General features: G+C 64.1%; 63 protein-coding genes (2 of these 63 running past the window's edge). 36 read left to right on the top strand and 27 right to left on the bottom strand.

The genetic code is table 11. The annotated features are described in order from the left end of the window. Positions 1–319 carry the beginning of a TetR/AcrR family transcriptional regulator gene (locus tag UNPA324_RS02490; RefSeq protein WP_141933307.1) on the bottom strand. It extends 329 nt beyond the left edge of the window, so only the first 319 of its 648 coding nucleotides appear in the window; it begins with the start codon at positions 317–319; its stop codon lies beyond the left edge, outside the window. A gap of 100 nt (positions 320–419) precedes the next feature. On the opposite strand from UNPA324_RS02490, the gene UNPA324_RS02485 reads away from it, so the two are divergent. From UNPA324_RS02485 to UNPA324_RS02460, 5 genes are all read left to right on the top strand, one after another. Further along, a complete protein-coding gene (locus tag UNPA324_RS02485; RefSeq protein ID WP_141933305.1) occupies positions 420–1,424 on the top strand; it encodes an ABC transporter substrate-binding protein in 1,005 nt (334 codons plus the stop codon). A 292-nt stretch (positions 1,425–1,716) separates the two neighbouring features. Beyond that, positions 1,717–2,415 carry a septum site-determining protein MinC gene (gene minC / locus UNPA324_RS02475; RefSeq protein WP_141938654.1) on the top strand — a complete coding sequence of 233 codons (699 nt, stop codon included), beginning with the start codon at positions 1,717–1,719 and terminating at the stop codon, positions 2,413–2,415. A gap of 19 nt (positions 2,416–2,434) precedes the next feature. Then, positions 2,435–3,250, top strand: coding sequence for a septum site-determining protein MinD (minD, locus tag UNPA324_RS02470; RefSeq protein ID WP_128920678.1), 816 nt, complete (start codon positions 2,435–2,437; stop codon positions 3,248–3,250). After that, entirely contained in the window at positions 3,247–3,528 is a 282-nt protein-coding gene (minE, locus tag UNPA324_RS02465; RefSeq protein ID WP_091888131.1) for a cell division topological specificity factor MinE, read from the top strand. The genes minD and minE overlap by 4 nt, the downstream gene beginning before the upstream one ends. A 209-nt stretch (positions 3,529–3,737) precedes the next feature. After that, on the top strand, positions 3,738–3,923 hold the full coding sequence (locus tag UNPA324_RS02460) for a hypothetical protein (protein ID WP_128920679.1): 186 nt from the start codon (positions 3,738–3,740) through the stop codon (positions 3,921–3,923). Between the two features lie 21 nt (positions 3,924–3,944). Here UNPA324_RS02460 and UNPA324_RS02455 read toward each other — a convergent pair whose 3' ends face one another. Next, the gene (locus UNPA324_RS02455) at positions 3,945–4,196 is read right to left on the bottom strand and encodes a hypothetical protein (RefSeq protein ID WP_128920680.1); all 252 of its coding nucleotides are present in this window, start codon (positions 4,194–4,196) and stop codon (positions 3,945–3,947) included. A 126-nt stretch (positions 4,197–4,322) separates the two neighbouring features. Then, positions 4,323–4,712, bottom strand: coding sequence for a hypothetical protein (locus UNPA324_RS02450; protein ID WP_141933304.1), 390 nt, complete (start codon positions 4,710–4,712; stop codon positions 4,323–4,325). Positions 4,713–4,845: 133 nt separating this feature from the next. Between UNPA324_RS02450 and UNPA324_RS02445 the strand changes: the two genes are divergently transcribed. Continuing rightward, on the top strand, positions 4,846–5,631 hold the full coding sequence (locus UNPA324_RS02445) for an SDR family NAD(P)-dependent oxidoreductase (RefSeq protein WP_141933302.1): 786 nt from the start codon (positions 4,846–4,848) through the stop codon (positions 5,629–5,631). On the opposite strand, the gene UNPA324_RS02440 is transcribed toward UNPA324_RS02445, so the two are convergent. Together UNPA324_RS02440 and UNPA324_RS02435 are read right to left on the bottom strand one after the other, a co-directional pair. Next, positions 5,632–5,862: a DUF6894 family protein gene (locus UNPA324_RS02440; RefSeq protein ID WP_028136727.1), complete on the bottom strand. Its 231-nt coding sequence runs from the start codon at positions 5,860–5,862 to the stop codon at positions 5,632–5,634. A 384-nt stretch (positions 5,863–6,246) separates the two neighbouring features. Beyond that, on the bottom strand, positions 6,247–7,275 hold the full coding sequence (locus UNPA324_RS02435) for a hypothetical protein (protein WP_141938652.1): 1,029 nt from the start codon (positions 7,273–7,275) through the stop codon (positions 6,247–6,249). A gap of 370 nt (positions 7,276–7,645) precedes the next feature. On the opposite strand from UNPA324_RS02435, the gene UNPA324_RS02430 reads away from it, so the two are divergent. After that, on the top strand, positions 7,646–8,242 hold the full coding sequence (locus tag UNPA324_RS02430; protein WP_164936409.1) for a L,D-transpeptidase: 597 nt from the start codon (positions 7,646–7,648) through the stop codon (positions 8,240–8,242). A gap of 51 nt (positions 8,243–8,293) precedes the next feature. On the opposite strand, the gene UNPA324_RS02425 is transcribed toward UNPA324_RS02430, so the two are convergent. Both UNPA324_RS02425 and UNPA324_RS02420 read right to left on the bottom strand, forming a co-directional pair. After that, complete coding sequence (locus tag UNPA324_RS02425; protein WP_128920685.1) at positions 8,294–8,728, bottom strand: COG4315 family predicted lipoprotein; 435 nt, start codon at positions 8,726–8,728, stop codon at positions 8,294–8,296. Positions 8,729–8,848: 120 nt separating this feature from the next. Further along, positions 8,849–9,313 carry a MarR family winged helix-turn-helix transcriptional regulator gene (locus UNPA324_RS02420; protein WP_128920686.1) on the bottom strand — a complete coding sequence of 155 codons (465 nt, stop codon included), beginning with the start codon at positions 9,311–9,313 and terminating at the stop codon, positions 8,849–8,851. Between the two features lie 103 nt (positions 9,314–9,416). Here UNPA324_RS02420 and UNPA324_RS02415 point away from each other — a divergent pair, with 103 nt between their 5' ends. The 5 genes from UNPA324_RS02415 (at position 9,417) to UNPA324_RS02395 (ending at position 13,851) form a co-directional block, all read left to right on the top strand. After that, positions 9,417–11,339: an FAD-binding monooxygenase gene (locus UNPA324_RS02415; protein WP_181769264.1), complete on the top strand. Its 1,923-nt coding sequence runs from the start codon at positions 9,417–9,419 to the stop codon at positions 11,337–11,339. Positions 11,340–11,495: 156 nt separating this feature from the next. After that, positions 11,496–12,503: an SH3 domain-containing protein gene (locus UNPA324_RS02410; protein ID WP_141933296.1), complete on the top strand. Its 1,008-nt coding sequence runs from the start codon at positions 11,496–11,498 to the stop codon at positions 12,501–12,503. Between the two features lie 170 nt (positions 12,504–12,673). After that, a complete protein-coding gene (locus UNPA324_RS02405; protein WP_164936411.1) occupies positions 12,674–12,952 on the top strand; it encodes a hypothetical protein in 279 nt (92 codons plus the stop codon). A 146-nt stretch (positions 12,953–13,098) separates the two neighbouring features. After that, positions 13,099–13,398, top strand: coding sequence for a hypothetical protein (locus UNPA324_RS02400; RefSeq protein ID WP_245471891.1), 300 nt, complete (start codon positions 13,099–13,101; stop codon positions 13,396–13,398). A 132-nt stretch (positions 13,399–13,530) separates the two neighbouring features. Beyond that, on the top strand, positions 13,531–13,851 hold the full coding sequence (locus UNPA324_RS02395; protein WP_141933294.1) for a hypothetical protein: 321 nt from the start codon (positions 13,531–13,533) through the stop codon (positions 13,849–13,851). Positions 13,852–13,876: 25 nt separating this feature from the next. Here the strand turns inward: UNPA324_RS02395 and UNPA324_RS02390 are convergent, their stop codons facing one another. Together UNPA324_RS02390 and UNPA324_RS02385 are read right to left on the bottom strand one after the other, a co-directional pair. Next, positions 13,877–14,221, bottom strand: a complete 345-nt coding sequence (locus UNPA324_RS02390) for a DMT family transporter (RefSeq protein ID WP_128920690.1) — start codon at positions 14,219–14,221, stop codon at positions 13,877–13,879. Between the two features lie 209 nt (positions 14,222–14,430). Continuing rightward, positions 14,431–15,096: an O-methyltransferase gene (locus tag UNPA324_RS02385; protein WP_141933292.1), complete on the bottom strand. Its 666-nt coding sequence runs from the start codon at positions 15,094–15,096 to the stop codon at positions 14,431–14,433. A 95-nt stretch (positions 15,097–15,191) separates the two neighbouring features. Here UNPA324_RS02385 and UNPA324_RS02380 point away from each other — a divergent pair, with 95 nt between their 5' ends. Both UNPA324_RS02380 and pdxY read left to right on the top strand, forming a co-directional pair. After that, positions 15,192–15,824, top strand: coding sequence for a TetR/AcrR family transcriptional regulator (locus UNPA324_RS02380; protein ID WP_128920692.1), 633 nt, complete (start codon positions 15,192–15,194; stop codon positions 15,822–15,824). A 58-nt stretch (positions 15,825–15,882) separates the two neighbouring features. Then, the gene (pdxY, locus tag UNPA324_RS02375) at positions 15,883–16,701 is read left to right on the top strand and encodes a pyridoxal kinase (RefSeq protein WP_128920693.1); all 819 of its coding nucleotides are present in this window, start codon (positions 15,883–15,885) and stop codon (positions 16,699–16,701) included. Between the two features lie 5 nt (positions 16,702–16,706). Here pdxY and UNPA324_RS02370 read toward each other — a convergent pair whose 3' ends face one another. Beyond that, positions 16,707–18,023, bottom strand: a complete 1,317-nt coding sequence (locus tag UNPA324_RS02370) for a hypothetical protein (protein ID WP_141933289.1) — start codon at positions 18,021–18,023, stop codon at positions 16,707–16,709. 259 nt (positions 18,024–18,282) lie between these two features. Here UNPA324_RS02370 and UNPA324_RS02365 point away from each other — a divergent pair, with 259 nt between their 5' ends. The 3 genes from UNPA324_RS02365 to UNPA324_RS34925 all read left to right on the top strand — a co-directional run bounded on the left by UNPA324_RS02365 (position 18,283) and on the right by UNPA324_RS34925 (position 19,408). Beyond that, positions 18,283–18,486, top strand: a complete 204-nt coding sequence (locus UNPA324_RS02365; protein ID WP_141933286.1) for a hypothetical protein — start codon at positions 18,283–18,285, stop codon at positions 18,484–18,486. Between the two features lie 172 nt (positions 18,487–18,658). Next, a complete protein-coding gene (locus UNPA324_RS02360) occupies positions 18,659–18,913 on the top strand; it encodes a hypothetical protein (RefSeq protein WP_141933284.1) in 255 nt (84 codons plus the stop codon). Positions 18,914–19,261: 348 nt separating this feature from the next. Further along, complete coding sequence (locus UNPA324_RS34925; protein WP_181769263.1) at positions 19,262–19,408, top strand: hypothetical protein; 147 nt, start codon at positions 19,262–19,264, stop codon at positions 19,406–19,408. 18 nt (positions 19,409–19,426) lie between these two features. Here UNPA324_RS34925 and UNPA324_RS02355 read toward each other — a convergent pair whose 3' ends face one another. Further along, on the bottom strand, positions 19,427–19,996 hold the full coding sequence (locus UNPA324_RS02355) for a bifunctional transcriptional activator/DNA repair enzyme AdaA (protein ID WP_128920697.1): 570 nt from the start codon (positions 19,994–19,996) through the stop codon (positions 19,427–19,429). A 125-nt stretch (positions 19,997–20,121) separates the two neighbouring features. Between UNPA324_RS02355 and UNPA324_RS02350 the strand changes: the two genes are divergently transcribed. After that, a complete protein-coding gene (locus UNPA324_RS02350) occupies positions 20,122–20,538 on the top strand; it encodes a nuclear transport factor 2 family protein (protein WP_128920698.1) in 417 nt (138 codons plus the stop codon). Positions 20,539–20,625: 87 nt separating this feature from the next. After that, a complete protein-coding gene (locus tag UNPA324_RS02345) occupies positions 20,626–21,546 on the top strand; it encodes a DMT family transporter (protein WP_141933282.1) in 921 nt (306 codons plus the stop codon). Positions 21,547–21,784: 238 nt separating this feature from the next. On the opposite strand, the gene UNPA324_RS02340 is transcribed toward UNPA324_RS02345, so the two are convergent. Together UNPA324_RS02340 and UNPA324_RS34920 are read right to left on the bottom strand one after the other, a co-directional pair. Beyond that, entirely contained in the window at positions 21,785–22,135 is a 351-nt protein-coding gene (locus tag UNPA324_RS02340; RefSeq protein ID WP_128920700.1) for a zinc ribbon domain-containing protein YjdM, read from the bottom strand. Between the two features lie 122 nt (positions 22,136–22,257). Continuing rightward, positions 22,258–22,431, bottom strand: coding sequence for a hypothetical protein (locus tag UNPA324_RS34920; RefSeq protein ID WP_164718698.1), 174 nt, complete (start codon positions 22,429–22,431; stop codon positions 22,258–22,260). A 178-nt stretch (positions 22,432–22,609) separates the two neighbouring features. Between UNPA324_RS34920 and UNPA324_RS02335 the strand changes: the two genes are divergently transcribed. The 7 genes from UNPA324_RS02335 (at position 22,610) to UNPA324_RS02305 (ending at position 27,115) form a co-directional block, all read left to right on the top strand. Next, the gene (locus tag UNPA324_RS02335; RefSeq protein ID WP_128920737.1) at positions 22,610–23,062 is read left to right on the top strand and encodes a pyridoxamine 5'-phosphate oxidase family protein; all 453 of its coding nucleotides are present in this window, start codon (positions 22,610–22,612) and stop codon (positions 23,060–23,062) included. A gap of 126 nt (positions 23,063–23,188) precedes the next feature. Beyond that, entirely contained in the window at positions 23,189–23,548 is a 360-nt protein-coding gene (locus tag UNPA324_RS02330) for a c-type cytochrome (protein WP_128920701.1), read from the top strand. A 272-nt stretch (positions 23,549–23,820) separates the two neighbouring features. Beyond that, complete coding sequence (locus tag UNPA324_RS02325; protein ID WP_141933280.1) at positions 23,821–24,225, top strand: VOC family protein; 405 nt, start codon at positions 23,821–23,823, stop codon at positions 24,223–24,225. Between the two features lie 41 nt (positions 24,226–24,266). Beyond that, positions 24,267–24,920 (top strand): cell envelope biogenesis protein TolA, encoded by a 654-nt coding sequence (locus UNPA324_RS02320; protein WP_141933278.1) that lies wholly within the window; start codon positions 24,267–24,269, stop codon positions 24,918–24,920. Positions 24,921–25,156: 236 nt separating this feature from the next. Further along, the gene (locus UNPA324_RS02315) at positions 25,157–25,693 is read left to right on the top strand and encodes a helix-turn-helix domain-containing protein (protein ID WP_141933277.1); all 537 of its coding nucleotides are present in this window, start codon (positions 25,157–25,159) and stop codon (positions 25,691–25,693) included. 247 nt (positions 25,694–25,940) lie between these two features. Further along, entirely contained in the window at positions 25,941–26,222 is a 282-nt protein-coding gene (locus UNPA324_RS02310; protein ID WP_128920705.1) for a hypothetical protein, read from the top strand. Positions 26,223–26,569: 347 nt separating this feature from the next. Beyond that, positions 26,570–27,115, top strand: coding sequence for a hypothetical protein (locus tag UNPA324_RS02305; protein ID WP_128920706.1), 546 nt, complete (start codon positions 26,570–26,572; stop codon positions 27,113–27,115). Positions 27,116–27,304: 189 nt separating this feature from the next. Here the strand turns inward: UNPA324_RS02305 and UNPA324_RS02300 are convergent, their stop codons facing one another. Further along, positions 27,305–28,336 carry a hypothetical protein gene (locus UNPA324_RS02300; protein ID WP_141938650.1) on the bottom strand — a complete coding sequence of 344 codons (1,032 nt, stop codon included), beginning with the start codon at positions 28,334–28,336 and terminating at the stop codon, positions 27,305–27,307. Positions 28,337–28,633: 297 nt separating this feature from the next. Here UNPA324_RS02300 and UNPA324_RS02295 point away from each other — a divergent pair, with 297 nt between their 5' ends. The 4 genes from UNPA324_RS02295 (at position 28,634) to UNPA324_RS02280 (ending at position 29,854) form a co-directional block, all read left to right on the top strand. Further along, entirely contained in the window at positions 28,634–28,846 is a 213-nt protein-coding gene (locus UNPA324_RS02295; RefSeq protein WP_246667096.1) for a hypothetical protein, read from the top strand. 18 nt (positions 28,847–28,864) lie between these two features. Further along, positions 28,865–29,161 carry a cytosolic protein gene (locus UNPA324_RS02290; RefSeq protein ID WP_100234502.1) on the top strand — a complete coding sequence of 99 codons (297 nt, stop codon included), beginning with the start codon at positions 28,865–28,867 and terminating at the stop codon, positions 29,159–29,161. Positions 29,162–29,255: 94 nt separating this feature from the next. Next, the gene (locus tag UNPA324_RS02285; RefSeq protein ID WP_141933275.1) at positions 29,256–29,453 is read left to right on the top strand and encodes a hypothetical protein; all 198 of its coding nucleotides are present in this window, start codon (positions 29,256–29,258) and stop codon (positions 29,451–29,453) included. A gap of 128 nt (positions 29,454–29,581) precedes the next feature. Further along, the gene (locus UNPA324_RS02280; RefSeq protein WP_246667095.1) at positions 29,582–29,854 is read left to right on the top strand and encodes a hypothetical protein; all 273 of its coding nucleotides are present in this window, start codon (positions 29,582–29,584) and stop codon (positions 29,852–29,854) included. A 140-nt stretch (positions 29,855–29,994) separates the two neighbouring features. On the opposite strand, the gene UNPA324_RS02275 is transcribed toward UNPA324_RS02280, so the two are convergent. Then, complete coding sequence (locus UNPA324_RS02275) at positions 29,995–30,684, bottom strand: phasin family protein (protein ID WP_246667094.1); 690 nt, start codon at positions 30,682–30,684, stop codon at positions 29,995–29,997. Positions 30,685–30,758: 74 nt separating this feature from the next. Then, the gene (locus UNPA324_RS02270) at positions 30,759–31,274 is read right to left on the bottom strand and encodes a ParB N-terminal domain-containing protein (RefSeq protein ID WP_141933273.1); all 516 of its coding nucleotides are present in this window, start codon (positions 31,272–31,274) and stop codon (positions 30,759–30,761) included. Positions 31,275–31,393: 119 nt separating this feature from the next. On the opposite strand from UNPA324_RS02270, the gene UNPA324_RS02265 reads away from it, so the two are divergent. Then, positions 31,394–31,549 carry a GapR family DNA-binding domain-containing protein gene (locus UNPA324_RS02265; RefSeq protein WP_141933270.1) on the top strand — a complete coding sequence of 52 codons (156 nt, stop codon included), beginning with the start codon at positions 31,394–31,396 and terminating at the stop codon, positions 31,547–31,549. A gap of 191 nt (positions 31,550–31,740) precedes the next feature. Here UNPA324_RS02265 and UNPA324_RS02260 read toward each other — a convergent pair whose 3' ends face one another. From UNPA324_RS02260 to UNPA324_RS02250, 3 genes are all read right to left on the bottom strand, one after another. Next, on the bottom strand, positions 31,741–33,618 hold the full coding sequence (locus UNPA324_RS02260; protein ID WP_141933267.1) for an NACHT domain-containing protein: 1,878 nt from the start codon (positions 33,616–33,618) through the stop codon (positions 31,741–31,743). A 274-nt stretch (positions 33,619–33,892) separates the two neighbouring features. Then, complete coding sequence (locus UNPA324_RS02255) at positions 33,893–34,552, bottom strand: ImmA/IrrE family metallo-endopeptidase (RefSeq protein ID WP_141933264.1); 660 nt, start codon at positions 34,550–34,552, stop codon at positions 33,893–33,895. Positions 34,553–34,563: 11 nt separating this feature from the next. Further along, positions 34,564–38,316, bottom strand: coding sequence for a vitamin B12-dependent ribonucleotide reductase (locus UNPA324_RS02250; RefSeq protein WP_141933261.1), 3,753 nt, complete (start codon positions 38,314–38,316; stop codon positions 34,564–34,566). Positions 38,317–39,082: 766 nt separating this feature from the next. Between UNPA324_RS02250 and UNPA324_RS02245 the strand changes: the two genes are divergently transcribed. Further along, positions 39,083–39,979 carry a DMT family transporter gene (locus UNPA324_RS02245; protein WP_141933256.1) on the top strand — a complete coding sequence of 299 codons (897 nt, stop codon included), beginning with the start codon at positions 39,083–39,085 and terminating at the stop codon, positions 39,977–39,979. Here the strand turns inward: UNPA324_RS02245 and UNPA324_RS02240 are convergent. The 3 genes from UNPA324_RS02240 to UNPA324_RS02230 all read right to left on the bottom strand — a co-directional run bounded on the left by UNPA324_RS02240 (position 39,945) and on the right by UNPA324_RS02230 (position 43,488). Then, positions 39,945–42,215 (bottom strand): CHASE3 domain-containing protein, encoded by a 2,271-nt coding sequence (locus UNPA324_RS02240; protein WP_141933254.1) that lies wholly within the window; start codon positions 42,213–42,215, stop codon positions 39,945–39,947. The two genes, UNPA324_RS02245 and UNPA324_RS02240, sit on opposite strands and share 35 nt — an antisense overlap. Further along, a complete protein-coding gene (locus tag UNPA324_RS02235; RefSeq protein ID WP_128920714.1) occupies positions 42,212–42,628 on the bottom strand; it encodes a response regulator in 417 nt (138 codons plus the stop codon). Before UNPA324_RS02235 ends, UNPA324_RS02240 begins: the two co-directional genes overlap by 4 nt. 245 nt (positions 42,629–42,873) lie before the next feature. Further along, the gene (locus UNPA324_RS02230; protein ID WP_128920715.1) at positions 42,874–43,488 is read right to left on the bottom strand and encodes a BA14K family protein; all 615 of its coding nucleotides are present in this window, start codon (positions 43,486–43,488) and stop codon (positions 42,874–42,876) included. 227 nt (positions 43,489–43,715) lie between these two features. Between UNPA324_RS02230 and UNPA324_RS02225 the strand changes: the two genes are divergently transcribed. Beyond that, positions 43,716–44,123, top strand: coding sequence for an NADH:ubiquinone oxidoreductase subunit NDUFA12 (locus UNPA324_RS02225; RefSeq protein WP_128920716.1), 408 nt, complete (start codon positions 43,716–43,718; stop codon positions 44,121–44,123). Positions 44,124–44,667: 544 nt separating this feature from the next. On the opposite strand, the gene UNPA324_RS02220 is transcribed toward UNPA324_RS02225, so the two are convergent. After that, a complete protein-coding gene (locus UNPA324_RS02220) occupies positions 44,668–45,354 on the bottom strand; it encodes a DJ-1/PfpI family protein (protein ID WP_141933250.1) in 687 nt (228 codons plus the stop codon). A gap of 97 nt (positions 45,355–45,451) precedes the next feature. Here UNPA324_RS02220 and UNPA324_RS02215 point away from each other — a divergent pair, with 97 nt between their 5' ends. Then, positions 45,452–46,390 carry a GlxA family transcriptional regulator gene (locus UNPA324_RS02215; protein WP_128920718.1) on the top strand — a complete coding sequence of 313 codons (939 nt, stop codon included), beginning with the start codon at positions 45,452–45,454 and terminating at the stop codon, positions 46,388–46,390. A gap of 63 nt (positions 46,391–46,453) precedes the next feature. Here UNPA324_RS02215 and bla read toward each other — a convergent pair whose 3' ends face one another. Then, positions 46,454–47,338, bottom strand: coding sequence for a class A beta-lactamase (gene bla / locus UNPA324_RS02210; protein ID WP_141938646.1), 885 nt, complete (start codon positions 47,336–47,338; stop codon positions 46,454–46,456). Positions 47,339–47,437: 99 nt separating this feature from the next. Here bla and UNPA324_RS02205 point away from each other — a divergent pair, with 99 nt between their 5' ends. Beyond that, positions 47,438–48,340 (top strand): LysR family transcriptional regulator, encoded by a 903-nt coding sequence (locus UNPA324_RS02205; protein ID WP_128920720.1) that lies wholly within the window; start codon positions 47,438–47,440, stop codon positions 48,338–48,340. 75 nt (positions 48,341–48,415) lie between these two features. Here the strand turns inward: UNPA324_RS02205 and UNPA324_RS02200 are convergent, their stop codons facing one another. Together UNPA324_RS02200 and lipP1 are read right to left on the bottom strand one after the other, a co-directional pair. Continuing rightward, positions 48,416–49,420: a Na+-dependent transporter gene (locus tag UNPA324_RS02200; protein ID WP_141933248.1), complete on the bottom strand. Its 1,005-nt coding sequence runs from the start codon at positions 49,418–49,420 to the stop codon at positions 48,416–48,418. Positions 49,421–49,432: 12 nt separating this feature from the next. Further along, positions 49,433–50,380: a LipP1 family hormone-sensitive lipase gene (gene lipP1 / locus UNPA324_RS02195; RefSeq protein ID WP_141933246.1), complete on the bottom strand. Its 948-nt coding sequence runs from the start codon at positions 50,378–50,380 to the stop codon at positions 49,433–49,435. A 207-nt stretch (positions 50,381–50,587) separates the two neighbouring features. Here lipP1 and UNPA324_RS02190 point away from each other — a divergent pair, with 207 nt between their 5' ends. Continuing rightward, positions 50,588–51,616, top strand: a complete 1,029-nt coding sequence (locus tag UNPA324_RS02190; protein ID WP_181769262.1) for a DUF2155 domain-containing protein — start codon at positions 50,588–50,590, stop codon at positions 51,614–51,616. A 38-nt stretch (positions 51,617–51,654) separates the two neighbouring features. Here the strand turns inward: UNPA324_RS02190 and aat are convergent, their stop codons facing one another. Then, on the bottom strand, positions 51,655–52,204 hold the 3' portion of the coding sequence (aat, locus tag UNPA324_RS02185; RefSeq protein WP_128922007.1) for a leucyl/phenylalanyl-tRNA--protein transferase. The gene runs 131 nt beyond the window's last position; only the last 550 of its 681 coding nucleotides appear in the window; its start codon lies beyond the right edge, outside the window; the stop codon is at positions 51,655–51,657.

Genomic DNA, 52,204 nt, shown 5'->3' with positions numbered 1-52,204 from the left:
CCAGATGGTCGAACGAGGCCTCGATCAGCTTGCGGATCGCCTTCTCCGGCGGCAGGCCTTCGAGATTGAGCTTGCGCTCCTGCTCGCGGATGTCCTCATAGACCCATTCGAGGACGGCGAGGTAGAGCGCGTCCTTGTCGCCGAAATAGTGGTAGACGAGCTGCTTGTTGACGCCCGCGCGCTCGGCGATCTCGTCGACGCGGGCGCCCGCAAAGCCGTGCCGGGCGAATTCCAGGCGCGCCGCGGTGAGCAGCTTGTTGCGGGTGGCGACGGGGTCGCGGCGCTGCGGCACGGTGTCGCCAGATCGTTTTGCGGGCATTTCCAACCAAACAGTTGACAAGTTGAGGGCGGGCTTGTTGCATTGGTATCCTCACACGGGGAGAGCGACAAGCCGGGTCGCTGGCATGAGGAGAGATGCGATGAAGCGTTTGCAGGTGGCTGTCGTGGCCCTGATGCTCGGTTTGCCGGCGGTGCCGGCGAGCGCGGGTGAAGCGGTGAACCTGATCCTCAACTGGACGCCGACGGCCGATCACTCGCCGTACTACTACGCCAAGGCGCAGGGCTGGTACGAGAAGGCCGGCATCGACCTCACGATCGAGACCGGCAAGGGCTCCGGCGTCTCCGCTGCCAAGGTCGGCTCGGGCGGCTCGCCCTTCGGCGTCGCCGACCTTGCCACCATGCTGGTGGCCAAGGGCAAGGGCGCCGACACCGTTGCCGTGATGAGCGTCTACGCCAATACCGGGCAGACCTTCTACTGGCTGAAGAGCTACGGCGTGAACGGGGTGAAGGATTTCGCCGGCCACAAGATCGGCAATCCGCCGGGCGATGCCTCGCGCGTGATGTGGCCGGCCTTTGCGAAAGCCGCAGGGCTTGCACCGGACTCGGTCGGCTTCGTCAATGTCGGGCCGACCGCGAAGATCGCGGCGCTGAAAAGCCATACCGTCGACATCATCAGCGACTTCTACAACGAGCATGATCTGAAGGTGATCGAGTTCGGCCAGGACCTCGGCTACGTCAACTGGAAGGAGATCGGGCTCAATCCTTACGGCAACTCGCTGATCGTCAACGGCGCGTACCTGCAGAAGAACCCGAAGGTGGTCGAAGACTTCGTGCGCGTCACGCAGAAGGCCTTTGTGGCCTGCGTTGCCGACGTCGCGCCCTGCCTGAAGGCGCTGCTCGACCAGGTCTCCGGCCTCGACAAGGAGAACCAGGAGCGCCAGTGGGAGCGCATCAAGTTCCTGATGACGGACGAGTTCACCACCACCAAGGGGCTCGGCTGGATCGACGGCGAGCGGATGAAGAAGGATTACGAGCTGGTCCAGACCTATCTCGGCATGGAGAAGCCGTTCGACGTGACGACGGCGTTCACGACCAAGATGCTGGATCCGAGCATCAAGATGGATGCGAGCAAGGTGAGGAAGTAGGGGGGCAGTCGGCGCGCTCACCTACTCACCGGTGTCATGCCCGGCTCGACCGGGGCATCCAGTCCGCCGCGGCCCGTCGGGCGACTCAACGCCTTCACGCAGTACCGGATCGCCCGGTCAAGCCGGACGATGACATCGTGTGCTGGGCGAGAGCGCCCGTTCAACGCTTGCCCCAGCCGATCGCGAGATCAGCGCACCCCATCCCCCACGTAATCCCACGGAGAATTAACCGGCCGTTAACCATATCCGCCGCATCGTTAACCATTCAATAACAGGGAACGAGTCGGCCGTGATGGAGGCTGCAGTCAAACCTCAACGCCAAATGGTGCGCCTGCGCGGGCGCTCCTATGTGGCCTTCGTGTTCACGCCGACGGTTCCGGTTCAGGACTGGCTGCACGAGATCGACGCCACCATCGCGCGCTCGCCGGGCTTCTTTGCCGGCCGGCCGGTGGTGATCGACTTGTCCTCGGTCGATCTCAGCCAGTCCGGCATCGGTCATCTGCTCACCAGCCTGCAGGACCGCAACATTCGCGTGCTCGGCATCGAGGGCGTGGAGGAGGCAAGGCTGACCCCGATGATGCCGCCGCTGCTCTCGGGCGGACGCAGCTGTATGGTCGAGCCAAGCGCGCCGAAGAAGCCAGAGACGAAGACCGAGACCAAGCCGACCTCGCTTTTGCTCGAAAACCCCGTGCGCTCGGGTCAGACCGTGATCTTCCCGGAAGGCGACGTGACCATCCTGGGTTCGGTCGGCTCCGGCGCGGAAGTCGTCGCCGGCGGATCGATTCACGTCTACGGGGCGCTGCGCGGCCGCGCCATGGCGGGCGTCAACGGCCGCACCAGCGCGCGCATCTATTGCCAGAAGATCGAAGCCGAACTGCTTGCGATCGATGGGTTTTATCAGACTGCCGACGATATCGACGCCGCGCTTCGCGGCAGGCCGGCCCAGGCCTGGCTGCAGGGCAACACCATGCGAATTACCGCGCTGAACTGACCAGAAGGAGATTTCAGAAATGGCCAAGGTACTGGTCGTGACATCAGGCAAGGGCGGGGTCGGCAAGACCACGACGACCGCCGCCCTGGGAGCTGCGCTGGCGCAGCGCGGCGACAAGGTCGTCGTCGTCGACTTCGACGTCGGCCTGCGCAACCTCGACCTGGTGATGGGGGCCGAGCGCCGGGTCGTGTTCGACCTCATCAACGTGGTGCAGGGCGTTGCGAAACTCCCGCAGGCGCTGATCAAGGACAAGCGGCTGGAAAACCTCTGGCTGCTGCCGGCTTCGCAGACGCGCGATAAGGACGCGCTCACGGAAGAGGGCGTCGGCAAGGTCATCGACGAACTGCGCGCCCGTTTCGACTGGGTGATCTGCGACAGCCCGGCCGGCATCGAGCGCGGCGCCTCCATGGCCATGCGCTTTGCCGACGAGGCTGTGATCGTCACCAATCCGGAAGTGTCCTCGGTGCGCGATTCCGACCGCATCATCGGCATGCTCGATTCCAAGACGGTGCGGGCCGAGAAGGGCGAGCGGGTCGAGAAGCACATTCTCATCACCCGCTACGATCCCTCCCGCGCCGCGCGCGGCGAGATGCTGACGATCGACGATATCCTGGAAATCCTCGCAACGCCCTTGCTCGGCATCATCCCCGAGAGCCAGGACGTGTTGAAGGCCTCCAACGTCGGCACGCCGGTGACGCTGTCGAACGCGGATGGAGCGCCGGCGCGGGCCTATATGGACGCGGCCAAGCGCCTCTGCGGCGAGAACGTGACGATGCACGTTCCCGCCGAGCGCAGAGGTCTGATGGACCGCCTGCTGCGACGGAGGGCTGCATGAGCATGGGTCTGCTTCGACTTCTCCGCGGCAAGAAAGCCACTGCACCCGTCGCTCGCGAACGGTTGCAGATCCTGCTTGCCCATGAACGCGGAATGCGTGGCCAGCCCGATCTGCTCGGTGTGCTGCGTGAGGAAATTCTCGCCGTCGTCTCCAAGCACGTCACGCTGGACCCGACCAAGGTCATCGTCCGGCTCGAGCGCGGCGACGAGGTATCGACCCTGGAGGTCGATATCGAGGTGCCCAACGATATCGAGCGCAAGCGCGTGGCGGTCGCGTAGGGACCGCGGCCGACGACGAGCCATTTTGGGGTGGGTGAGAAGGCGGTCCGCTGGGCATGGCGGGCCGCCTTTGTCGTTCGCATCACTCACGCTCCCGGGGCCTGTCGATGTGATCGACGACGGGCGGAACGGGATCTGCGGCGCAATCGTTATCGTAGACCGCGGAATGCCGAGCCGGGCTCCGCGGTTTCGTCAGACGGAGAGCGCCCATGATGTCCGAGGTCCAGGTCCATACTGTTGCGCGGCAGATGCTCGAACAGCACGGTTTTGCTGCGATCGCGAAGGCCGCCGAGCAGGCCCAGGCTTGCGAGGGCCGCGGCGAGGCCGATGAGGCCAGGGAGTGGCGTCACATCGCCGACGCCATGAAGATCATCCGTGGGCCGCACCAGAGCTGACCACCGGAGCAGCAAACCGCCTCAACGGCCGTCGCCGTCGCGCTCGGTTCCCTGCGATGAGGATCGCCGGGTTTGCGACTGGCCGCGGTCTCCCGTCTCCTTGCACGGAAGCGGCTCCCAAGTCCCATCGGGTGTCTGCTGATACGCGCTGCAGGTCGAGGAGGGCGAATTGCCCTCGGCTTTTTGGCTGTCTGAATTCTTCGCCAGCACAGGGCCGGCCAGCACCGTGGCGGCCGCGAGCGTGCCGGCGAAAACGAAATGGATCATCCGCATGAGAGGTTCCTGTTCGAATTCGAAGAGGCCCCGCATGCTTTCCAGAATTGTGACAATTGTTGGCCGGCGCAGGATCTCCCGGCGACGTGCTTAACGCCGCGAAAACCGGCCTGCTAGCCGCCCCTGCTAACCGCCCTTGGCGCGGATCAGGCCGGCGAGGTTGGTCTTCTGGGCCTCGCACCAGGTCGGCATGCCGAGACGGCGCTGGTTCAGGTCCGTCGCCTGGGTCGCCACCGCAACCTCGGCCATCAGATCGTCGTCCTGCTTCTCGCCCATCTTGCCGCCGGTGTGCATCCAGGCGATCGCCTTGCGCACCTTCTCCGTGGTGCCGTCAGGCAGCTGCATCTGCTGCGCCTTCTGCACGAGGTCCTGATAGACGACGTCCGTGCCCGGGCATTCCACCTTGGCGGCGAAGGCCTGCAGGACCATCGTCACATAGGTCGAGCGTGGGTGGTCCTCGGCTTGGGCGGGAGCTGCGATCAGCAACAGGCCAGCCATCAGGAAACCGTAGCGCATCCTTGGTATCTCCTCTGTCTTTTTCAGGAGGCTAGCGTCCGGCGGGCTGCTCCGCAATGGTGCCAGGTGCGAATTTGTCGCTTCCCTCTGCGGTGCGCTATCGTGGCACCGCATCCCGGCTTCGGAGAGCGAAATGAGCCTGTTCAGCACGCCGTTCGATCCTACCCGTGACACGGCGCTCGTGACCGGCGCGGGCAACGGCATCGGCCGCGCGATCGCGCAGGCCTTGGTCGGCGAGGGCGTCCGGACCGTGTTCGCCGATGTCAACGCCGAGCGGGTGACTGCTGCGATCAGCGCCAGCCCGAGGCCCGAACTGGCGGTGCCCTGGGTCGGCGATCTCGCCGAGCTGGAGGCGTGCGACGCACTGCTTGCGACGGCGCACGCAGCATTGGGCGAGATCACGCATTTCGTCCACAGCGCATCGCCGCCGCGGCGGGAGGCCGATCATGCGCTCGCGGTCGATCGCAGGATCTGGCAGCAGATGCATGCCGTCAATCTCGATGCCGGCTTTCACCTGGCGCGCAACCTCGCCAAGCGGCTGATCGCGGCGAAGCGGCCCGGCTCGTTCCTGTTTCTCACCTCGCTGCATGCGGGCACGCCGCGCAATTTGCCGCATTATTCGACGGCGAAGGCGGCCATGGCGATGCTGGTGAAGGAGCTGGCCAAGACGTTTGGCCGCCACGGCATCCGCGTCAACGCCCTGGTGCCCGGCGCGATCGCGGCCGGCGGGTTCGTTGCGGATCCCGCGCTGGCGCGGCACATTCCGCTCGGGCGTCTCGGCGAGGCCAACGACCTCGCACCGATGGCGCTCACGGTGCTGTCGAACAAGCTCTCCGGTTACGTCACCGGCGCGGCCTTTGTCGTCGACGGCGGATTGTCGCTGACGAACTGGTTCGAGCCGCCGGCGCTCGACGAATAGTCAGCGGCGCCAGGCCGGCACCGGATCGAGCGGCGTTCGATAAAGCTCATTGTGATCGCGATCGGTGACGCGCACCGCGCAACCCTTCTGCTGCAGCTCCGGCTTCACCTGCGACAGCTCGCATGCCAGTTGATCGGCGCGATCGGAGGCAACCTCGATATCTTCGAGAATGATCCCGCCCTGGTTCCTGAACTCTTCACCAACCACAAGATCGAAGGAGTAGTAAGGCATCCGAATTCCCCGGTGTGACGACCCAGCTCTGAAAACAAGTCTTCAATGGAAATCTCGACACATCCGGGATGGTACCACTGAGTCGATATCTATCGAATGAACAGGCCGCGCAATCTCTGTGCTTATGGCGCAGAAATGATGTGCAGCATGCAGGGTCATTAAGAATTTATTAAATACGTGGCGCAATCATAAGGCATGGAATTGCAGCAGAACCGGGCTCCGGGAACCGGCAGCTGCAAGAGAAGGCCGCCGGCATAGATCCCGACGGCCTTTTCTCATGAGCGGAAAACATCGCTTTTCCGTAATTGCCCGGACTCAACGCATCACATCGACTCGGACAGCGTGCGTGTTGTCGCAGCGGCCGCGCTGTTGCTGTTGCGCGCGTCAGCGCAACGGCATCGGCGGACGCACGACCGGTCCGTCGTCGTCGGCAACGGCCTGGGTCGTGGCGACCGGTGGCGGCGGGACGGCTGCGGCCTGCGATGGCGGCGGCGGAGGTGTGAGCGGCGCGGGCGAATAAGCCGGCATGTAGGTGTGCGACACGACCGGTTTCGGCTTGCGAACCGGCGGCGGTGACGGAGCCCGCGCTGGGAGCGCAGCAGCGCGTACGCGCGGATCGACCGGCTTGGCCTCAGCCACCGGTTTCGGCGCGGGCGGCTTCGCCATCTCGCGCGCCATCTGCTCCTGTCCGGCCTTCAACTCGGCGATGTTGGCCTTGAGCTGCTCGATCTGCTGCGCCATCGCGGCGAGGTCGCGCGTCATCGATTGCACCGACTGCGCTGCATCGGACGACGTTGCCGCAGGCGTCGCTGTTGCAACCTGCGCCACGGGCGGCGCGGCCGATTGATCGGTCGTTTGATCGGCCGCCGCTTGTGCTGCGGCCGGCACAGCTTGATCCGTAGGCGGCGCGGCCTGCGCGGGGGCGACCGGCGCGGTCTGCGACGTGGAGGGCAGCAGCGACGTTAGCGACGCTAATGCAGGGGTCCATTCGGCGAGCATCTGTTTGGCGGTATCGCCGTGCTGCTCCCACGCGACGGTGGCGGCGGCGCTTCCTCCCGCAAACAGAAACGTGACGAACGCACCGCGCAGCCACTTGCGCACTGCGGATCGCTTCGGCCGGACATGGTCATCGCTCGCTGCGGCGCGCACGGCTGTGTCGACCGAGGGCGGTGCCGCCGTCTGCGGCTCCGAGACAGGAGCGAATCTGGGCTCCAGAGAGAGTTTGGGCGGCGGCGCGAATTTCGGCTCCGGACGGGTCGCAATTTCGGGCGCCAACGCCGGCGCAACGCTGATCGGGCGCGAGGCCAGCACAATGTCGGGCGAGATCTGAATCGCGTCGTGCGGATCGTTGTCCTTGACCGTGTCCTTCACGATCTCATCGACGATTTGCTTGGGGTTCAGCGTCGCGAGCATCGCAGCTCCTTTGAAGCCCAGGCGTTGAAGCCCGGGTGTTAAAGTCCTGGTCGCTCGCATTGGCGCGAGCCGATCTGTTGAGGGGAGCCCACCCAGATCGGATGAGCCCGGCCCGATGACGCACGAGTCCAGCCGGGTTTGACCAAAGCAAGGCGAGGGGATGGAGATGATGCGACGCTCTTCCGCCGTTTGTGGTGATGGAACCCAATTTGTCGAACACGTGCACGTGTTCCGCATTGCCTTGTTTTCAGCACGATTTGGGCAGCATCTGGGGACGCTGGGGGCGCTGCTTATCCGCTATCGGGGGCCGGCGGTGCCAAGATTTATCATCGCTTTGTTTGCTGTTGCCTTGCTGCCGCTGGGCGGCTGCATGCAGACGACGCTTTCGCCGTCGACCGACGCGAGCATGACGCCGCGCGACCGGCAGCTGCTCGCGCATACGCCTTACGCGCAGGCGAACGTGCCCGAGCAATATCTGCGTCACGTCGTCGATTACCCGCGCAAGGAGCAACCGGGTACCATCCTGGTCGATACCGACGCACGCTATCTCTATTACGTGCTGCCTGACGGCAAGGCGATCCGTTACGGCGTTGCAGTGGGCGAGGAAGCCATGGCGTTCTCCGGCGTCGCGCGGGTCGGCCGCCTGGCGGAATGGCCGGACTGGGTTCCGACGGCAGATATCCAGGCGCGGCTCGGACCGTATCCGGCGCGCGTTCCCGGCGGTCCCGCCAATCCGTTGGGCGCGCGGGGCATCTATCTCTATGTCGGCAACAAGGACACGCTTTATCGCATCCACGGCACCAACCAGCCCGAATATATCGGGCAGGCGATCTCGTCCGGCTGCATCCGGATGCGCAACGAGGACGTGATCGATCTGTACGACCGGGTGAAGCTCAATTCGACGGTCGTGGTGCTGCCGCCCGGACAGAGCGCGCGGGCCGAGACGGGCGGAAGCTGGCGGGGGTAAGGAAGGCTCTGGCGTGCGCTCCGGGGCTCACCTGCGCGGGCCGGTCTCGCGCTAGTTTTCAGGCCGCGCGATCCGCCATTGCAGCGTCGTGGCGTTGCCGTTGGCCTCGCCCGGCGCCTTGTCGGCGGGCGAGGTGTAGAGCGGACGATAACGGTACGCCCACATCCGGCTGCCGTCGTTGCGGCTGATCACGGTGAAGTCGCCGACCGCCTTGGCGTCCGCCGTTGCCGGCAGCGGCACCCAGCTCTCGGTGCACTTGCCGTTGCAGTTCGATGTCTTCCCGGTGGTGTCGCGCTCGTAAGTGTAGAGCGTCATGCCCTTGAGATCGACGAGCTTGGGACCGTGCTTGGTGATGACCACTTTCGCCGGCGCGGTCGTCGCCTCGGGCTTCGGCGGAGGAGGGGCATCGCCTCCGCCATGGCCGTTCGCGAGCGCATGGCCGGCCGAGAGCGCGACGGCCGCGGCCGCGATGAGACACCTGAACATCCAAAACCCCCGAGCCGCAAAGTTAATCGCGCGTTAAGCGCAGAATGGTGCGGACCGTAACAGCCGAAGGTTAGTTCCAGGTTTCGCAGGCCCGCGACAATTGCGGATAAGCATACCGTATCATACCGGAGCATCGCGCAGCGGTGCGCGGCTCAAATCGTTGCCGGCTGCAATCGCCTTGCGCAGCAGCCGCATCAACTCCTCGCCCTCTTTCGCGCTGAGGCCGCGCAGCATGATGCGCTGCGCTGATTCCACGGCCGGTGTGATCTTGCGCAGCGTGCGCCGGCCCTCGTCGGTGACCTCGAGCTCGCGGGCGCGGCGGTCGCGGCTGGAGGCGCGGCGCTCGGCAAGGCCCTTCTGCACGAGACGGTCGATCACGCCGGTGATGGTGGTGCGGTCATAGGCGATCAATCCTGCGAGCGTCACCTGGTCGAGCCCTGGATTGGCCTTGATGGTCGCGAGCGCGGCGTATTGCACCGGCGTCAGGTCGAAGCCGGCATCCTCGACCTCGGCCAGGAACACGGCGACCGCAATCTGCTGGAACCGGCGCGCCAGATGCCCGGGCATGTCGTTGTTGTCTTTCACCGAATTCTTCTCCTGGGATCGAGACCGCGGGATCGTTGACAAGTATACTGATAGTCAGCATACTGATCAATATCCAAACAGAGCGTTGCCGGGAGAGGTGCTCATGCAATTCCATCTCAATGGATTTCAGCCGGGCGATCCCGAGATTGCCGATCCCGCCGCGCGTATTCAGGCCTCCGGTGCAGCGGGCGCCGTGCCTGGCGAGGTCGATGTCCTCATCGTTGGCTGCGGGCCGGCCGGGCTTACGCTCGCCGCCCAGCTCGCGCAATTCCCCGATATCAAGACCTGTATCGTCGAGCAGAAGCCGGACCGCTTGCTGGTCGGGCAGGCCGACGGCATCGCCTGCCGCACCATGGAGATGTTTCATGCCTACGGCTTCAGCGAGCGCGTGCTGAAGGAGGCCTATTGGGTCAATGAGACCACGTTCTGGAAGCCTGACGAACGCTCGCCCGAGACTATCATCCGCAGCGGCCGGGTGCAGGACGTCGAGGACGGGTTGTCCGAATTCCCTCACGTCATCCTCAACCAGGCGCGCATCCATGACGGCTTCCTCGACATCATGCGCAAATCGCCGGCCAAGCTCGAACCCCATTACAGCCGCCGTCTTCTCGACCTCCAGGTCGATCCGGCTGCGGGTCCTGGCGACCATGCCGTGACGGTGCGGCTCGAACGCGTCGATGCCGCGAACGAGGGCAAGGTCGAGACGGTCAAGGCGCGCTATGTCGTCGGCTGCGACGGGGCGCGCAGCACGGTGCGCAGGTCGATCGGGCGCGAGCTGCACGGCGATTCCGCCAACCACGCCTGGGGTGTGATGGACGTGCTGGCGGTGACGGACTTTCCGGACATCCGCTTCAAGTCGCTCATCCAGTCGGAGAAAGACGGCAGCCTGCTGATCATTCCGCGCGAAGGCGGCTACATGGTCCGCATCTATGTCGAGCTCGCCAAGCTCGAGGTCGGCGAACGCGTCGCCAACCGCAACATCACCGCCGGCGACGTGATCGCCAAGGCGCAGCGGATCCTGAAGCCGCATACGCTCGAGGTGAAAGAGATCGCCTGGTGGTCGGTCTACGAGATCGGTCAGCGTCTGACCGATAAGTTCGACGACGTTCCGAACGCGGAGATCGCAGCGCGCCTGCCGCGCATCTTCATCGCCGGCGATGCATGCCATACCCACAGTCCGAAGGCGGGGCAGGGCATGAACGTCTCGATGCAGGACGCCTTCAATCTCGGCTGGAAGCTCGCCGCCGTCATGCGGAAGCAGTGTGCCCCAGACCTGTTGCATTCTTATTCGGCGGAGCGACAGGCGGTTGCCAAGGAGCTGATCGACTTCGACCGCGAATGGGCGGGCATTCTCGCCTCCGCCGCCAAGGCCGGCGGCGCCGATGCCGCCAGGACCCAGGACTATTTCGTCCGGCACGGCCGCTACACCGCGGGCACGGCGACGCACTACAGGCCGTCGCTTCTCACCGGCGCTGCGTCGCATCAGCACCTCGCGCAAGGCCTTGTCATCGGCAAGCGCTTCCATTCCGCTCCGGTGATCCGGCTGGCGGACGCGAAGCCCGTGCATCTCGGTCATGCCGGGCAGGCTGATGGTCGCTTCCGCATCTACGCGTTTTCGCCCGCGGAAGATCCTGCCGCTGCAGGCTCGGCCATTCGCGCGCTCTGCAATTTCCTCACCGAAGCCCGGGAGTCGCCGATCCGGCGATACACGCCTGTGGGCGCCGACGTCGACAGCGTGATCGATCTGCGCGCGGTGTTCCAGCAAGGCCACCGCGAGCTCGCTATCGAGGCGATGCCGCCGCTGCTCCTCCCGCATAAAGGCCGTTACAGCTTGCTCGACTACGAGAAGATGTTCTGCCCGGACCTCAAGAGCGGCCACGACGTCTTCGCCATGCGCGGCATCGATCGGAAAGCCGGCTGCATGGTCGTGGTGCGGCCGGACCAATATGTCGCGCACGTGCTGCCGCTCGACGACTTTGCCGGGCTCGCATCGTACTTCGACGCGTTCATGTTGCAGGTCGACTGACGGTCCGGTAGCGCCGCTTGCGCTTCGCGCCGATGAACGGCGAATGAATATTGAACCGCGCGCCGTCTGCGTTTCAATCTTTCGACGGATGCGACCCTCGCGCACGGAACGCTCGTTCCGCTAGCGCGTTCCGACTCGGAAGAGGAGGAACACGCCATGAAATTCAGGAGCGTTTTGATTGCCGCATTGCTGCTCGCGCCAACGGCCGCACTGGCCGCGCCGGGCATCGTCACCGTCTCGACCGGCTTGCGCGCCGGCCCGGGCGCAGGCTTTCCCCTGGTCGATCGCATCCCCGAGGGCGCCCGCGTCAACATCCATGGCTGCCTGCGCGGCAATGCCTGGTGCGACGTCAGCTTCTCCGACGATCGCGGCTGGGTGTCGTCGCAATATCTCGAATATCTCTATCGCAACCACTACGTCTATCTGCCCGATTACGTCGATGAGATCGACGTGCCTGTCGTCCCGTTCGTGCTGACATCGTATTGGTCGAGCTACTATTCGGGACGTCCCTGGTACCATCGCCACGCCTATTGGAATAGCTACTGGAGTTCGCACCAGAGTATCGCGATGCGGATGACGCTTGATCAGCGTGCGGCCCGGATCGGCCGCGCGGCGACGCGCGATGCGGCGGTTGCTTTGGAACGGGAAGGCGTGCGGGGCAAGGGCGCCGCCGCGATTTCCGGACGTAACGCCGCGAACGCGCGGCCCGACGCCGCGATCGCCAAGCGCGACGCTGCGATCGCAAAACGCGACGCTGCGAAACGTGATGCCACTATTGCCGCCGACCGGACGCGTGCCGGACGGAGCGAGCGCATCGCGCATGAGCGGACCAATGTGCAGACTCGCAATCCGCGCGATGCCCAGGCCCGCATGATGCACGAACGGGCCGCGAGCCCTGCTGCGATACGTGCCCAGCCGATGGCCCGCGCGCATGAAGCGCCGCGTGTGTCCGCCGCACCCGCCGCGCGACCCGCAATGCCGCATGTCGCGCAGCCGAATGTGAGCCACGGCCCGCCGATGAATGCCCATGCGCAGATGCCGGCGCCCCGTGCCGCTGCGCCTGCAATGCCGCACGGCGGCGGTGGCGCTCCGCACGTCAATGCCGCACCCCGTGGCGGCGGTGCCCCGGCCAGCGGCCCCGGCGGCGATCACCAGAAGCACTAGCATGCCCTAAGGAAAGCCCGGCCCTCGCGCCGGGCTTTCTGCTGGATTGATGCGGGTTCCCTGCGCGTACAATTTAAGAAAGTTCTTCGCGGGCAGATTTCATCGATCGTAAGATGTGTACCCAAAGATGCAAGCATCCACTCGGGGCAGCGGGGCACGGGAGGATGACGATGAGACAGAGCCAGGCGGAGACGCGCCGCCAAAATGTCGCGAAGCGGTCTATGACCAAAGAGGCCAAGCAACTGGCCGGTCTGATTGCCGGACTGCGCGAATCCCTCGAAGGGATCCACAAGGAGCGGGCGAGCGCGAAGCTCACCGGCGCCGAGATGGGCATGCTCGACGAGCGCCGTAACAATCTGCTGCTCACCATCGCAGCCCTCGACGACCGCCTCTCGGCAGTTCAGGGCCTGATCGATCTCGGCCGTCCCCACATCATCCGCATGCATTAGCGGAGCTCGGACATGGGACGATCGGTCCCTTTGCTGATGTGACGGGCCGGCTCCCGGCGGCCGATTCAGCGCATGAAGACGGCGCCGTGCCGTCGCAGGCGGGCAAGCCTGCGACCGGTGGACTCGCGCTCCCGCGGGCACGCTCGATGCCGGCCGTCGGCGCCATGCCTGCGGATGGCACCAAATTGCCACGCTCCCGGCGAATTGCCGCCAAAGCCCGCTGCCACGAGGAGGCCCGGGTGCAGGGCGACGCAAGGGGACGCGAATTGGCCTACAAGATGATCGCAGAACGCGACAACGAGAAGTACAGTTTCGCCCGTGAGAGCCGGCTGCTCATCGTGGCGAAGGCAAAGGTGTGGGCGAGCGAAGGGTGGCGGGTCGTCATCACCGACCAGGACGGCAAGGCCTATGCGCCGCCCGAATTCGATCAGCTGTCGGCAGCCTGACCGGCGGATGGGACTCTACATTTGGACGCGTTTTCTTTCCGCGAGCCGGTTGTCCATTTCGCTCGAAAACGCTCTGGGGGACGGAATTTGACATCGCTGTTTGGACCGGGGCGCGCGCGGATCGTGCCCTTGATGAGTCTTGCGGCCGCCGCCGTTTTGACGGCGACGGTTGCTGCCGCGCAAAATCTCGATGCCGACAAGTCGCCCGCCAAGCTCTTCGCTGACGGCTGTGCAACCTGCCATCGCAATCCGCGCGGCCTTGCCAAGGGTCGCTTCACCCTGACGCTGTCCTGGTTCCTGAAGGACCATTACGCAACCAGCTCGGACTCGGCCAAGGTGCTCGCCGCCTATCTGGAGTCGGTCGACGAGCCGCCGCCGCGCCCTGCGGCCAAGCCCGCGAAGAAGGCCCCGCGATCCACGCCGCCTCAGGCCAAGCCGGTGCAGAGCCAGTAGCTCTGCGTGCCGGAGCTTTCCGGGATCAACGCACCGCGCTCTCCGAGAACAGGTTGATGATCACGACCCCGGACACGATCAGGGCGATACCGACGAAGGCTGCGGAGTCCAGTATCTGGCGGAACAGCACGAAGGAGACGGTGGTGGTCAGGATGATGCCGACCCCGCCCCAGATCGCATAGGCGATGCTCAACGGAATGACCCGGATTGCGACCGACAGCGCATAGAACGAGGCGATGTAGAAGATCACCATTGCCAGCGTCGGCCAGGGGCGGGTGAACTGCGCGGACTGCTGCAGGAGCGCCGAGGCGGTGACCTCGAACACGATGGCGAGGGCGAGAGCCGCGTAAGCATTGAGAGAGGAGGTCATGAGCCTCTCGGCGTGAGAGAGATACCGCGGGGCAAGCTTAACCCTATGGACGGCTTTTTTGCCGCGAGCAGATATCATGTGTGAGTGACGAACCTGCGACACCGATTGAAATGCGAACGTGGCCCCGACGATCTGTGTCGAGGCAATAGGATGCCGCCGCGCGATAAACCGTGCGGCGGCTTTAGATTCTGCGGTGATTCGATCCAGCGCTAGCTGATCCGCACGGAGAGTTCGACGTCTTCGGCGAAGGGTATCGACATGTAGCCTCTTCCGGGCCTGCGTACGCGCGCCAGATAGTCCGGGCTGTCGTCGGCATTGTCGGCGACGATGATCGCACCCGGTCCGAGATGGTCTTCGAGCAGATCGAGGATCTCCGGGTAGAGCGCCTTGGCACCATCGAGCAGCACGAGGTCGATCGTATCGGGCAGATCGGCTTGAAGCGTATTCAGCGCGTCGCCTTCACGGATTTCGACGAGATCGATCAAGCCGGCCGCCGAAAGGTATTCTCGCGCCCGCGCCGCTTTGGACGGCTCGAACTCGCTGGTGATGAGGCGGCCGCCGCCGTTGTCACGCAGGCCGGCGGCAAGGTGCAGCGTCGAGATGCCGAACGATGTGCCGAACTCGACGATCGTCCTCGCGCCGGAGCTGCGTGCCAGCATGTAGAGCAGTGTTCCGGTCTCGCGCGAGACCGCGAGCGGCGCCTCCTTCAGGCGTCCGTAGAGGTCGCGGTAATCGGTCTTGCTCCGCATCATCCGCGTCCGGTCTGCATCGGACAAATCGGCGACGGCGGCTTGGGTTGCGCCACTTGCCGCCTCGGCCTCGTCGAACAGGCGGTCCAATAGCGGCGCAAGCGATGTGATGGTTGGGGTGGTCATTCGGGTCTCCAGAGATGGCGAAGAGCGCGTGCTTGCGCGCCGAGTGAAATACGACTAATTCGTCGCATTTCCTATTCGCATTCACCGGGCGCGCCATGGCCGATCGTCGAAGCCGTTCAATTTCCTCACGAAAACAGCCGCAACAGGCCCGCTCGGCCGGCTTGGTAACGGCCATTCTCGATGCCGCTGTTCAGGTCCTGGCGAAGGAGGGCGCGCAGCGTTTCACCACGGCGCGGGTGGCGGAGCGGGCCGGAGTGAGCGTTGGGTCGCTCTATCAGTATTTTCCCAACAAGGCCGCGATCCTGTTCCGTCTCCAGAGCGATGAGTGGCGGCGCACCAGCGAGCTGCTTCGCGGCATCCTCGCGGACCGGATCAAGCCGCCGCCGGCGCGTCTACGCGCGCTGGTCCATGCCTTCATCCGCTCCGAGTGCGAGGAAGCTGCAATCCGCGTCGCGCTCAGCGATGCCGCGCCGCTCTATCGCGACGCGCCCGAGGCGCACGACGCGCGAGCCGCCGGTGAGGGGATCATCGCTGCGTTCATGCGGGAAGCGCTGCCGAAGGCCACCGCTGCGAAACGCGCGCTTGCCGGCGAATTGATCAAGACGACGCTGAGTGAGGTCGGCAAGCGGTTTTCGGAGACGCCGCGCAGCGAGGCCGAGATCGCGCGTCATGCCGACGGGCTGGCCGACATGTTCTGTGCTTATCTTGGGGAATTGGCACGGCGCTGAAACGTGAGATCCGCGCTACTCTTGCATCGCCAGACGTTTGTCCGTACGGACCTCTTTCATGCTCGTCATCTCCATTCAAAGCCAGGTGGTCCACGGCCATGTCGGCAACAGCGCGGCCGCCTATGCCATGCAGGCGGAGGGGGTGAACGTTGCGGCGGTGCCGACGACGCTGCTGTCCAACCATCCGCGCTATCCGAGCCTGCGCGGGCGGGTGCTGGAGACCGAGCTTGTCGCCGATCTCCTGAAGGGTGTCGAGGAGCGCGGGCTCGTCGACGAGGCGGCCGTGCTCGTGACCGGCTATCTCGGCTCCCCGGGCAATGCCGCAGTGATCGCCGATTTCGTCGAGCGGGCGCTTACGCGGAATGCGAAGCTCGTCTATCTCTGCGACCCCGTGATCGGCGATGACGGCCGCGTCTATGTCGCCGACGGCATTTTGGACGTGGTCCGGCACCGGCTGCTGCCGGCGGCGAACCTGACGACGCCGAACCAGTTCGAGCTCGAGCTGCTCTCGGGCCTCACGATCGCGGATGCGGAAGGCCTGCGCGCGGCGTGTGCGGCGCTGGCGGGGACGCGCCGCATCGACGTCGTCGCTACCGGCTGCACGCTCGCGGACACGGCTGCAGGGCAGGTGGAGACGATCTTGTGCGCCGACGGGCAGTTGTCGCGCTTTGCAACGCTGCGCCTGCCGATCCGCCCTTACGGCACCGGCGATCTCCTCACCGGCCTGATCGCAGCACACTTGGCCAAGGGCCAAGCGACTGAGGTTGCGGTGCGGCTTGCGGTCGACACCGTCTTTGCGGTGCTGGTGCGCACGCAGGAGGGCGGTACGGCCGAGATGCGGCTGGTGCCGCTGCCGACGCCGATGCGTAAGGCGTAACGACGTCAGGTCGCGCGTTTCGCGCCCGATTGCGCCGATTTCTGTGGCTTCGCCGTGCCCCTCTGCTCGCGTGAGGCCTGGGCCTTTGGCGGCTTGGCATGGGCTGCGGCGCGCACCGCCTTCTTGGACTTCACGCTGGCGACTTGCTTGCCGTCGCCCGTGCCGCGGCGAGAGATGTATTCCGGGCCGTCGATCGGGCCGACATGCGGCGGATCACGGCCGAGATAGGGGCGGCCGATGCCGTAGGCCTTGCCGTTGGCGTCGACCCACTTCCACAGGATTTCGGTTGAGACCCAGCGCTGCGCGCGGTTATTCCCTTGCGTGCTGACGATGTCGGCCGCCATGCCGTGACCGTAGCCGCCACGCGAGCTGCCGCCATGATAGGACCGGTTGGAGGCCGCCTTCAGGCCGCTCGCGATCGACTGGCGATAGTCGTCGCGGAACGCGCTGGTGATGCCGGGCGAGAGGCCGGCGGCTTCCGCGGCGAGCAGCGTACGGAACAGCTTCTGCTTGAAGCTCTTGTCCATGCCGCCGATGACATAATCCATCATCGACATGCCGGCGTGCTCGGCGGCCTTCGGATCCTTCCAGCCGAAATCCTCATCGACCAGCTTCGTGAAACTGCGCATCACCGTGACCGTCTTGCCCTTGCGCTTGATGGCGACGGCGCGGCGCTCTTCGACCTTGATCGAGTCTTCCTTTGCGGTGCGCTGATAGAGCGTCCAGAGATAGCGGTCGATGCACGCATCCATGACGAAGCACTCGTCGAGCACGGCGACGGTGTCGGCCGGTGGCGATGCCTTGCTCTCAGGCGTGACCGGGCCGCTCGCGATCGCCGCGGGGGACAGCGCATCCGTCGTCACGATCTCGGTGGGATCGACAGATGCCAGCTGGACAGGCTCTGGCGCCGCGACGGGAGTGGCCTCGCTGGTGGCGGGCTGCGGTTCAGGGGATGTCTGCGGCGCGGGCGGCGCCTCCACCGGCAGGATCAGCGCCGGATCGGCCGAGGCGAGCCTGATTGCGGGAGCGGGTGTCTCGGGCGCCGCTTCAGTGATTGTCGGGGCCGGTGCCGTGGCCACGGCAGCCGCGATGTCGGCGGTCAAGGCGATGCCGTCCTCGATCGTCGCAGCGCGCGGCACGTCGGCGAGGTCGAGCCGGCCGAGATCCTTGGCGTGATCTTTGGCGCGCGAGACGGCAGCCGCATTGGCGCCGCTGTTCTCGATGAGGGCAGGGGCATAGGCGGAGAGGGAGAGCGCCAGCCAGCCGGCGAGCACGGCCGAAGGGCATGTGACCGCCACCAGAAGAGACTGCCGATCGTTCATGATCCCTGCCTCCAAACGGTTCTGCCCGAACCCGTCTTGTCCGGACAGTCATGATGCAAACAGTCTGACGCAAACGGTCTTGCACGGAAAGGCACGCAGCGCGTCGATTGTTCGGAGGACCGTGTGGCAGCGCAATGGCGCGAATCGGCAAAAGTGGGCTTTTCGCAGCACTGTTGCGCAAGTGCAACGCGGGTTCCACGAAAGTGTCTCGATCGCCGCGTCGCGGCAACTTTGTTGCGGTTGGCACGTTTGGTCGCCCATGACGCATGCCTCGCTTCGTCCCATGGACGCCTTCGATCCCACCGAACCCGCCATCCTGCACGATCGCCTCACGGACACGATCATCACATGGACTGCTGACCAGGCCGACGACTATCGGCGGACCAGCCGACCGAGTGGCGATGGAACCGTGGCCTGGAAGACCTATCTGTTTGACGGCTGGGGCAACGTGCTCGGCGGCTGAGCGCTGTCCGCAAATGCGCCGTGTCGCGGCCGGCGTGATTCGGCCAAGACATTGGACATGTTAAATATATTGCCATGCGTCGCACGCGTTGTTGCAATGCAACAAAGCATGTCGCAATGCAGCAAAGCAGGCCTAAATATGCTCCGACTCTTCCACTTCCGGAGCATCACCAATGAACAAGAAGACTTTGTCGATCGCCGCCGCCATCCTGACGATCGCGGGCAGCACTGCGGCTTTCGCCGCCGAACTGCCGACTTACGAGGCCAACGGATTTCCGGTCTCGCCCTTGCAGGTTCGCGTCCTCGGCGCCGCACATGTCGAGCAGCAAGTTGCTGCGCCGACCACCGTCGCCTCGGTCCACCAGACGAGACTGCTCAGCGCCCGCAAGCTGAAGACCGCGGACGTCACCACGGGCGCAGCCCGCTGAGCGACATCGCGTGAAGCAGGTGGGTTCCGCGGAGAGGCGGGATCCACATGCCTCACCTGACGTCTTCAGCATCGACGCTGCTTGCGTATCGCGCGTGCAGCGATCGTTGAAATTGTCCTGTGCGCGATCTCGCGCCAGCGCGCATTGCGCAATGTCTCGGCGCGATGAATTGATACCGATGCGCTGACTGAGACTCCGGCCGCGAACAAGTTCGCGTGAATGTGCCGGTTATGTATCCCCGTTCATAACGGGCGTGATCCTCTTAACATTTGTTTTGCAGAGCGCATTGCTTGATGCGGCGGCCGCATCGTCGCGGCCAATTTTTGCAAATCATAATGGAGGGCCATCATGCCGGTTGCGCAGAAAGTCGTTGCTGCCCCCACGTCGCCGCGTGCATTCATTCTCAAGCACGCCGCTTTGTTCGCCGCCGCCGTCTTGTTCGTATTCGTATTGAGCCTGACCTACGGCCTCGATCTCAGCCCGGGATTTTTCTGAGCTATCCTGCGCCGCGCGCTAAGCTCGCCGCGCGCGCACCGCGCGCAGGCTTGACGGCGACCGGCCGTAGAGCTCGGCGAAGGCGGCGTTGAATCTGCGCAGGCTGCTGAAGCCGGCCTGGAATGCGATCTCGGTCATGCTGTCGTCGCCAGCATCGAGCAGGCGCTTGGCGCGCTGGACGCGCAGCGTCTTGGCGAGTTGCTGCGGCGTGGCGCCGATATGGCGCTCGAACAGGCGCGCCAGATGACGCGACGAGATGCCGAGCCGCATCGCGAGATCGACCACCGAGCCATCGTCGAGCGCGCCGCCATCGATCAGTTTCATGGCACGCGCCACCGTGGAGCGCGTGCCATTCCAGGCCGGGCAGAACGGGGCCGTCTCGGGACGGCAGCGCAGGCAGGGCCGAAAGCCGGCGGCCTCGGCCGCGGCCGCCGTCGGATAATAGACCACGTTGCGGGTCAGCGGCTGCTTGGCCGGACAGACCGGGCGGCAATAGATGGCCGTGGTCTTCACCGCCGTGAAGAAGCGGCCGTCGTAACGGGGATCGCGGCGCAGGCGCGCGGCGTTGCAGATCTCGAAGCTCAGCATGGCTCGGATCATAGCGCATGACGGTGGGGGCGGAAGGGTTGCGGGATGACCGAGTCCGATTGTGGCGAGCCGCAAGGCGCATCGCGGCCTAGAAGCGGCCCTCAACGACAACGAGGGAGCGCATCATGTCCAGCCCAAGAGATATCGTTCTGAACGCGTGGAAGATCTTTTCGTCGCGCGATGCCGAGCGAATCGCTGCGTTGTTCACGGACGACGCCGAATGGATCGCGCCGAAGGGCAATGCTACGGCCGTCGCGCTCGATCACACCGACCACATGGCAGGACCGCACCAGATCGCGCGCTTCATCGCGCAGGAGATGCACAAGATGTTCTCGAGCATCGATATCGCGTTCCGCGGCGTCTATGCCGACGGCGATGTCGTGATCGTGGAGGAACGGATGCGCGCCATGCTGCCCGGCGGCAAGCCCTACGAGAACGACTATTGCTTCGTGTTCACGGTGGCGGGCGACCGGATCAGGCAAGTGCGGGAATACATGGATACGCGCAAGGGGTGGCGGATGGTATTCGGAGAGGAGGCGTGACGATCCGGGATACAGCAGGCGCACCGCGTGCCAGCCCTGCGGCCATGTGGGTTGAGCCGATAGCCGCGCTGACATAAGGCTTGATCCATGGATCAGCGGACGAGCGGCGCTGGCGCTCTTTCTCAGAAGAACGATGCAGCGCCGGCCCTGCTCGGCGTAACTTGCGGCCTTGCCGCAGCGCTGTTCTGGGCGCTCGGCTTTGCCGGCACGCGCCACGGCCTCAAGGTCGGCTTCACGCCGGTCGATCTGCTGGTGCATCGCTACGTCTGGTCAGGCATCGCATTCCTGCCGCTTGTGCTGCGCGCCGGCATCAAGGATCTCTGCGGAATCGGCTGGGGAAGGGGCCTCGTGCTGATGGTGCTCGGCGGCCCCGTGATGTCGCTGATCTCCTACACCGGCTTCCTGTTCGTGCCGCTCGGCCATGGCAGCGTGATCCAGCCCTCCTGCGCCACGCTCGGTGGCCTCTTGCTCGCGGCCCTGGTCCTGAAAGAGAGGATCACCGCCTCGCGTCTTGTGGGCGCCCTCGTCATCGTCGGCGGTCTTGGCGTGATCGGCGCGGAATCGATCGGCCATATCGGCGCCGACGGCGTGCAGGGCGATCTGATCTTCGTGCTGACGGGATTGATGTTCGCCGGCTTCGGCGCAGCTTTGCGGCACTGGCGCGTCTCCGCCGTCTCGGCCGCGCTGGTCATCAACGTGCTGTCGCTGCTCCTGCTGCCGGTCTACGTCGCGACCGTCGGGCTTGCTCATGTTGCGGCGATCGGCGTCACCGAAAACGCCATCCAGGCGCTGACGCAGGGCGTGCTGGCCGGCCCTGCGGCGCTCTATCTGTTCGCCGTCTCGGTGCAGCGCCTCGGCGTTGCCCGCGCCGCCGTGTTTCCGGCCTGCGTGCCGGCGCTGACGCTGCTCACCGGCGCCCTGCTGCTCGGCGAGCCGCCGACGATGTTGCAGACCGCGGGCCTCGTGACGGTGCTGTGCGGATTTTATCTGGCGCAGCGGCAGCGGTAGCACAAACAGGAAGGCCGCCCAGGGGGCGGCCGCTCAAGTCTGAAGACGCGATGCAATCGAACAGGTAAAACCCTGCAAGCCAGCCCCGGGTTGAAAAAATCGATACGCGCTTCAAACGCCTGCCCCGGCGCCCACTAGCTTACACGGATTTGCGACAGGGATAAGAACCTTGTGTGTTCCCGCGCCGGAACCCGCAAACCCAGGGCCTGCGACGCGCAGGCGCGCCCCATGTTCGCGGCTACGCCTTCCTCACGAACTCCGACTTCAAGTTCATCGCGCCGATGCCGTCGATCTTGCAGGCGATGTTGTGACCGTCGCTGGCGTCCTGCAGGCGGATGTTGCGCACCTTGGTGCCGCCCTTGACCACCGAGGAGGAGCCCTTGATCTTGAGGTCCTTGATCACGATGACGCTGTCGCCGTCAGCGAGCAAATTGCCGTTGGCATCGCGCACGCCGGACTCCTGCGCGGTCTCCGCGGCCGCCTCAGCCGCACCGCTCCATTCGTGGCCGCATTCCGGGCAGACCCAGAGATCGCGGTCCTGATAGGCGTGCTCGGAGCTGCAGGCGGGGCATTTCATCGTGTCGGTCATGGCAAGTCTCGTCTAACCCTTTGTCTCATGCTTGGTTCGCGGCGCGACCGTAGGGGCCGGGAACAGGAAAGCAAGGGAAAGCTGCCGAGGGCTCGGCCGGCCCCTCGGCTGAAGGTGCGATATCACCGAAACAGCGCAACGAAGATCACGTAGAGCCAACCCAGGATGCCGTGGATGATCGCCCACAGGATCGAATGGTTGTCGGCGTAGGAGATCGCGATGGCGAGCGCCGAGCCGAAGCCAACGCCGTATTTCGCCCCCTCGACGCGAACGCCGTAATAGCGGTTGCCGTTCATAGTGATGCCTCCTGACGTCGCGTGAGCAGCGACCTTGTGCACTCGCCTTGATCTTGGCGGGATCCTGGCGAGCGACGTGATCAATGACGCAATGCCGCCCGCGCGGGTTGAGCTGCGTCAACGGCATTGCGCGCAAGCGCCGTATCTTCTTTGGGCAATGACGACCGGAGGCAGTGCGATGGACGACACTCACAGACGAAAGATTCAGGCCCTGCTGGACCACCACCGCACGATGCGGATCGCAACCGTTCGCCCGGACGGCTGGCCGCAAGTGACGACAGTGGGCTACGCCAACGAAGGTTTCACCATCTACTTTCTCTGCGGCATCGATAGCCAGAAAGCACAAAACCTGTCGCGCGACGACCGCGTGTCGCTGGCGATCGATGACGACCCCGCGCAGGTGATGGAGATCACCGGCCTGTCGATGGCGGCGCGGGCGGTGGCCGTGACCGACCCGGTCGAAGCCGAGAAGGCGATCGCGCTGTTGATGGCACGCTATCCCGAGCAGAAGGCCGCCGGCCTTTCCGCGCCGAAGCCTTCCGAGGTGCGGTTGATCCGTCTCACGCCGACGGTGATCTCGCTGCTCGATTATTCCAAGGGATTCGGCCACACCGATCTTGTGGCGTGCTGAGGAAGCGGGCGGCTGTTCCTGCGAAGACGAGAGTCCCTCATCGGCTCCTTGCTTGACGCAGATCAACTTGGCCTTGCCTTGCAAATCTAGGCTGGTTCGATGATTCAATCACGGTGAGGTTGGGCGATGTCGCACAGCGTTCGAATCTATCTCGGCCTCGCGATCCTGATCGCGTTATCGCTGCTGTTCCTGTTCAGCGTCGTCCACACCGCCGCCGGCGCCCCGCGGTCCGGTCCCCGCGCGGTCGCCGAGGGGCATCGTCTGGCGCAGGAATGGTGCCAGACCTGTCACGCGGTCGAGCCGGGCATGGCGGGATTCTTTGACCAGGCCCCGAGCTTCCAGGCCGTCGCCGACAGGAGCGGCACCACCGCGCTGTCGCTCAAGGTGTTCTGGCGGACCAGCCACCAGAACATGCCGAACCTCGTGATCTCGCCGGAGCAGGCGGATGTGCTGTCGGCCTATATCCTCAGCCTCAGAGGCAGGTAAGCACCTCGCCAACACGATTTTGCGAAAACAACCCCATGCACAGTAGACGGGGCCTTGATAAGGCTCGTGTTTTCGGTTGTGCCGAATATTTTTCGAGGCGTCGGGCAAAACAGGGGCATACTGCAATCGTGCCGCTTGTCCGGTGATGAGGCGAGCCTGCGCAGCCCGGATGGCGTGTCAGCGAAATCCGCCGGCCAGCATGCGGCATCAGCCCGGATTGCGCTGCGCTCCATCCTGGCTACGTTTGCGGTGCAGTTCGCGACGAGCCCGCCATGACCTTCCTTCTCAACATCGACGTCCCCAACGTGGCGCAAGCCACGACGTTCTACACCGAAGCCTTCGGCCTCGAAGTCGGCCGCCGCTTCGGCACCGATTTCGTCGAGCTGCTCGGCTGGCCGGCGCCGGTCTATCTCCTGACCAAGCAGGCCGGCACGGTGGGCGCCGGCGGCGATCGCCGCCGCTACGCGCGGCACTGGACGCCGGTGCATATCGACGTCGTCGTCGCGGATGTCGATGCCGCCGTCGAACGCGCGCTGCGCGCCGGCGCGATCCTGGAGGTGCCGGCGCGCGATGCGCCCTATGGCCGGATCGCGATGCTGGCCGATCCGTTCGGGCACGGCTTTTGTCTGCTGGCGTTCAGCGAGAAGGGATACGATGCGTTGCTCGGGAGTTCGTAATCCGGGCTGCGAGCGGACAGCGAAGCCAAGATCGGGGCGACATGCCAAAACGAGCGAAAAGCAAACCGACACGGAAACTGAAGACCTACCAGACCTCGCTCGGCTTCTACGACCAGGCCATCGCCGCGCCCTCGATGAAGGCGGCGCTTGAGGCCTGGGGCGCCAGCTCCAATCTGTTCCATCAGGGCGTAGCGAAGGAGACTGACGACCCCGACATCGTCGCGGCGACGCTGGCGAGGCCGGGGATCGTGCTCAGGCGCCCGGTCGGATCGGACGGGCCCTTCACCGAAAGCGCCGAGCTGCCCGCCGATCTCGCCGAGGACGATGCCAGGCCCAAACGCAAACCCGGCAAGCATCCGGCCAAGAGCGCAAAGAAGACCGCCAAGACGCCGCCCCGCAAGCTCGACGATCAGGCGGCCCGCAAGGCCGCCGCTGCGTTCGAAAAGGAGGAGCGGCGGCGCGAGGCCGAACGCCGCAAGGAGGAGGCCGCCCGCGCCAAGGCGCGCGCGCGGCGCGACAAGGCGGTCGCCGCGGCCGAGGCGGCACTGGACAAAGCAAGGCGGGAGCACGAGGCGCGGACGGAGGAGATCGAAGCCGCGCGCGCCGCGCTCGACGAACGCACTGAAGCCGAACAGACCCGCTGGGATAAGCAGCGGAAGACGCTGCAGGAGGCCCTGCGCCGCGCGCGGGAGTAGGGATGAGCGAAGCGACATCCGGGACTGGTGTGGGCGGCTCATTTTCCCGGATTTCATCCAAGGCCACGATCGCTCCGCCCACGGGATTGCCCGTGAGCAATTCCTTTACCATGCCGTCCAGTCCCGGCCGAACCGCCGAGCGGTTAGGAGTTGCAGGAAAATTCTGCGCTATCGTCGTCCCGATCTCGGCTGCATCGGATATGCCGGCGCCGCCCGCGAGCTTTTACGGAGCAGTCATGAGCGATCATCGCGCCGCCGTCAGGCATCACACCTTGCGCACCGGTCTTGTCGAATTCGACAATGGCAGCGGCAGCATCGTAAGCGTGCCCTGCACGATCCGCGATGTCTCCGCCACCGGCGCGCGGCTGCAACTCAACAGCTCGGCCTGGGTCGCGGAGCAATTTTCGCTGACCTTTGGAAGCGGCCTGCGCAAGGACTGCCGGCTCGCCTGGCGCAAGGAGCGGCTGATCGGCGGCGCGTTCGCGGACGGCTATGCCAGCGCGGACGAGCAGGCCGCCATGATGACCGCGGACGAACAGTCCCGGCACCGGCTCGGCATCGGTGCGCGCGTCAAGGCCGCGCGCGAGCTGCGCGGCTACACGGAAGGCCAGCTCGCCGAGCGCCTCAGTGTCACGCCCGCCTTCGTGGCATCGGCCGAGCAGGGCGAGGGGGACATTCCGCTGTACCAGCTGATGCACATCGCTGATTTGTTGATGGTCGGTCTCGACGGGCTCGTGGCGGGGCCGGTGCCCGAGGAGGTCGATGGGGTGTAGGGCTACGCTCGTTGAAACGCCTGAGCGCGCGCCTCGTCCTTCGAGACGACCGCTACGCGGTCTCCTCAGGATGAGGCTAAGCGGGATCGTGGCCTGCTGAAGCTGGTGCCGCGCACTCCGCCCTCATCCTGAGGAGCCCCCTCAAAGCGGGCGTCTCGAAGGATGGCCGCGGAAGAAAATCACACGCGAAATTTGCTTGCCTTGCCTGGCATCCTTTTGCACTCTTCGCTGCGAAGGAGACCAACGCATGACAAAAATGACCGCCGCCTGCGCGCTCGGAACCGCCCTGGTGTTGTGCAGCCTTGCAACATCAGGCGCCGAGGCGCGGACGCGCAAGGCCGTCGTCGTTCGCGCGCCCCAAGAGCGGCTCATCGTCACGGCGCCCGTGCTGAGGCCGACGCCGTGGGATTACAACATCGTTCCGCGCTATCGCTATCGTCCTGAAGACGACCGGGTCGATCCCTACGGCCCGCCGCTGGTGCCGTCCTATGTTCGCTATGAGGGATGGCGGTGGCCGTATTGGTGGTGAAGCGCGATCAAATTCTGAGCATGTGATCGGCCGGCGCGGACGCAGAGGTGAATACTCGCTGTTGGCGTGAGACGCGGCCGATGACAGGTTCTGCGCGTGCGGCAGCCCTCGATTCCGTCACGCTCGATCCGGGCCCGGCTCGTTCAGCAATTCGCGCCGGTTCATTTGTCTTTTGGACAGTCGGGCGCTTGAGCAAACGACATCTCCTCCATCTGGAGCGCGGACAAGTTGCAGTTTGATGGCTCGTCATCTCTGCGTGTAGAGTTGGCGATTGGGAAAAAACGGCAAAGTGGAGACTGTCAAGGACACATCGAGGTAGAACGACATTTATCCCCGTAATAAACCCAATGCTGTTTGGGGTTCTGGGTGTATCGGGAGGATTTGTCGTGGCAAATGTTGAACAATTGCACAGACGAGAGGGAGTGAACTTGGTCCAGCTCGAAGCCGACATCACTTCGATCCGGTCGGGGAGCTCCATTACTTCAATTAATCTGCCCGATTACGTCGAGCACACCGCGGGCGTGTCGCGCGTCGGTGCGCTCAGTGCAGAGGCGGTCGTTCGCGACTATGAGTCCGCTGCAAAAGAGATCGAGGCCATGGGCACCGAGTTGATCGACGCGGCGCAAAAATGCGAGGCGCTGACGGCCCAGGTTCATGATGCGATCGCCTTCATGCGAGAAACGGCGGCGGGGTATCGTGAGGAGGGACGGAAGATCTTCAAGCGCATCGAAGAATGCGCGCTGTTCACCGAAGACGTGCGCAAGACCTGCGAACAGGTCAAACGCAGAATGACTGAAGTCTCGTTTGGCCCGTCTTCCGATGAGGAGCTTGCGCCGCAAGAGCCCGAGCTGACGGGGATCGCGGCCAAGGTGACGATGAGCGAGATACGGTGAGGCGAGCGTAGAACGTAGCTGAGCGGAGCGATATAGGCGGGGCTTTGCTGCCGAAGCATTCCCCCCGGGTGTCGCTTCCGCCTTCGCGCTTCGAGCTACGGCCGGACAAGTCGCTCGTCCGGCTACGCTCGTTTGATAATCGTCGTCATCCGCCCTCGCGTGCGAGGAACGAGTCCGCGCCTGGCGCGCTCACCAATCCGGATCGCCGTAATAAGGGTCGTAGGGCGGCGGCATCCAGGGGCCTCGCGGGGGCGGCCGGGGCCGCCGTGGCGCGGCGTCTGGTACGTGCGCCCGGGCACGCGCAGCAGCATCGTTGCTCACCACGCTGCGCACGACGGGCTTGGCGGCTGCAGAGGCGGATGACGCTGATGACGCGGTCAGTTGCGTTTGCAGCGCCTGGACCTGGGCGCCGAGGCGCGCATTGTCCGCCGCATCCTTCTCTTGCGCTGTCTTGAGCTGTTGAATGGTGTCGGCCTGCTCGCACAGGGTCTGCTCGTTGCGGCTTTTCAGTTGCTCGAGCTTGCCGTTGATGCTCGCAAGCTCGCTCGTGATGGCCTTGAGCGATTGTGCGAGCTCGGACGATGACGCCTCTGGCGCCGTGGCGCCAGGCTTTGGGGCGCTGTCGGTTTCCTTAGGCAGCGGCGGCGCGGGCACCGGGCTCGGCTCATCCGCAGCAGCCAGCAGCACGGCCGGCGGCTGCGCCGGACTCTCCGCCGTGGACGCTTGCGGGGACGTGTTCGCGGCCGACGGAGCCCATCGTGCCATGATCGACTTGCCGATCGATTTGGCCTCATCGCGATATTGCGACGCGAAGGCGGCACCGAGAAGGCCGATCGCCAGCACGAGGCCGACCAAAGCGCGCACCATGGTCCGATCTCCCTTCAAGCCTTGATCGCGAAGCTTGGCGTTGGGAAGCTTGGCGTTCGGAACCCTGGCATCCGGCGTCGGCGCCTTGTTTCCGGGAGCTGCCGTCGTACCAAGGCTTGCGTGCGAGGCCCGCGGGCCTTCGCTGTCGCGTTCCATTCCGGAAACCAGCCGGTCCAGCCGCGCAAGGTCTTCCTCTGCGCTCTTGATCTGGCCATAGGCCCGCGCCAGCCCGCCGTCGGCGCGCGCCTTGTCCGGCTTTGCGGTTTCAGGTTTGGCGGTTTCAGGTTTGGCGGTATCAGGCTTGGCGGTCTCAGGTTTTGGGTCGTTCGTTTCAGGCACCGATGCGCTCTCCATCCGGTCGGGCGTCAATGGGAGGCAGTCCGATCGCTGGAAGGATAAGTCTCGCCGCTATCAGACACAACGCGTGTGCCAAGGAAGAATTATGGCGGGCGCGGCACACGATGCGCGACATGGCGTTGTCGCGCGATCGCTTTGAATCTTCTGGCGCTGAAACAGCCGGGGGCTGCATCCCCAGGCATCCCTGCGACGTGCTATGCTATCGGGGCAGGAATCGCAATGAGGATCCCTACCGCGATACTCGCCCTGCTTCTTTCAAGTCCGGCCGCCGCCCAGGAGTGCCAGACATGCGCAATGGCCGACGCCTGCATGAAGGAATACGCGAAGACTACGTCGGAGGCCCAACGGGCCACCAAGCAAGGCATCCGGGATTGGAAGCAGAATCTGGACAGAAAGGCCTCTGCAGAATTGTCCAGCAGGGGCATCCTCGCATTGCAAGACGCCATGGAGGCCCAGGTTCGTACGGAGCTGGAGCGCCTGAAGGAGTGCCTGGCGAAAGTCAGGTAGGGTGCAAAGGAGGATCCGATGAAATCGCTTTTGCTGCTTACGGCGAGCGGTCCGCTGCTTGTTCTCACCTCGCATGAGTCCCTGAACGACCTGAAACTTCTTGGGGTGCTCAGGCAAAAAGGTATCGGCAAGTTCGTTGCGTTCGAGGTTCCCTTGTCGCTCGCCAGGGAGCGCTACGGCGGGCACTTTCAGGCGGTTGAAAGCAACCTGCACGAGACCGATGATTTGAGAGTGCTCGACTTCAATGGCCAGCGGGTGTTTCAGCTCTTTCGGTTCGAAGAGCTCGGTTCACCGATCCTGATCGAACAGTCGTGATCGGTCTTGCCTTTCGACCTCGTGCAGGGAGGTTACACGTTTCGGAGGGACGCCGGTTGCGCTAGTGTGGAAGCTTGGATTTGTGGAGTCGGCCATGACGTCGTATACGGTCGGGTTGAAGCTCGGGTCGCGCGCCAAGGCGCTCACGATCGATGCCGAGGACGCGTTGGTCGCGGCGCTCAAGATCAAGCTCGAGAACCCCGAGGCGCTCGTCACCTACGTTCGCAAGTCGAATCGACGTGGCGATCGCCGCCACCCGCACGAAGCGCTGCGGAGCAAGAAAACCGGCTAGCCGAGGCGGTGGCCAGGTCATCGAAGGCGCGCGCCCAGCCTGGAAAGTCCAAACCCATTATGAACGTTCAGAGGAACGGGCGGTGGTTCATTTCGTTCCATTGAGGGGCTTGTTGGGAGGAGGACGATATGAAAGCACTGATCATCGCGCTCTCTGCTGCCGTTGTCATGGCTGCAGCGCCGGCCGTGTTTGCTCAGGGTGTATCGAGCAAGACGCCGGGTCAGGAGATGCAGCAGACGGGTTCCAAGGGCGCTTCCAGCTACGCTCCTGGACATAAGAAGCATCACGCGATGCGCCACGCGAAGGCCTCGAAGACCACCCCCGGGGCGTCGAGCTACGCTCCAGGTCAAACCACCGGCGCGAGCACGAGGCCGACCACCGGCTCGAAGTCAGGGTACTGAACTCCAGGCGGTCGTTAAGCGCGGTAGGGTGGGTTAGCTCCGCGACGGCGCAAAGCGCAATCGCTCGGCGTAACCCACCTCCTTCATCTCGGCGCGCGGAAAGGTGGTGCGTTACGCCGGCGGACCGCGCTTCGCTGTCGTTAGTGACGTATCGCGCGGATTTCGAGCGTCGTCTGGGTGAGCCTGGCCACGAATCCCTCAAAATGCATGACCCTTTGTCTGGTCAATTGTTCATGCAACTCGGCGATCTTCTGGGATTCGGCGACAAACGAATCGCACGCCTGTTTCGTGTACTCCATCTGAATCTCAAAGGCCTCGACGGGTGAACGCGCCGTCGCGAGCTTTCCCAGGAAGCTCCAGGCTTGCTCAAGCGACGTCCTGATGTAGCCGCTATAGGCGTCGGCAATCGCCTGCGTGCTGGCCCGGAAGGGTTCGACCGGTGCGACGGGCGGCTTGCAGCGATCTCCATCCCGGAAGCCTCGTCCGGCAAGGCTGCAGCCGAAGGTATCTCCGCACTGATCTGTCGGCTCGACTCTTGCTCGGTCCCCAGCTGGATCTCTTGCCTGTTCTCCGCCGAGGCATCCGGCAATTGATGCGCTGCACTTGCGCGTTGCTCGCCGGCCCCGGTCCGTTGCCCCGACTTCTTCTTCCCGCCGCGCCGGCCGGATTTTCCCGCTGGCTTGTTTTCCACCGCACTCAACATTGCAAATGGCTCCTGAATATCGATGAAGCCGCGAGCCTCCGTCGCGTTTGCGCTGAAATCGCGATTGTGGGCTGTCGCTTGCGTGGCGGCCATGTGGTGAGATTTTGCCGCTGCATCTTCGACGCATCCGGCAAGAAGCCGCCGATCCAGATACCCGCGGGACGGCCGTGGCGCGCCGGCATCGAAATTCTGGCGCCGACATCAATAGCGGCCGCCGCTGCCCTTTTGCTGCGTGATCCAGTCCGACAATGATTTCGGTGGCAATTTCGCAGCCCGGCCCGGTGATGCCTTCGGATTGTCGCGGACGCCTTTCGCCGGACGGGCGCGCGGCGCTTCCGTTGCACTGACGCGCTTCAGGGCAGCCGTCGATGCCTCCGCGGCTTCCTTCTCGAGGCGCAACTGTTTCAATCGCGCCATCTTGATGCGCTCGGCCTCGACTTCGGGGCGTTCGGATAGCAGCGGCTTGTGCTGAGCAAGCTCGGCCGGGACTAGGACGCCGAGAATGGTTGTCTCGCCGAGCGCCTTACAGGCCTCTAACCGATGCAGTCCCTCGACCAGAACGAGGCGGTCTCCGTCGCGCCGAACGGAAATGGGGGCCTGTTGTCCGATGTCCAGAATACTTTCCGCGATCTCCCCGACGATCTCGGGCTTGATGGCCTTCTTCAGTTTCGTGGGAACGAAGATCTTCTCGATCGGGAAGCTTTCCGGTTTGGGCATGACTTCACTCCGCTGCTACCGGGCCCGTCGGAACCCATGCCGGCGGTGGTCGGAGTTTAGGAGGGAAGGGCTCGACCGCAAGGGCAATTTCGGTGGTGGGGATCGGGCGAGTGAATGTAATGCACTATCCCTGTAATTGCCTCAAGGAGGTCATCAAGCTGCGCAAGCAAGACAAGAACGAGCGCGAGAAGCGCGAAAGTCTGCTCGACCTCTACATGCGCGATGGACATGGCATCGCCGGAGCAGGCGAAGGCGGCGTGATGCAAGCGGGCTGATCGGGCAGAGGTGGCCACGATCGGCGGAGGGCGGCTATGTTCCTGTGTGTAGAATGGTCGCAGCTAAGCGAAACCTATGACAGCAATCATGGAGGATATATTTGCATGCGGCTAGCGCTAACAGCACTCATTTTCCCAAAAAAGCATCCTACTTGCTCGACGGTTGTCCATCTTGCCTCCATGCCTCGGAATCAATAGCCTCGTGGCGTAAGCATGCGAAGAACATCTACTTGGGTCTGGGCCTCGGCTTTGCATTGGTCAAGAACCTCCTGTGCGGCCGTTAGAAATTGCGTGACCCGAGTTGGAATTGAAGTCTCCATAATCCAATCACCGTCAGCCTCCGTTAATTCAAATACGTTTGATGCGCGGATTGAGCTTCTGCTACGAACGTTAATGTCGGAAACTCTGGTGCTCTTGAGGAGCCTATGATCTCTAGTCCTCACCATGTTAACGTATGCAGCATTCGCTCTTTCTCGATCCGGAGCGCCGGCTTCGAAAACTAGGGATGCTATGCCCGGAACTGAATTGCGGTAGAGATTTGCGATGCTCAAGAATTTAGTGCCGTGCATCGCAAAGAAGATGCCAATGCTAGCGCCAGCCTGGCTGTTGGTGCCGAGGATTACTCCGCCGATGTGTTCTTTGAGAAATCGAATCGGAGCGTTCCCAGCCACGCGAGCCGTAGACGAGCCAAGCAGCTGGTCCAATGTCGGTATTATCCACTCGCGTTCTATCAGTCCGCGATTGATCGAAAACGCCAAATTGACCACGTCGTCGGTTCGTCGCCGGCTCGCCAGATCTAGCAGGGTGCCAACCCCGGCTGCGGGACTGCGCGAGATGAATACAGCTGCAAAGTATTCTTGGAAAGAACGATGGGTGAATACGAAATCCGTACCTTCAACTTGGATGAGGCAGGTCGACTCGACCATATCGTTGATGACGTCGTCGATGTTAACTTTCAGCTTTTCGAGTTCAAGGGCTTGACGCAAAGCTTCTCGAAGGGCGGTGCGCGAAAAGACCAGTTGCTCCTTCAAATACGTAATGATGCAGAAGGCAGATAAGCAATTTCGAAAGTCGTCAATTGAGAGATCCGAATAGGTCTTTCGCTTATAGACACCTTCTTTGGCTGTATCATGGAGGGCGAAAAGCGCGTCGAAGGCGCGCTCATAAAATACGTGTCGCTTGGTCGGAATATGTCCAGTCTGTGCGAAGGTAACGAGCATCATTATGCAGAGCAGTGGATTCGATAGAAATGTCTTGTGTGTTTGAAAAAGAACTCCTTTTGCGTCTCTTAGGAATTTTTCCTTGATCTTTGCGTCATATCGCAGTTTTTCGATCAATTCGGTGAATTGATACTCCTCCATCGGTTGCACATATACCGTGCGAAAAGTTTGCCAACTCTCAGTTCGTTGATCGCTGTCGGGGCGGCTTGAGACGATGATCTGTAGGTCGGGACATTGCTCGCGCAGTTTGCGAATCTGTGACTCGATCTCTTTGCGGTCCGTGTGGTTGATTTCGTCAAAACCATCGAGGATTAAAGAAAAGACGCCGGCCTTAAGGCTATCTAAAAACTGGCTTTCTGAGATGGTCGCGCTCGATCCGATCAGATTGTAATAGAGAAATTTCTGTAGATCTTTTTTGTCGGAGACGTTGATGTCTCGCAGCTCAAAGAAGAGCGGAATTTTGGAGCGCTTCTCGTTGCACAGCTTCAAAAATAGGTAGCGCATAAACATCGATTTTCCGCTACCTGCGCTGCCCGATATGACAACGCTGTCATTGTTGGCGAGCGTCTCGATGAAGCTGTCGTCTCTGACGATGTGTTCTCTCGTCTTCAGTCGTGTCTGAACGTAGATGTCGAATATGTAGACCGAGTGGTCGCGATTGATGATTGGGGTCTTAACGTGCGAGCACTTCTTGATTTTTGACGCAGTATATCTTGTTAGATCTTTTGTGATTATCTCTAGTACCTTGGCTACCGCGGACTTAAAGGTCTTTGAGACGGCAGAGAGGGCATTGCTAATCTGCCCTTGAATGACTGTTGCGGCAATTTCGTTGATATTGGGTTCGTTCATTCGGGTAATCGTCCGTCCGGTGATTTGATCGACCGAGTTGCCTTAAAGGCGTTAGTGTCAGGCAGATGCGCTACTAAGATTAGCGACTAGCTGGTGGCCATCTGAATCTTGCTTGCACGTCGGATTAACAGCCGCTCTTCGTGCGACGAACAGTCAGAAGATCTCGTAAAACGAGTATTGTTGCAAGTAAGCCAACCCAGGGGGTACCTCCTCGGCATGTCCCACGATTTAGCGCTTCTAGCCAAGCGTCAGTTACCGTGGCGCGTCCTACATGTCACGAATAGCCTGTCTTAGAGCCGCAGGTATCGCACTTCATGCCGATCCCATCTCGCAAGAGGGTGAAGTTGCCGCAGCCGGAGCACATCTCGCCTTCGTAGCGAGGAGTGGCAATCAGTTTGGCGTTCTTAGCGTCGTCGAGGCAGCTAGCTGCCAATCTGTCGGTCACCACACAAAGACCAGCAATTAGATCCGCATCGTTCAATCTTAGGGCGATGTGATCAGGTACCAGGAAGAGAGCAGCAAATACGTGCGCCTGCCACTCGGCCGATTCTTCGTTTTGAACGTAGTTTAGGAGGGCAGCCTCCTCTTCAGAGAAGGCGACCGCGTGCTGGTCGTGCAGTACAAGATGGCCGACTTCATGAGCGACGATGTAGCGAGCATACGGCTCGCCGCGGTCCGCCGCATTCCAGATCTTACGGTCGACGTGAAGCGTTAGCGGGCCGAATGTGACATAGGCTTGGCTATCGCCGAGACTTTGATCATAGAACTCGACGACTAACTTGCCTTTGCCCTTTATGTAGTCGGGCAAAACATTAAGTACGAATTTGCAGATGTTGAATGAGTGCTGACCCGAGCGGGCAAGGGACCACCACGCCATCGCAATCTCGGCGATGTCTTCTCGCGAACGTATCCGGACGCGGTAGTCCCGAGCCATTTGTCACTCCATTACGAACATCCAGTAGTGGAGCCGCATGTGTCACACTTCATGCAGGTTCCGTTCCGGACCAAGGTAAAGTTCCCACACTCTGAGCACATCTCACCCTCGTAGCCCTTCGCCTTCGCTTCCGCCCGGCGCTCGGCCTTGGAGGGGACGGCGGTCGTGGCGCTGCCGGCTTTACTCCACTGCAGTTGCTCAAGCTTGTCGGTTGGAGAAAGGTCTGTTTGGGCGCCCTGTTTTAGTGCGACTGCACCTTCTACCATTCCTTCAGCCCTTGCCTCGGGAGAAGAAAATGCCATCCGCGGTCCGTCCGAGGTCTTTCCGAGCTCGGCGATGGTCGAGCCGCCGCGCATCACGACGAGGTTGTCGGTGCGGGAGCGGGTGAGGCCGCGCGAGACCAGGCGGGTCGCGTGGTGGTTGCTCTCGTCATCCGGCTCCTTGCCCTCCTCGACGCCCTTGCCGAGCGCGTCGAAGCCGGTCTCGTTGGGATCGACGTGGGCGAGGTCGAACCGCGACATGTAGCTCACCGCCAGCTCGCGGAAGACGTAGTCGAGGATCGAAGTCGCGTACTTGATGCTGTCGTTGCCCTGCACGGGGCCCGCCGGCTCGAAGCGGGTGAAGGTGAAGGCGTCGACATATTCGTCGAGCGGCACGCCGTATTGCAAGCCGAGCGACACCGCGATGGCGAAGTTGTTGATGAAGGAGCGGAGCGCCGCGCCTTCCTTGTGCATGTCGATGAAGATCTCGCCGAGACGGCCGTCGTCATATTCACCGGTGCGCAAGTAGACCTTGTGGCCGCCGACGACGGCCTTTTGGGTGTAGCCCTTGCGGCGATCCGGCATCTTCTCGCGCTCGCGCATCACGATGATGCGCTCGACCAGCTTCTCGACGATCTTCTCGGAGACCTGGGCGGTCCGCGCGGCAAGCGGCTTCTCATAGAGCTGCTCGACCGCATCGTCCTCATCGTCATCGTCAGAGATGAGCTGCGAGTTGAGCGGCTGGGAGAGCTTGGAGCCGTCGCGATAGAGCGCGTTGGCTTTCAAAGCGAGCTTCCACGACAGCATGTAGGCGGACTTGCAGTCCTCCACGGTGGCGTCGTTCGGCATGTTGATGGTCTTGGAGATCGCACCCGAGATGAAGGGCTGCGCGGCCGCCATCATGCGGATGTGGCTCTCGACCGACAGATAACGCTTGCCGATCTTGCCGCAGGGATTGGCGCAGTCGAACACCGGATAGTGCTCGGCCTTGAGGTGCGGGGCACCTTCCACCGTCATGGCGCCGCAGATGTGGACGTTGGCCGCCTCGATCTCGCGCTTGGTGAAGCCGACGGCCTGGAGCAGGTCGAAGCCGGGGGCCGCGATCGCCTCGGCACCGATGCCGAGCTGGTCGCGGATGAAATCCTCGCCAAAGGTCCACTTGTTGAAGGCGAACTTGATGTCGAAGGCGGTCGGCAGGGCCTTCTCGACCTTGGCGATGGCTTCATCGGTGAAGCCTTTGGCCTTGAGGGTCGAGGCGTTGATGCCGGGCGCGTTGGAAAGCGAGCCGTGGCCGACGGCATAGGCTTCGATCTCCGCGATCTCGCTCTCGCGATAGCCGAGCGCGCGCAGCGCGGCGGGGACCGCGCGGTTGATGATCTTGAAGTAGCCGCCGCCGGCGAGCTTCTTGAACTTCACCAGGGCGAAGTCGGGCTCGATGCCGGTGGTGTCGCAATCCATCACGAGGCCGATCGTGCCGGTCGGCGCGATCACCGTGGTCTGGGCGTTGCGATAGCCGTGCTGCTCGCCGAGCTCGAGCGCCGCATCCCAGGCCGCCTGGGCGTGGCTGACGAGGTCCGCTTGCGGGCAGGAGACGAGGTCGAGCGGCACCGGGTTGACGCTGAGCGCCTCATAGCCGTTCGACTGGCCGTGGGCGGCGCGGCGGTGGTTGCGGATGACGCGCAGCATGTGCGCCGCGTTCTTCTTGTAGCCGGGGAAGGTGCCGAGCTCGGCGGCGATCTCCGCCGAGGTCTTGTAGGTGATGCCGGTCATGACAGCGGTCAGCGCGCCGCAGAGCGCACGACCTTCCTTGCTGTCGTAGGGCAGGCCCATGGTCATTAGCAGGCCGCCGATATTGGCGTAGCCGAGGCCGAGCGTGCGGAACTCGTAGGAGAGCTCGGCGATCGCCTTCGACGGGAACTGCGCCATCATCACGGAGATTTCGAGCACGATGGTCCAGAGCCGGCAGAGATGCTCATAGCCTTCGACGTCGAAGCGCTTGGTCTCGGTGTTGTAGAACGTCAGCAGGTTCGCCGAGGCGAGATTGCACGCCGTGTCGTCCAGGAACATGTATTCCGAGCACGGATTGGACGCGCGGATGTCGCCGGACGCCTTGCAGGTGTGCCAGTCGTTCATGGTGGTGTTGAAGTGCAGGCCGGGATCGGCCGAGGCCCAGGCGGCGTAGCCGATCTTTTCCCAGAGGTCGCGCGCCTTCAGCGTCTTGGTCACCTTCTTGGAGGTGCGGGCGTTCAGATTCCAGTCACCGTCAGTCTCGACGGCGCGCAGGAAATCGTCCTTCAGCGAGACCGAATTGTTGGAGTTCTGGCCTGAAACCGTGAGGTAGGCTTCGCTATCCCAGTCGGTGTCGTAGGTGTCGAACTGGATGTCCTTGTAGCCTTGCTTGGCAAACTGGATGACGCGCTTGATGTAATTGTCGGGCACGAGGCTGCGGCGTGCGAGCTTGATCTCGCGGCGGAGCGCCGGGTTCTTCTCGGGGTCGAAGCAGTCGTCGCCCGAGCCTTCGCAGTTGACGCAGGCCTTCAACACCGCCTTGAGGTGCTTCTGGTTGATCTTCGATCCCGTGACGAGGGCGGCGACCTTCTGCTCCTCCTTCACCTTCCAGTCGATATAGGTCTCGATGTCGGGGTGATCGACGTCGACTACGACCATCTTGGCGGCGCGGCGGGTGGTGCCGCCCGACTTGATCGCGCCGGCGGCGCGGTCGCCGATCTTGAGGAAGCTCATCAGGCCGGACGAGCGGCCGCCGCCGGAAAGCTTCTCGCCTTCGCCGCGCAGGCGCGAGAAGTTGGAACCGGTGCCAGAGCCGTATTTGAACAAGCGGGCCTCGCGGACCCAGAGATCCATGATGCCGCCTTCGTTGACGAGGTCGTCACCGACGCCCTGGATGAAGCAGGCGTGCGGCTGCGGGTGCTCGTAGGCAGACTTGGACTTGGTCAGCTTGCCGGTGAAGGGGTCGACGTAATAATGGCCCTGGCCGGGACCGTCGATGCCATAGGCCCAATGCAGCCCGGTGTTGAACCATTGCGGCGAGTTCGGCGCGACCATCTGCATGGCGAGCATGTAGCGGAGCTCGTCGTAGAAGGCCTGGGCGTCCTCGTCGGTCGAGAAATACTTGCCCTTCCAGCCCCAATAGGTCCAGCAGCCGGCGAGGCGGTCGAACACCTGTTTGGCGCTGAGCTCGCTGACATAGCGCTCCTTCTCAGGCAGAGCTGCGAGCGCGTCGGTGTCGGGCACGGAGCGCCACAGGAAGGAGGGGACGGCTTCCTCCTCGACCTTCTTCAGGCGCGCGGCAACGCCGGCCTTGCGGAAATACTTCTGAGCCAGCACGTCGGAGGCGACCTGCGACCACTCGGTAGGAACCTCGACATTGTCGAGCTTGAACACGACCGAGCCGTCGGGATTTCTGATCTCCGACGTGGTCAGCCGGAAATCGATTCCAGCGTAAGGTGACTGTCCCGAAGTGGTGTGGCGCCGCTCAATCCGCATCGTCTTGCCCCGTCCTTAAGTTTTGACCGGTCCCGCCTCCGTTCAGGCGTGCCGGTCGACATTTCGTTTCGCGGCGCCGTCAGCCGTTTTGGCCTTGGGGCTCCGCAGTTCAGCCGGTGGACCCGGCCCTTGTTCTCCCGACGCGATTTTTCGATGCGTGCATCGATCATCCCGCCGGCATGCCTTGCTACATCCGCCCCCAAGGGGATGAGCCCGACACGCGTTCAACGCCCCACCGTCACAACGTCTATCCTTGCCATCCGAGCCTGTTGTCGGCCCGTTCTGGCGCCCGAAGAGTCCGCCTTTCGCGGGCAGACAAGCCCTCATCCGCTGCCTTTGGCTGGCTTGGCGGAGTGCCGATTTGCGAGACCCTTTGGGGGAGTGCCGGCGGGACGCAAACTCACTCGCGCCGAACGGACCGAAAGCTAGGACTCTCCGTTGCGCCCGTCAAGAACTAGTGCGAGTTCCTGAATCAAATACTAAATATGGTGGATTGTGGGGGATAACAGGGGGCGATGCCGCGCCTGTTGTGGGGGCAAGTATCAGTGAGTCCTCAGGGATTCCCAACTGAAAAAATTTGCATTCGGCGATGCTGCGGATGCTTCATCCCGCTGTTCACAGGGCAGGTATTTTTTTGGCCGATGGGATTGCGTCAGCAGGACTCACGTAGCCCTACGGAAGGTGAGGGCAGGCATGCCCGCCGCGGTGGTGGTTCGCGTCGCGAATCCGCGTCAAGCTGACGCTCGATTTTGCCGGATACCCCCTCATGCTTGATTCGACTCGGCCGGTGTCGCGACCGCGCATCGCTCCGGCTGGCCTGATGTTCCTCGCCATCACCTCGATCGGCTGGGGCTTCAACTGGCCGGTGACGAAATTCCTGCTCGCCGAGCTGCCGCCTTTGACCCTGCGCGGGGTGACGGGGGTGCTGGGCGCGCTTCTGCTGGCGGCGCTGGCGGTGATGCGCCGGCAGAGCCTGCAGGTGGACGCTGCGATCTGGCCGCGCCTGCTCACCGCCGCCGTGCTCAACGTCACCGGCTGGATGGTGCTGATGGGGCTGGCGCTGCTCTGGCTGCCGGCGAGCGAGGCGGCGCTGATCGCCTATACGATGCCGGTCTGGGCCTCGATCATCGCCTGGCCGGTGCTGGGCGAGCGGCCGACGCTGCTGCGCACGCTGGGACTGGTGATGGCCTTCGTCGGCCTCGCCTCGATCATGGGCGGCAACGGCATCGCCGCCAGCGTGGAGAAGCTGCCGGGTATCATCATGGCGCTCGCGGGCGCGCTCGGCTTTGCCGTCGGCACGGTGTTCTCCAAGAAGTACCCGATCCAGCTGCCGCCGATCGCGGCCGCAGCCTGGCAGATCGGGATCGGCTGCCTGCCGATCTCGATCATCGGCCTTTTGGTCGAGACTACGCATCTCTCCAAGGTGACGCCGCTCGGCTGGTGGCTCTTGATCTATTCCACCGTGGTGCAGTTCTGCATCGCCTATGTCAGCTGGTTCGCAGCGCTGGCTCGGCTGCCGGCCTCAGTCGCCGCGATCGGCACCATGGCGGTGCCGGTGATCGGCGTCGTCGCCTCCGCGATCGCGCTGGGCGAGCCGCTGGGGCTGGGGCAGATCGCCGCGCTGATCTTTACGCTGGCCGCGGTGGTGCTGGCGACGCGCTAGTCCCCAGCGCCTTCCGGATCATCTCCGCGAGCTGGTTTCTCCGGTAGGGCTTGGTCAGCAGCAGCACGCCGTCGTCTAGCTTGCCGTGATGGACGATGGCGTTGTCGGTGTAACCGGAGGTGTAGAGCACCTTCACACCCGGCCGCAGCTTGGCCACCTCGTCGGCGAGCTCGCGCCCGCTCATGCCGCCGGGGATGACGACGTCGGTGAAGAGGAGATCGAACTTCTGGCCGGCCACGATCAAGTCCAGCGCGGACTTGCCGTCGGGCGCGGCGATCGTCTTGTAGCCGAGGCTCTGGAGCTGTGCCGTGACGAAATTGCGCACGAGATTGTCGTCTTCGACGACGAAGATGGTCTCGGCGCCGCCTTCGGCTGGCGGCGCGGCGGCGGGTGCGATCTCCGTCATGCCTTCGCCCGGCGGCAGATAGAGCTTGATCGTGGTGCCGTGGGCTTCCTCGCTGTAGATCTTGATGTGGCCGCCGGATTGCTTGACGAAGCCGTAGACCATGGAGAGGCCGAGGCCCGATCCCCTGCCGACCTCCTTGGTGGTGAAGAACGGCTCGAACGCCTTCTGCTGGGTCTCCACCGACATGCCGGTGCCGGTGTCGCTGACCGCGAGCATGATGTAGGGGCCGGCCGTCACGTCCACATGGGCCAGCGCATAGGCCTCATCCAGCACGACGCGGTGGGTCTCCAGCAGCAGCTTGCCGCCGTTCGGCATGGCGTCGCGCGCGTTGATCGCCATGTTGAGCACGGCGTTGGTGAGCCGGGACGGATCGATATGCGCGGTCATCGGCCCCTGTTCCAGCACGGTCTCGATCTGGATCTGCTCGCCGAGGGTGGGGCGCAGCAGCTTTGCGATGTCTGATATCGCGGCGTTGATCTCGACGTTGCGGGGCTGCAGCGGCTGCCGGCGCGCAAAGGCGAGCAGATGCTGGATCAGCTCGGCGCAGCGCTCGGCGGCATCGTCGATCAGCCGCGCCACGCGCTGCAGCTCGGGCTGCTGCTTCAGGCTTTCCACCAGCGTCTCGGTGTTGCCGGAGATCACGGTCAGCATGTTGTTGAAGTCGTGCGCGACGCCGCCGGTCAGCTTGCCGATCGCGTCCAGCTTCTGCGACTGGTACAGCTGCCGCTCGGTCTCGCGCGACATGGTCGCGTCGTGATAGACCAGCACCGCGCCGGAAATCTCGCCTTGCCCGTCAAGCATCGGCCGGCCGCTGATCATGAGATGACGCGGAGGATTGCCGCTGTGCGGGCGGACGATCATCTCCAGATCCTCGAACTTCTCGCCGCGCAGCACGCGCACCGAGGGCAGTTCGTCGGCCTTCATCGGCGTGACGCCGTCGCCGTGAAACACATCCGACAGCGCGCGCAGATTGCGCAGGTTCATGCCAGCGCGATGCAGCAGCATGCGCTCCGCGGCCGGATTGGACAGCAGCACGTTGCCCTCGGCGTCGATCACCAGCACCGCCTCCGCCATGCTGTGGAAGGTGCTCTGGAGCACGTTGACGGACAGGCGCAGCTCGTCATGCGCGTTCACCAGGCGCTGCGTGCGATCGGCCACCGCCGCTTCGAGCGCCTGCTTGGCGGCTTGTGTCTGCTCGAGCGAGGTCTGGAGCTGCACCGTAGCGCGCCGGCTTTCACGCATCACCATCACGACCAGCAGCAGGATTACCATCGCGCCGGCGACGTCGATTCCGACCAACACGATGCCGGTGCGGCGCGAATCCTGGGAGCGCGCGCTGAGCACGCGCTCTTCTTCCGCGCTCAGATGGTCGAGGTTGCCCATCACCGTGTCCATGAGGCCGCGGCCCTCGGCCTTGCCATTGAGCGCGGCAATGCCAGCCTGGTCGTTCGCGGCGCGCAGGCGCATCGCTTCGGCCGCGATCTCGATCCGGCGCAGCGCCAGCGGCTCAGTGCCTTCCAGCAGCGCGACCTGGTCGGGATTGTCGCGCACCCCGCGCTTGAGATCGGCCAACGCCGGCGCGATCTGGGCATGCACCGCCTGGAATTCGTCGGCAAACGTCTCGCTGCGGTAGAGCTCGTAGCCGCGCGCGGCGCTCTCGGCGCGGCGCAGCAGCACGCGCAGATCGGAGATCTTCTTCTGCACCTGAACCGTATGGTTGAGCCACGTCGCGTCGGACCGCGATTTGACGTCGAGGGCGATCGAGGCCGCGGTGATGATCAGGAGGATGGCAAGTCCGGCACCGAGAATGACGCGCTGCGTTGGGATCAAGGGGCTTCTTTCTTGTCCTTCGGCTGTGCGCTATCGCTTGCGAGGCATTCCCGGATCGTGGTCAGCAACGCTTCCGGTGTGAACGGCTTGCGCAAGCAGCGCGCTGCGCCGAGCTCCAGCGCCATGCGGAGGAAATCGGGAGAGGGCGAGGCGGATGATGCGAAGGCGTAGCCGGACATCGCGATCAGCGGAGTAGCCGGTGCGCGCTCGTGAAAGATGCGGATCGACTCGAAGCCGCGCATGTGCGGCATGAAGATGTCAACCAGCATCACGTCGAAGGCTTGCGACTCGAGCGCAGCCAGTCCTGCTTCACCACCGTCGGCCAGCGTGACGTCGAAGCCCTGACGTTGGAGGAGGACCTCGATGGTCGCGCCGACCATCGGATCGTCATCAACCACGAGAATACGCGGCATGACACTTCCCAGCAGATCGAAGTCCCCACTGAGATTGGTGATATCCGCGAATCGTGTGTCGGGTCAATTTTGGATTGGATCAAGGGAGATATGCACGGTGCAGTGAATACGGGTCCGTTTATCTCGATTTGTACGCGTCATCGCGGGCGGCTGGCTCGATGTGGGTTACGTCAGCGATATGCACGTGATGCGCGAAAAAGGCGTCGCAGCGCTGCGACGCCTTCCTTCACGCGTGACCGGGGTGGTTACGGGCAGGGATGCCGTTGGCCATCATAACCAAGATAGGTGCCCGAAGCCGGGTCATACGATCTGTAACGCTGTGCGCAATAGGCTGCGGAGTCATCGCCGCTATCGGGGACCACGGCCACTGATGGCTCGTCATAGTAGCTGTCGCCATAATAGTAGGGATCATCGTAATAGCCGCCGCCGTAATAGGCGTACGAGCCGAGGCCGCCGATCGCAGCCCCCGCCGCGAAGCCGGGCCAGAAGCCGCCGCGATGATGGTGCCATTGGCGACCGCTCCAATTGCTACCGCCTTGCCAGTTGCTTCCGCCTTGCCAGCTGCCCGCCGTTGCGACGCTGCGGCTGCCGCTGAACGATGGCGAGACGGCGGTGCGGGGCGCCGGGCTGGCTATGAAATTGCCGCCGCTTGGACGCGCCATTGCGCCGGCTGCAAAATTGCCGCCCCCTCCGTGGAAAGCGGCGCCGCCGCCTCCCATACGCGCGCCGCCACCACCGCCGCCGGGGGCTGAGATGCCGCCGACACTCCGGGGGGCGGGGTTCTGCGCGAAGCTGGGTGAGGTCACGGGTAAAACGAGCGCCAGCGCTGCGGCGGCACTCAAAACTCTCAGACTGTTCATGGTAAACTCCTTTCCCGGAAGCAAACCCTATGAAAGGGCTGGGGTTCCCGGGATCACGCCGGTTTGCGCGTGAATGGGAGCTTTGCTCGCGTCTGCTGTACCCGGCATGAACGGATCACGTCCGATTTGCGGCAGCGCCTGTGTCGCGGCGGGCAGCGCCCCCCGCCGAACTGGACATTTCGCCGCCTGGATGGCATCAGGGCCCGACGAAGCAGGGCCCTTGGCGCATGAAACAATTCTTCCTCAAGTTCTTCACCTGGTGGAATGGCCAGACTTTTGGCACCCAACTCTGGACCAAGCGGTACGGGGAGCTGGTCGGCCAGGACGAGCAGGGCAATCTCTACTATCGCACCCGGGGCGGAGCGGTCGATCCGACCCTGGGCTTCGAGCGGCGCTGGGTGATCTATAACGGTTACGCCGAAGCGAGCCGGATCCCGCCGTCCTGGCACGGCTGGATCCATCACGTCGTCGATGTGCCACCGACCGAGGCCAATTATCAGCCGCGCGAGTGGGAGAAGCCGCACCAGCCGAATCTGACCGGCACGGCGAAGGCCTATCGTCCCTCGGGATCGACCCTCGCCAGCGGCAAGCGTCCGAAGGCGACCGGCGACTATCAGCCCTGGACGCCTGGCTAGGCTTTCGGCTCAAGACTTCGGCCCCAGACTTCGGCCCAAGACTTCGGCCCAAGAATCATCATCGCCCGATTGGATGCATCCGCATCCGCATCCGCATCCGAGCCGCTGTGGACTACGGGAATAGCGGGGATGGCGCCTGCGCGGACGTTGCAGCCACGCAAGCGATGCGGCTCAATGATCCCATCTTGCGGAGATGGGAGACCATCGCGTTCGGTTCGGGCAACAGTTCGCGACTGTCCCGAGATGCAGCGGCCGCCGAGGAAGGACTCGATCGGGAGATAGGCCCCCGGTCTGGAAGCTCCCAAATCGCCCGATGTGAATGTGCAGCCGCCGTAAGACAGGAAAGGCCGCTTGGGAAACCAAGCGGCCTTTTTCTGTTGTGGACGTGTGCGACGTCTTGTGCCCCGGACGCTGCGCAGCACGAAGGGGTGCGCTACGGAGCCGGGGCCCATGCTGCTGCGACCCGTGTGGCTCCTGGGTCCCGGCTCTGCGCCGCACCGCTACGCGCTGCATCGCGTCCGGGACACGAGAGCATCGACGCGCGTTACGCCACCCGCTCGGCCGCGCGCTTCACCGCCTCCAGACGTAGCGCCTGGTTTTGCGCGCCGCGCTGGCGGAGCAGGGCCATCACTTCGGCCGGCGCTGTCTCGGGCGAGCCCGAATTGAACGGCGGTGCCGGATTGTATTCCATCTGGAGCTGGATCGCTTCCGCAGTAGTGCGATCGACCAGGATCGACACCAGCGTCAGCGCGAAATCGATTCCAGCGGTGACGCCGCCGCCGGTGATACGATTGCGGTCGATGCAGACGCGCGTCTTTGTCGGCGTCGCGCCGAATTGGCTGAGCATCTCCATCGCGCTCCAATGGGTCGCGGCGCGGTAGCCCTTCAGCAGGCCTGCGGCGCCGAGCGCCAGCGATCCCGTGCAGACGGAGGTGACGTATTTTGCGCCCGCGGCCTGCCTGCGCAGGAAGTCGAGCACCTCGTCATCGCCCAGCAGGTCATTGGTGCCGCCGCCGCCGGGCACGCAGATCACGTCGAGTTGCGGGCAGTCGGCGAATGTCGTGGTCGGCGTCAGCGTCAGCACGGAATCGCTCGGCACCGGCTCGATCCGCTTCCAGATCAGATGCAGCTTCGCGCCGGGCACCATGGCGAACACCTGCAAGGGACCGGTGAAGTCGAGCTGGGTGACGCGCGGAAATATCAGAAGACCGATCTGCAGCGGTGACGACATCGGCGGGTTCCTTCCAAAGATGAGCTTGACGGGCGAAGATTGGCATGCTGCCTATGTGTCTGAAATGGCATAATTCCCACTATTTCGGACATAGGCTATGATCGGCATCTTGGTCTTCCCGGATTTCCAGCTGCTCGATGCGGCCGGCCCGATCTCGGTATTCGAGGTCGCGGCACGCTGCGCCGGCAAGCCGCTGGCGCTGCGGGTGCTGGCGCTGAATGCGGGGCCGGTGCGCAGCTCCTCGGGCGTCGAGATGATGGCGCGCGATTTCAAGTCGGCGAATGCCATCACCACGCTGGTGATCGCGGGTGGTGTCGGCGTTGCGGAGGCCGCGCGCTGCGAGGTTACGCGCGCCTTCGTGCAGCGGTTGGCGCGGCGCCGCGTGCGCGTCGCGAGCGTCTGCTCGGGCGCCTACGTGCTGGCAGAAGCAGGCCTGCTCGACGGTCGCCGCGCCACCACGCATTGGAGCCGGACGCGCGAATTCGTCGTGCGTTATCCGAAGGTCAAGTTCGAGCCGGACCGGATCTTCACCCGCGACGGCAACGTGTGGACATCGGCGGGCATCTCCGCAGGCATCGATCTGGCCCTTGCGATGGTCACCGAAGACTATGGCGAGGAGGTCGCGCAGGCGGCCGCGCGGCAGCTCGTGCTCTATCATCGCCGCAGCGGCGGCCAGTCGCAGTTTTCCTCGCTGCTGGAGCTGAAGGCGCCGAACGGCCGCTTCGGCGCGCTGTTGTCCTGGGCGCGCGAAAATCTCGACGCGCCGCTGACGGTGGAAGATCTCGCCGATCGCGCCGGCATGAGCGCGCGGCATTTCGCCCGCGCCTTCGCCGCCGAGACCGGTACGACGCCGTCGAAGGCGATCGAGCGGCTTCGGCTCGAGGTCGCGCGCGAGCGCGTGCAGTCCTCGCGCGAGGGCATCGAGCTCGTCGCGGAGGCGACCGGCTTCGGCGACCCCGAGCGTATGCGGCGCGCCTTCATCCGCGCCTTCGGTCAGCCGCCGCAGGCGCTGCGGCGCGCGGCGCGGGCGGGGTAGGGCGCCAGGCACAAGCGTTCCGCTCTGGGATCGTCTGTGCCGGACCTCGGTGTGAGCGACCAGTCAGCCGAACTCTCTCGCGACCTCGCGTCCCGCGGAAGCGATCACCTCGTTTTGCCCGTTCATATCGAGCGAGGCTCCCGTGAGGTAGACGGCGATGATGAGCGGCGAACGCAGCGGCGGCCAGACCACCGCAACGTCGTTGGTGGTGCCGTATTCGCCGGCTCCGGTCTTGTCGCCCACGCGCCAGTTTTGTGGAAGACCGGCGCGCAATCGTTTATCGCCCGTCTTGTTTGCGATCAGCCATTTTGCGAGCTGGTCGCGAGATTCGGGCATGAGCTCGTTGCCGAACAGCAAACGCCTGAAATTCTCTGCCATTGCGTTCGGAGTCGTGGTGTCGCGGGGATCTCCTGGCGCGGCTTCGTTCAATTCGGTCTCGGTCCGGTCCAATCGCGTCACGTTGTCACCAAGACTGCGCGCAAAGGCGGTGAGGCCGGCGGTGCCGCCCATGTTCTTCAGAAGCAGGTTGCCCGCGGTGTTGTCGCTCCTCGTCATCGCGGCCTCGCAGAGCTCGCGGAGCGACATGCCGTCTGGCCCGACATGCTCACGGGTGACTGGCGAGTTCTCGACGATGTCGGCTTGTTCGATCCGGATCCGTCGATCGAGCTGGTCCAGCTTGTCGCCTGCGCCCTTCAGTATTGCTGCGGAAGCAAGCACCTTGAAGGTGCTGCACATGGGAAATCTTTCATCTCCCTTGTGATGAACCGACGCTCCGGTCTTGGTATCGAGCACGGCGACGCCGAGCCGACCGCCGCTCTTGATCTCAAGTTGTTGAACGGCATCGAACAGTCGTGTTGCTTCGACTGTTGAAGCGCCCGAGGCTTTCGACAGGAAAAGGCTTCCTGCGAGCGCAAGTGTGGATGTGCCCAACTGACGTCGCGTTAGCATCGTGAACTCCCATTGAGCGTAGGCGTTTCTTGCTGCGCGCTCTTGCGATTGACAAACGATGGTTCGTAAGGCCATCCATAAGCAAAACTTGGATCAGATGTGGCCCGCCGTCCTCTCAGCGTTTCCAGCCTTCCATTGAACGCGCTCCGCGCCTTCGAGGCTGCCGCGCGTCATCTGAGCTTCACCAAGGCCGGCTTGGAACTTCGTGTGTCGCAGGCCGCCGTGAGCCAGCAGGTGCGGACGCTCGAACGCAGCCTGCGCGTGGAACTGTTCAGGCGACTAACTCGCGGGCTGGCTCTGACAGAGGAAGGCGAGGCACTGTTGCCTGCCATTTCCGACGCGTTCGGTCGCATCAACCAGGTGCTGGACCGGTTCGAGAATGGTCGCATGCGCGAGACCCTGATGATTGGCGTCGTCGGAACGTTCGCGTCGGGCTGGCTCGTTCCTCGCCTCAAGAGCTTCACGTCAAGTCACCCGCAGGTCGACATAAGGATCTTTGCGAATAACAATCGCGTCGACCTCGGCGCCGAAGGTCTGGACTACGCCATTCGATTTGGCGACGGCGCGTGGCACGGGACCAACGCAGAGCGTCTGGTCGACGCTCTTTTCGCACCGATGTGCGCGCCGTCCGTTGCGAAGCGTCTCAGAGCTCCAATGGATCTCCACGAAGAGGTGCTGTTGCGTTCGTATCGGTCAGGCGAATGGGCACAGTGGTTCGATGCCGCGAAATGCAGGCAGCCTCGGATGACGGGTCCGACCTTCGACTCGTCGGTCTCCATGGCGCATGCCGCGGCTCAAGGGGGCGGGGTTGCGCTGTTGCCAGTCGCGTTGTTTTCAGAGGATGTGTCGCGCAAGCAGCTGGTCTGTCCTTACGATATCAGGGTCTATCTCGGATCGTACTGGCTCACGTCCCTGAAATCGAAGCGGCATACGAACGCGATGCAGGCATTCCGGGACTGGATATTGGCGGAATGCAAGAAGATGAAGCGGCACAAGAGCTGACCGGCATATCGGGACGGCGTCTCGCGCCCTCGGGGAATGACCATGGCACTGGGACGGACGCGCAGTGCAGGCCGGCTAGCTGACGCGGCCTGCGGGGGCGGTGCTGGACGTATCGGGCCCCGTCAGCCGCCGCGCGATCGGCATCAGCAAGTAGGGCGCAAGATGAATCGGAAACTGCGTCATCGCGAAGTAGAGCCAGGTGGTGGGCGGCAAGGCGCCGGCCGTTGCCGCCAGCATCAGGCCGAGATTGCGCTGTGACACCATCAGCCCCAGTGCCAGCGCGCGCTCGGTGCCGATGCGGCGAAACAGCAGCGTGGTGATTGCGAGCAGGGTGAAGTAAATCGCGAAGGACAGGGCTGCGAGGCTGACGGTGAAAAGCGGCTGTGCGAGGAGGTCGCTCACGACATCGCCCATGATCGCGGTAGCGAAGATGAAGAGGATAATGATGTTGAGACCGTCGATCGGCGTCTTGTGACGCTGGATCGCCTTGGCGCCGAAGATCCGTCGGATGACCGTGGCAGCCAGCAGCGATGCGGCGAGGATGCCGAGCAGCTTCAGGCCCAGTGTCAGCGGCGTGATGCTCAGCATGTCGCCGAGGAAGAGGCCTGCGAACATCGAGGCCGTGAACGGCACCAGCGCGGTCGAGGTCACCAGCGTGATCAGCACGAGCGTGGCATCGAGACCCATCAGCGCCGCCAGGGCCGGGGAGGCCATCATCGGCGAGGCCATGCTTTGGAGCATCAGTGCAAGCGAAAGCCCGGGCGCGCGGACCGTGAGGCCGGTTGCGTGCGCGATCAATCCGATGATCAGCGGCACGCCGATCGTGGTCCAGGCCGTGGCGGTCGCAACCAGCGCGGGCCGGCGCAAATGGCTGTAGAGGGCGGCCAGATCGACCCGCATGAAGGAGATGCAGAGCAGGCACAGGATGGCCTCGGTGAGATAGGGGCGAAGCAATGCGCCGAGCGGTGGCACCGCGGCCGCGATGAACACGACAGCGGCGACCGCGCGGGTGCCCTGGCTGCCGAGCCATGTCAGGACGCGCAGCGGGACGGCGGCGATCGATTGGAGCGGGGAAGCCATGCGGAACGGCGCTCAGCCCAATCCCTTCAACCATGCGCCGATCTCGCTCACCGCGACATTGGCCTCTCGCAACAGTTTGCCCATTGTGAAGAAGCCATGGAATTGGCCGGGATAGTGCTTGGTCGTGACGGGCACGCCGGCCTGGCTGAGCCGCGCGGCATATTCGTTGCCTTCGTCACGCAGCGGATCGGCGCCGGCGGTCAGCACGTAGGCTGGCGGCAGGCGGGCCAGATCTTGCGCGCGCGCCGGCGAGGCGCGCCAGTCGTGGATGTCGGCGGCTCCGTTCAAATAATGGTCGCGGAACCACCGGATGACCGAATGGGTCAGTAGCACGCTGGTCTCGGGCTCGCTGTGGGAGCCGTGCGTCATGGCGAAATCGGTGGCGGGATAGATCAGCACCTGGCCCGCGAGCGCGGGACCGCCGGCATCGCGCGCGGCGAGCGCCACGACGGCGCTGAGATTGCCGCCGGCGCTATCGCCCCCGATCGACAGGCGCGAAGCGTCGATGCCGAGCTTGCGCGCGTTGGCGGCAACCCATCTAGTCGCGGCCACCGCGTCCTCGGTGGCGGCGGGAAATTTGTGCTCGGGCGCGAGGCGGTAATCGACCGAAATCACGATCAGCGCGCCTTCGACCGCGAGCTGACGGCAGACGACGTCGTGGGAGTCGAGATCGCCGATTACCCAGCCGCCGCCATGGAAGAACACCAGGGCGGGCGACAGGCCGTCGTGCTGGCGCGGCTCCTTGGGCACGTAGAGGCGGGCGGGGATCGTGCCGTGCGGGGCCGGGATCGAGAGCGAAGCTACGCGGGCAAGCTCGGGCGCGTCAGGATTGGTGGCAAAGCGCGCCTGCGAATAATAGGCGCGGGCCTCTGGTGCGGTCAGGGTCTCATAGGCGGGACGGCCGGCGTCCTGGAAGGCCTTGTAGACGGCGGCGGCATCGGGATCGAGCACAACGGGCATGGGGAGCGACCTCGGGGTTTCCGGTCAGAGTTGGACGTCATTTCCGGGGGGATGCCCGCCTCGGCGCCCCCGGGCGGGGGTGTTTGACTATCCCATTCGGGCGCCGGTCTGGCCAGATGGGGCCGGGAAGGGCAGGGATGCCGCCCTTCCCCCGCCGTATTCGCCGTGTTAACCGGATGGCCTGCGAGCGGCGGTAACCCCTGTAAAATGTCCAACAAGCCCGATTCGCTGTTGAAGCCGCGCGAGATGTTTCGAACCATTACCCTGACAGGTCTTGCGGCGCTTTTGGCCGCCACCGCGCTGACGGTTGCGATGCCGGCTCAGGCGCAAATCGGCACGATCTTTTCCGATCCGCCGCCGCTGCGGCCGCCCGGCAATATTCCGCGCGGCCAACCGCAGCCGCAGCAGATCCCGGACGATGACGAAGAGGTGCCGGAGCTGCCGCCGCAGGGCCGCGTGCTGCCGTCGCGCCCGATGCCTCCGCCCCCGGGCCGCCAGGGCAATGTGATGCCGGGACCGGTCGAGACCCAGCCGCTGGCGCCGCCGCCGGGCTCCACCGTCGCGCCGCCGAACCAGCCGCCCGTCGCGGTCGCGCCGCCAGGCGGCGCCCAGCCGGGCGCACCCGGTCGTCAGCCGCAGCAGAAGGGCGCTCCGGGCGCCGTGCCGCAGACCCCGGCAAGCCTGCAGCCGGGCGACGAGGTCGTCACCGAGCCGCCGGCCCAGAAGATCGTGAACAAGAAGGCGACCTTCTCCGGCCTCGACAAGATCACCGGACGCATCATCAATTTCGACGAGGAGATCGGCGAGACCGTCCAGTTCGGCGCGCTCAGGGTCAAGACCGACGCCTGCTACACGCGGCCGGCGACGGAGGCCACCAATACCGACGCCTTCGTCGAGGTCGACGAGATCACCTTGCAGGGCGAGGTGAAGCGCATCTTTTCGGGCTGGATGTACGCGGCAAGCCCGGGCCTGCACGGCGTCGAGCACCCGATCTACGACATCTGGCTGACCGACTGCAAAGAGCCGCAGCAGACCGTTGCGACCGCAGCGCCGGATCCCGCGACCAAGCCGCCGCCTCCGCCGCCGCCTGCGCAGAAGAAGGCCGCACCGAAGCAGGTGCAGCAGCGTCCGCCGCAGCCTCTGCCGCCGATCCAGCAGCAGCAACCGGCACCACCGCCGCCTCCGCCGCCGGAGCAGCGGCCGGGTCTGTTCGGTATCCCTGGGTTTGGCCGCTAGGCCAAATCCCCGGCTTCGGCCGCTAAGCCGGCGATCGACTATCGCCGCGAGGCGATGATCTCGAGCGCGCGTGAGCCCGGGATGGCCTCGCCGGGGGAGAGTCTCAGGAAATCGCCGGGCTCGCCGGCCAGCGCCTTGTCTAGCAGCGCGGTGTAGCGCCGCCGCGAGATCTCGACAGCGCCAAAGCTCTTCAAATGCTCGGTGACATATTGCGTGTCGAGCAGCTCGAACCCGCCGTAAATGAGCCGCGCGACCAGATGCACCAGCGCGACCTTCGAGGCATCGCGCGCAGTGTGGAACATGCTCTCGCCGAAAAAGGCGCGCCCTAAGCTGACGCCGTACAGCCCGCCGACGAGATCGTCGCCCTGCCATGCCTCGACGCTATGGCAATGGCCGAGTTGGTACAGGCCGCCATAGAGGTCACGGATGCGCTTGTTGATCCAGGTGTCCTCGCGCCCGGTCTGCGGCGCGGCGCAGCCTGCGATCGTCGCCTTGAACGCGGTGTTGACGGTGACGCGAAACACGTCCGAGCGCACCGTGCGCGCAAGCCGCGAGGCGACGCGAAATCCGTCGAGGGGGATGACGCCG

The organism is Bradyrhizobium sp. UNPA324 (assembly GCF_006658635.1).
GTDB lineage: Bacteria > Pseudomonadota > Alphaproteobacteria > Rhizobiales > Xanthobacteraceae > Bradyrhizobium > Bradyrhizobium nanningense.
Note: the sequence above shows the minus strand (reverse complement) of the source record. Positions and strands in the feature narration are given on the sequence as shown.

What these genes read in the sequence shown, in the direction of transcription:
- UNPA324_RS02485 (WP_141933305.1), top strand. Translation starts at nt 420, where the DNA reads ATGAAGCGTTTGCAGGTGGCTGTCGTGGCCCTGATGCTCGGTTTGCCG.
- minC (WP_141938654.1), top strand. Translation starts at nt 1,717, where the DNA reads ATGGAGGCTGCAGTCAAACCTCAACGCCAAATGGTGCGCCTGCGCGGG.
- minD (WP_128920678.1), top strand. Translation starts at nt 2,435, where the DNA reads ATGGCCAAGGTACTGGTCGTGACATCAGGCAAGGGCGGGGTCGGCAAG.
- minE (WP_091888131.1), top strand. Translation starts at nt 3,247, where the DNA reads ATGAGCATGGGTCTGCTTCGACTTCTCCGCGGCAAGAAAGCCACTGCA.
- UNPA324_RS02460 (WP_128920679.1), top strand. Translation starts at nt 3,738, where the DNA reads ATGATGTCCGAGGTCCAGGTCCATACTGTTGCGCGGCAGATGCTCGAA.
- UNPA324_RS02455 (WP_128920680.1), bottom strand. Translation starts at nt 4,196, where the DNA reads ATGCGGATGATCCATTTCGTTTTCGCCGGCACGCTCGCGGCCGCCACG.
- UNPA324_RS02450 (WP_141933304.1), bottom strand. Translation starts at nt 4,712, where the DNA reads ATGCGCTACGGTTTCCTGATGGCTGGCCTGTTGCTGATCGCAGCTCCC.
- UNPA324_RS02445 (WP_141933302.1), top strand. Translation starts at nt 4,846, where the DNA reads ATGAGCCTGTTCAGCACGCCGTTCGATCCTACCCGTGACACGGCGCTC.
- UNPA324_RS02440 (WP_028136727.1), bottom strand. Translation starts at nt 5,862, where the DNA reads ATGCCTTACTACTCCTTCGATCTTGTGGTTGGTGAAGAGTTCAGGAAC.
- UNPA324_RS02435 (WP_141938652.1), bottom strand. Translation starts at nt 7,275, where the DNA reads ATGCTCGCGACGCTGAACCCCAAGCAAATCGTCGATGAGATCGTGAAG.
- UNPA324_RS02430 (WP_164936409.1), top strand. Translation starts at nt 7,646, where the DNA reads ATGCAGACGACGCTTTCGCCGTCGACCGACGCGAGCATGACGCCGCGC.
- UNPA324_RS02425 (WP_128920685.1), bottom strand. Translation starts at nt 8,728, where the DNA reads ATGTTCAGGTGTCTCATCGCGGCCGCGGCCGTCGCGCTCTCGGCCGGC.
- UNPA324_RS02415 (WP_181769264.1), top strand. Translation starts at nt 9,417, where the DNA reads ATGCAATTCCATCTCAATGGATTTCAGCCGGGCGATCCCGAGATTGCC.
- UNPA324_RS02410 (WP_141933296.1), top strand. Translation starts at nt 11,496, where the DNA reads ATGAAATTCAGGAGCGTTTTGATTGCCGCATTGCTGCTCGCGCCAACG.
- UNPA324_RS02405 (WP_164936411.1), top strand. Translation starts at nt 12,674, where the DNA reads ATGAGACAGAGCCAGGCGGAGACGCGCCGCCAAAATGTCGCGAAGCGG.
- UNPA324_RS02400 (WP_245471891.1), top strand. Translation starts at nt 13,099, where the DNA reads ATGCCGGCCGTCGGCGCCATGCCTGCGGATGGCACCAAATTGCCACGC.
- UNPA324_RS02395 (WP_141933294.1), top strand. Translation starts at nt 13,531, where the DNA reads ATGAGTCTTGCGGCCGCCGCCGTTTTGACGGCGACGGTTGCTGCCGCG.
- UNPA324_RS02390 (WP_128920690.1), bottom strand. Translation starts at nt 14,221, where the DNA reads ATGACCTCCTCTCTCAATGCTTACGCGGCTCTCGCCCTCGCCATCGTG.
- UNPA324_RS02385 (WP_141933292.1), bottom strand. Translation starts at nt 15,096, where the DNA reads ATGACCACCCCAACCATCACATCGCTTGCGCCGCTATTGGACCGCCTG.
- UNPA324_RS02380 (WP_128920692.1), top strand. Translation starts at nt 15,192, where the DNA reads ATGGCCGATCGTCGAAGCCGTTCAATTTCCTCACGAAAACAGCCGCAA.
- pdxY (WP_128920693.1), top strand. Translation starts at nt 15,883, where the DNA reads ATGCTCGTCATCTCCATTCAAAGCCAGGTGGTCCACGGCCATGTCGGC.
- UNPA324_RS02370 (WP_141933289.1), bottom strand. Translation starts at nt 18,023, where the DNA reads ATGAACGATCGGCAGTCTCTTCTGGTGGCGGTCACATGCCCTTCGGCC.
- UNPA324_RS02365 (WP_141933286.1), top strand. Translation starts at nt 18,283, where the DNA reads ATGACGCATGCCTCGCTTCGTCCCATGGACGCCTTCGATCCCACCGAA.
- UNPA324_RS02360 (WP_141933284.1), top strand. Translation starts at nt 18,659, where the DNA reads ATGAACAAGAAGACTTTGTCGATCGCCGCCGCCATCCTGACGATCGCG.
- UNPA324_RS34925 (WP_181769263.1), top strand. Translation starts at nt 19,262, where the DNA reads ATGCCGGTTGCGCAGAAAGTCGTTGCTGCCCCCACGTCGCCGCGTGCA.
- UNPA324_RS02355 (WP_128920697.1), bottom strand. Translation starts at nt 19,996, where the DNA reads ATGCTGAGCTTCGAGATCTGCAACGCCGCGCGCCTGCGCCGCGATCCC.
- UNPA324_RS02350 (WP_128920698.1), top strand. Translation starts at nt 20,122, where the DNA reads ATGTCCAGCCCAAGAGATATCGTTCTGAACGCGTGGAAGATCTTTTCG.
- UNPA324_RS02345 (WP_141933282.1), top strand. Translation starts at nt 20,626, where the DNA reads ATGGATCAGCGGACGAGCGGCGCTGGCGCTCTTTCTCAGAAGAACGAT.
- UNPA324_RS02340 (WP_128920700.1), bottom strand. Translation starts at nt 22,135, where the DNA reads ATGACCGACACGATGAAATGCCCCGCCTGCAGCTCCGAGCACGCCTAT.
- UNPA324_RS34920 (WP_164718698.1), bottom strand. Translation starts at nt 22,431, where the DNA reads ATGAACGGCAACCGCTATTACGGCGTTCGCGTCGAGGGGGCGAAATAC.
- UNPA324_RS02335 (WP_128920737.1), top strand. Translation starts at nt 22,610, where the DNA reads ATGGACGACACTCACAGACGAAAGATTCAGGCCCTGCTGGACCACCAC.
- UNPA324_RS02330 (WP_128920701.1), top strand. Translation starts at nt 23,189, where the DNA reads ATGTCGCACAGCGTTCGAATCTATCTCGGCCTCGCGATCCTGATCGCG.
- UNPA324_RS02325 (WP_141933280.1), top strand. Translation starts at nt 23,821, where the DNA reads ATGACCTTCCTTCTCAACATCGACGTCCCCAACGTGGCGCAAGCCACG.
- UNPA324_RS02320 (WP_141933278.1), top strand. Translation starts at nt 24,267, where the DNA reads ATGCCAAAACGAGCGAAAAGCAAACCGACACGGAAACTGAAGACCTAC.
- UNPA324_RS02315 (WP_141933277.1), top strand. Translation starts at nt 25,157, where the DNA reads ATGAGCGATCATCGCGCCGCCGTCAGGCATCACACCTTGCGCACCGGT.
- UNPA324_RS02310 (WP_128920705.1), top strand. Translation starts at nt 25,941, where the DNA reads ATGACAAAAATGACCGCCGCCTGCGCGCTCGGAACCGCCCTGGTGTTG.
- UNPA324_RS02305 (WP_128920706.1), top strand. Translation starts at nt 26,570, where the DNA reads ATGCTGTTTGGGGTTCTGGGTGTATCGGGAGGATTTGTCGTGGCAAAT.
- UNPA324_RS02300 (WP_141938650.1), bottom strand. Translation starts at nt 28,336, where the DNA reads ATGGAGAGCGCATCGGTGCCTGAAACGAACGACCCAAAACCTGAGACC.
- UNPA324_RS02295 (WP_246667096.1), top strand. Translation starts at nt 28,634, where the DNA reads ATGGCCGACGCCTGCATGAAGGAATACGCGAAGACTACGTCGGAGGCC.
- UNPA324_RS02290 (WP_100234502.1), top strand. Translation starts at nt 28,865, where the DNA reads ATGAAATCGCTTTTGCTGCTTACGGCGAGCGGTCCGCTGCTTGTTCTC.
- UNPA324_RS02285 (WP_141933275.1), top strand. Translation starts at nt 29,256, where the DNA reads ATGACGTCGTATACGGTCGGGTTGAAGCTCGGGTCGCGCGCCAAGGCG.
- UNPA324_RS02280 (WP_246667095.1), top strand. Translation starts at nt 29,582, where the DNA reads ATGAAAGCACTGATCATCGCGCTCTCTGCTGCCGTTGTCATGGCTGCA.
- UNPA324_RS02275 (WP_246667094.1), bottom strand. Translation starts at nt 30,684, where the DNA reads ATGCGTCGAAGATGCAGCGGCAAAATCTCACCACATGGCCGCCACGCA.
- UNPA324_RS02270 (WP_141933273.1), bottom strand. Translation starts at nt 31,274, where the DNA reads ATGCCCAAACCGGAAAGCTTCCCGATCGAGAAGATCTTCGTTCCCACG.
- UNPA324_RS02265 (WP_141933270.1), top strand. Translation starts at nt 31,394, where the DNA reads ATGCACTATCCCTGTAATTGCCTCAAGGAGGTCATCAAGCTGCGCAAG.
- UNPA324_RS02260 (WP_141933267.1), bottom strand. Translation starts at nt 33,618, where the DNA reads ATGAACGAACCCAATATCAACGAAATTGCCGCAACAGTCATTCAAGGG.
- UNPA324_RS02255 (WP_141933264.1), bottom strand. Translation starts at nt 34,552, where the DNA reads ATGGCTCGGGACTACCGCGTCCGGATACGTTCGCGAGAAGACATCGCC.
- UNPA324_RS02250 (WP_141933261.1), bottom strand. Translation starts at nt 38,316, where the DNA reads ATGCGGATTGAGCGGCGCCACACCACTTCGGGACAGTCACCTTACGCT.
- UNPA324_RS02245 (WP_141933256.1), top strand. Translation starts at nt 39,083, where the DNA reads ATGCTTGATTCGACTCGGCCGGTGTCGCGACCGCGCATCGCTCCGGCT.
- UNPA324_RS02235 (WP_128920714.1), bottom strand. Translation starts at nt 42,628, where the DNA reads ATGCCGCGTATTCTCGTGGTTGATGACGATCCGATGGTCGGCGCGACC.
- UNPA324_RS02230 (WP_128920715.1), bottom strand. Translation starts at nt 43,488, where the DNA reads ATGAACAGTCTGAGAGTTTTGAGTGCCGCCGCAGCGCTGGCGCTCGTT.
- UNPA324_RS02225 (WP_128920716.1), top strand. Translation starts at nt 43,716, where the DNA reads ATGAAACAATTCTTCCTCAAGTTCTTCACCTGGTGGAATGGCCAGACT.
- UNPA324_RS02220 (WP_141933250.1), bottom strand. Translation starts at nt 45,354, where the DNA reads ATGTCGTCACCGCTGCAGATCGGTCTTCTGATATTTCCGCGCGTCACC.
- UNPA324_RS02215 (WP_128920718.1), top strand. Translation starts at nt 45,452, where the DNA reads ATGATCGGCATCTTGGTCTTCCCGGATTTCCAGCTGCTCGATGCGGCC.
- bla (WP_141938646.1), bottom strand. Translation starts at nt 47,338, where the DNA reads ATGCTAACGCGACGTCAGTTGGGCACATCCACACTTGCGCTCGCAGGA.
- UNPA324_RS02200 (WP_141933248.1), bottom strand. Translation starts at nt 49,420, where the DNA reads ATGGCTTCCCCGCTCCAATCGATCGCCGCCGTCCCGCTGCGCGTCCTG.
- lipP1 (WP_141933246.1), bottom strand. Translation starts at nt 50,380, where the DNA reads ATGCCCGTTGTGCTCGATCCCGATGCCGCCGCCGTCTACAAGGCCTTC.
- UNPA324_RS02190 (WP_181769262.1), top strand. Translation starts at nt 50,588, where the DNA reads ATGTCCAACAAGCCCGATTCGCTGTTGAAGCCGCGCGAGATGTTTCGA.